The sequence below is a fragment of the Pseudomonas vranovensis genome, from assembly GCF_040438935.1.
Taxonomy (GTDB): Bacteria; Pseudomonadota; Gammaproteobacteria; order Pseudomonadales; family Pseudomonadaceae; genus Aquipseudomonas; species Aquipseudomonas vranovensis.
In genome coordinates this window covers 3,988,836-4,043,853 of record NZ_CP159259.1, presented here as the reverse complement: position 1 = coordinate 4,043,853, position 55,018 = coordinate 3,988,836, and the positions used below count along the sequence as shown (strand labels likewise).

Annotated in this window: 52 protein-coding genes and 1 riboswitch (2 of these 53 only partly in view); of the genes, 32 read left to right on the top strand and 20 right to left on the bottom strand. The window is 62.9% G+C overall.

The annotated features are described in order from the left end of the window. Positions 1-1,129, bottom strand: partial view of a tetratricopeptide repeat protein gene (locus tag ABVN19_RS18890; RefSeq protein WP_028944095.1) — the 5' portion only. Its footprint begins 593 nt before the window's first position; the window shows 1,129 of its 1,722 coding nt (coding positions 1-1,129); it begins with the start codon at positions 1,127-1,129; its stop codon lies off the left edge, out of view. A gap of 176 nt (positions 1,130-1,305) precedes the next feature. On the opposite strand from ABVN19_RS18890, the gene hemA reads away from it, so the two are divergent. From hemA to ABVN19_RS18860, 6 genes are all read left to right on the top strand, one after another. Continuing rightward, positions 1,306-2,583 (top strand): glutamyl-tRNA reductase, encoded by a 1,278-nt coding sequence (hemA, locus tag ABVN19_RS18885; RefSeq protein ID WP_028944096.1) that lies wholly within the window; start codon positions 1,306-1,308, stop codon positions 2,581-2,583. After that, positions 2,580-3,662, top strand: coding sequence for a peptide chain release factor 1 (gene prfA / locus ABVN19_RS18880; protein WP_028944097.1), 1,083 nt, complete (start codon positions 2,580-2,582; stop codon positions 3,660-3,662). The genes hemA and prfA overlap by 4 nt, the downstream gene beginning before the upstream one ends. Next, entirely contained in the window at positions 3,663-4,493 is an 831-nt protein-coding gene (gene prmC, locus ABVN19_RS18875) for a peptide chain release factor N(5)-glutamine methyltransferase (RefSeq protein WP_028944098.1), read from the top strand. Then, positions 4,487-5,242 (top strand): molybdopterin-synthase adenylyltransferase MoeB, encoded by a 756-nt coding sequence (locus ABVN19_RS18870; RefSeq protein WP_105641643.1) that lies wholly within the window; start codon positions 4,487-4,489, stop codon positions 5,240-5,242. Before prmC ends, ABVN19_RS18870 begins: the two co-directional genes overlap by 7 nt. Then, positions 5,235-6,035 (top strand): glutamate racemase, encoded by an 801-nt coding sequence (murI, locus tag ABVN19_RS18865; RefSeq protein WP_028944100.1) that lies wholly within the window; start codon positions 5,235-5,237, stop codon positions 6,033-6,035. Before ABVN19_RS18870 ends, murI begins: the two co-directional genes overlap by 8 nt. 115 nt (positions 6,036-6,150) lie before the next feature. Further along, the gene (locus ABVN19_RS18860; RefSeq protein ID WP_028944101.1) at positions 6,151-6,669 is read left to right on the top strand and encodes an acyloxyacyl hydrolase; all 519 of its coding nucleotides are present in this window, start codon (positions 6,151-6,153) and stop codon (positions 6,667-6,669) included. A 40-nt stretch (positions 6,670-6,709) separates the two neighbouring features. Here ABVN19_RS18860 and phrB read toward each other — a convergent pair whose 3' ends face one another. From phrB to ABVN19_RS18845, 3 genes are all read right to left on the bottom strand, one after another. Beyond that, a complete protein-coding gene (gene phrB, locus ABVN19_RS18855) occupies positions 6,710-8,152 on the bottom strand; it encodes a deoxyribodipyrimidine photo-lyase (protein ID WP_105641642.1) in 1,443 nt (480 codons plus the stop codon). A gap of 35 nt (positions 8,153-8,187) precedes the next feature. Further along, entirely contained in the window at positions 8,188-9,156 is a 969-nt protein-coding gene (locus ABVN19_RS18850) for a DUF523 and DUF1722 domain-containing protein (RefSeq protein WP_105641641.1), read from the bottom strand. 152 nt (positions 9,157-9,308) lie between these two features. Further along, complete coding sequence (locus tag ABVN19_RS18845) at positions 9,309-10,295, bottom strand: NAD(P)/FAD-dependent oxidoreductase (RefSeq protein ID WP_028944104.1); 987 nt, start codon at positions 10,293-10,295, stop codon at positions 9,309-9,311. Between the two features lie 183 nt (positions 10,296-10,478). Between ABVN19_RS18845 and ABVN19_RS18840 the strand changes: the two genes are divergently transcribed. Further along, positions 10,479-11,384, top strand: coding sequence for a TIGR01777 family oxidoreductase (locus tag ABVN19_RS18840; protein WP_028944105.1), 906 nt, complete (start codon positions 10,479-10,481; stop codon positions 11,382-11,384). Positions 11,385-11,397: 13 nt separating this feature from the next. Further along, complete coding sequence (gene hemH, locus ABVN19_RS18835) at positions 11,398-12,411, top strand: ferrochelatase (RefSeq protein WP_028944106.1); 1,014 nt, start codon at positions 11,398-11,400, stop codon at positions 12,409-12,411. 45 nt (positions 12,412-12,456) lie between these two features. On the opposite strand, the gene ABVN19_RS18830 is transcribed toward hemH, so the two are convergent. Next, the gene (locus ABVN19_RS18830) at positions 12,457-13,719 is read right to left on the bottom strand and encodes a uracil-xanthine permease family protein (RefSeq protein WP_028944107.1); all 1,263 of its coding nucleotides are present in this window, start codon (positions 13,717-13,719) and stop codon (positions 12,457-12,459) included. Positions 13,720-13,721: 2 nt separating this feature from the next. Next, the gene (upp, locus tag ABVN19_RS18825) at positions 13,722-14,360 is read right to left on the bottom strand and encodes a uracil phosphoribosyltransferase (RefSeq protein ID WP_028944108.1); all 639 of its coding nucleotides are present in this window, start codon (positions 14,358-14,360) and stop codon (positions 13,722-13,724) included. A 165-nt stretch (positions 14,361-14,525) separates the two neighbouring features. Between upp and ABVN19_RS18820 the strand changes: the two genes are divergently transcribed. The 4 genes from ABVN19_RS18820 to ABVN19_RS18805 all read left to right on the top strand — a co-directional run bounded on the left by ABVN19_RS18820 (position 14,526) and on the right by ABVN19_RS18805 (position 16,521). After that, positions 14,526-15,083, top strand: a complete 558-nt coding sequence (locus ABVN19_RS18820) for a hypoxanthine-guanine phosphoribosyltransferase (protein ID WP_028944109.1) — start codon at positions 14,526-14,528, stop codon at positions 15,081-15,083. A 3-nt stretch (positions 15,084-15,086) separates the two neighbouring features. Next, entirely contained in the window at positions 15,087-15,560 is a 474-nt protein-coding gene (locus ABVN19_RS18815; RefSeq protein ID WP_028944110.1) for a WbuC family cupin fold metalloprotein, read from the top strand. A gap of 129 nt (positions 15,561-15,689) precedes the next feature. Next, the gene (locus ABVN19_RS18810) at positions 15,690-16,157 is read left to right on the top strand and encodes a hypothetical protein (protein WP_028944111.1); all 468 of its coding nucleotides are present in this window, start codon (positions 15,690-15,692) and stop codon (positions 16,155-16,157) included. A gap of 70 nt (positions 16,158-16,227) precedes the next feature. After that, positions 16,228-16,521, top strand: a complete 294-nt coding sequence (locus tag ABVN19_RS18805) for a PA4642 family protein (protein ID WP_105641640.1) — start codon at positions 16,228-16,230, stop codon at positions 16,519-16,521. A 54-nt stretch (positions 16,522-16,575) separates the two neighbouring features. Here the strand turns inward: ABVN19_RS18805 and mqo are convergent, their stop codons facing one another. After that, on the bottom strand, positions 16,576-18,081 hold the full coding sequence (mqo, locus tag ABVN19_RS18800) for a malate dehydrogenase (quinone) (protein WP_028944113.1): 1,506 nt from the start codon (positions 18,079-18,081) through the stop codon (positions 16,576-16,578). Positions 18,082-18,687: 606 nt separating this feature from the next. Then, positions 18,688-18,921 (bottom strand): hypothetical protein, encoded by a 234-nt coding sequence (locus tag ABVN19_RS18795; RefSeq protein ID WP_028944114.1) that lies wholly within the window; start codon positions 18,919-18,921, stop codon positions 18,688-18,690. A 177-nt stretch (positions 18,922-19,098) separates the two neighbouring features. Here ABVN19_RS18795 and ABVN19_RS18790 point away from each other — a divergent pair, with 177 nt between their 5' ends. Then, complete coding sequence (locus tag ABVN19_RS18790) at positions 19,099-19,683, top strand: YajG family lipoprotein (RefSeq protein WP_028944115.1); 585 nt, start codon at positions 19,099-19,101, stop codon at positions 19,681-19,683. A 65-nt stretch (positions 19,684-19,748) separates the two neighbouring features. Here the strand turns inward: ABVN19_RS18790 and ABVN19_RS18785 are convergent, their stop codons facing one another. Continuing rightward, positions 19,749-19,955 (bottom strand): hypothetical protein, encoded by a 207-nt coding sequence (locus ABVN19_RS18785; RefSeq protein ID WP_028944116.1) that lies wholly within the window; start codon positions 19,953-19,955, stop codon positions 19,749-19,751. Positions 19,956-20,102: 147 nt separating this feature from the next. Between ABVN19_RS18785 and ABVN19_RS18780 the strand changes: the two genes are divergently transcribed. Continuing rightward, positions 20,103-20,363, top strand: coding sequence for a hypothetical protein (locus tag ABVN19_RS18780; protein WP_028944117.1), 261 nt, complete (start codon positions 20,103-20,105; stop codon positions 20,361-20,363). Between the two features lie 40 nt (positions 20,364-20,403). Here ABVN19_RS18780 and ABVN19_RS18775 read toward each other — a convergent pair whose 3' ends face one another. Beyond that, positions 20,404-21,570, bottom strand: coding sequence for a 1-acyl-sn-glycerol-3-phosphate acyltransferase (locus ABVN19_RS18775; RefSeq protein WP_167332118.1), 1,167 nt, complete (start codon positions 21,568-21,570; stop codon positions 20,404-20,406). Positions 21,571-21,691: 121 nt separating this feature from the next. Between ABVN19_RS18775 and ABVN19_RS18770 the strand changes: the two genes are divergently transcribed. Genes ABVN19_RS18770 through ABVN19_RS18760 form a run of 3 tightly spaced genes read left to right on the top strand, consistent with a single transcriptional unit; the run spans position 21,692 to position 22,768 of the window. After that, positions 21,692-21,874, top strand: coding sequence for a CPXCG motif-containing cysteine-rich protein (locus ABVN19_RS18770; protein WP_028944119.1), 183 nt, complete (start codon positions 21,692-21,694; stop codon positions 21,872-21,874). Beyond that, positions 21,874-22,134 (top strand): DUF2007 domain-containing protein, encoded by a 261-nt coding sequence (locus tag ABVN19_RS18765; RefSeq protein WP_028944120.1) that lies wholly within the window; start codon positions 21,874-21,876, stop codon positions 22,132-22,134. Before ABVN19_RS18770 ends, ABVN19_RS18765 begins: the two co-directional genes overlap by 1 nt. A gap of 13 nt (positions 22,135-22,147) precedes the next feature. Beyond that, positions 22,148-22,768, top strand: a complete 621-nt coding sequence (locus ABVN19_RS18760; RefSeq protein WP_028944121.1) for an SOS response-associated peptidase — start codon at positions 22,148-22,150, stop codon at positions 22,766-22,768. Between the two features lie 44 nt (positions 22,769-22,812). On the opposite strand, the gene ABVN19_RS18755 is transcribed toward ABVN19_RS18760, so the two are convergent. Continuing rightward, the gene (locus tag ABVN19_RS18755) at positions 22,813-24,954 is read right to left on the bottom strand and encodes a methyl-accepting chemotaxis protein (RefSeq protein WP_105641639.1); all 2,142 of its coding nucleotides are present in this window, start codon (positions 24,952-24,954) and stop codon (positions 22,813-22,815) included. 154 nt (positions 24,955-25,108) lie between these two features. Here ABVN19_RS18755 and ABVN19_RS18750 point away from each other — a divergent pair, with 154 nt between their 5' ends. After that, positions 25,109-25,924: a M48 family metallopeptidase gene (locus ABVN19_RS18750; protein WP_105641638.1), complete on the top strand. Its 816-nt coding sequence runs from the start codon at positions 25,109-25,111 to the stop codon at positions 25,922-25,924. Between the two features lie 65 nt (positions 25,925-25,989). Here ABVN19_RS18750 and ABVN19_RS18745 read toward each other — a convergent pair whose 3' ends face one another. The 3 genes from ABVN19_RS18745 to ABVN19_RS18735 all read right to left on the bottom strand — a co-directional run bounded on the left by ABVN19_RS18745 (position 25,990) and on the right by ABVN19_RS18735 (position 28,839). Continuing rightward, positions 25,990-26,577 carry a TMEM165/GDT1 family protein gene (locus ABVN19_RS18745; RefSeq protein WP_028944124.1) on the bottom strand — a complete coding sequence of 196 codons (588 nt, stop codon included), beginning with the start codon at positions 26,575-26,577 and terminating at the stop codon, positions 25,990-25,992. Between the two features lie 88 nt (positions 26,578-26,665). Beyond that, positions 26,666-26,785: riboswitch (yybP-ykoY riboswitch) on the bottom strand. A gap of 39 nt (positions 26,786-26,824) precedes the next feature. Continuing rightward, positions 26,825-27,823 (bottom strand): class I SAM-dependent methyltransferase, encoded by a 999-nt coding sequence (locus ABVN19_RS18740; RefSeq protein ID WP_028944125.1) that lies wholly within the window; start codon positions 27,821-27,823, stop codon positions 26,825-26,827. 50 nt (positions 27,824-27,873) lie between these two features. After that, positions 27,874-28,839, bottom strand: a complete 966-nt coding sequence (locus tag ABVN19_RS18735) for a 2-hydroxyacid dehydrogenase (RefSeq protein WP_028944126.1) — start codon at positions 28,837-28,839, stop codon at positions 27,874-27,876. Positions 28,840-29,370: 531 nt separating this feature from the next. Here ABVN19_RS18735 and ABVN19_RS18730 point away from each other — a divergent pair. The 6 genes from ABVN19_RS18730 to ABVN19_RS18705 all read left to right on the top strand — a co-directional run bounded on the left by ABVN19_RS18730 (position 29,371) and on the right by ABVN19_RS18705 (position 39,008). Next, a complete protein-coding gene (locus tag ABVN19_RS18730) occupies positions 29,371-30,000 on the top strand; it encodes a LysE family transporter (RefSeq protein ID WP_105641637.1) in 630 nt (209 codons plus the stop codon). 122 nt (positions 30,001-30,122) lie between these two features. Beyond that, a complete protein-coding gene (locus tag ABVN19_RS18725) occupies positions 30,123-31,805 on the top strand; it encodes a fatty acid--CoA ligase (protein ID WP_105641636.1) in 1,683 nt (560 codons plus the stop codon). Between the two features lie 334 nt (positions 31,806-32,139). After that, complete coding sequence (locus tag ABVN19_RS18720) at positions 32,140-34,026, top strand: DUF1302 domain-containing protein (protein ID WP_028944129.1); 1,887 nt, start codon at positions 32,140-32,142, stop codon at positions 34,024-34,026. Between the two features lie 27 nt (positions 34,027-34,053). Beyond that, entirely contained in the window at positions 34,054-35,418 is a 1,365-nt protein-coding gene (locus ABVN19_RS18715) for a DUF1329 domain-containing protein (RefSeq protein ID WP_028944130.1), read from the top strand. Positions 35,419-35,622: 204 nt separating this feature from the next. After that, positions 35,623-38,349 (top strand): LuxR C-terminal-related transcriptional regulator, encoded by a 2,727-nt coding sequence (locus ABVN19_RS18710; protein WP_105641635.1) that lies wholly within the window; start codon positions 35,623-35,625, stop codon positions 38,347-38,349. A 74-nt stretch (positions 38,350-38,423) separates the two neighbouring features. After that, complete coding sequence (locus ABVN19_RS18705) at positions 38,424-39,008, top strand: MliC family protein (RefSeq protein WP_105641634.1); 585 nt, start codon at positions 38,424-38,426, stop codon at positions 39,006-39,008. Positions 39,009-39,026: 18 nt separating this feature from the next. Here ABVN19_RS18705 and ABVN19_RS18700 read toward each other — a convergent pair whose 3' ends face one another. From ABVN19_RS18700 to ABVN19_RS18680, 5 genes are read right to left on the bottom strand one after another with little or no spacing between them, the layout of a single operon-like run. Then, positions 39,027-39,809, bottom strand: coding sequence for a transporter substrate-binding domain-containing protein (locus ABVN19_RS18700; protein ID WP_028944133.1), 783 nt, complete (start codon positions 39,807-39,809; stop codon positions 39,027-39,029). 34 nt (positions 39,810-39,843) lie between these two features. Continuing rightward, entirely contained in the window at positions 39,844-40,203 is a 360-nt protein-coding gene (locus ABVN19_RS18695) for a RidA family protein (protein ID WP_105641633.1), read from the bottom strand. Further along, positions 40,200-41,606 carry an NAD(P)/FAD-dependent oxidoreductase gene (locus ABVN19_RS18690; RefSeq protein ID WP_105641632.1) on the bottom strand — a complete coding sequence of 469 codons (1,407 nt, stop codon included), beginning with the start codon at positions 41,604-41,606 and terminating at the stop codon, positions 40,200-40,202. The genes ABVN19_RS18695 and ABVN19_RS18690 overlap by 4 nt, the downstream gene beginning before the upstream one ends. Beyond that, entirely contained in the window at positions 41,596-41,925 is a 330-nt protein-coding gene (locus tag ABVN19_RS18685) for a (2Fe-2S)-binding protein (RefSeq protein WP_028944136.1), read from the bottom strand. Before ABVN19_RS18685 ends, ABVN19_RS18690 begins: the two co-directional genes overlap by 11 nt. Continuing rightward, positions 41,915-43,039 carry an FAD-dependent oxidoreductase gene (locus ABVN19_RS18680; RefSeq protein WP_105641631.1) on the bottom strand — a complete coding sequence of 375 codons (1,125 nt, stop codon included), beginning with the start codon at positions 43,037-43,039 and terminating at the stop codon, positions 41,915-41,917. The genes ABVN19_RS18685 and ABVN19_RS18680 overlap by 11 nt, the downstream gene beginning before the upstream one ends. 154 nt (positions 43,040-43,193) lie before the next feature. Between ABVN19_RS18680 and ABVN19_RS18675 the strand changes: the two genes are divergently transcribed. From ABVN19_RS18675 to ABVN19_RS18655, 5 genes are all read left to right on the top strand, one after another. Further along, on the top strand, positions 43,194-44,099 hold the full coding sequence (locus ABVN19_RS18675) for a LysR substrate-binding domain-containing protein (protein WP_028944138.1): 906 nt from the start codon (positions 43,194-43,196) through the stop codon (positions 44,097-44,099). A gap of 130 nt (positions 44,100-44,229) precedes the next feature. Further along, a complete protein-coding gene (locus ABVN19_RS18670) occupies positions 44,230-46,137 on the top strand; it encodes a sigma-54-dependent Fis family transcriptional regulator (RefSeq protein ID WP_028944139.1) in 1,908 nt (635 codons plus the stop codon). Next, positions 46,137-47,858 (top strand): ABC transporter ATP-binding protein, encoded by a 1,722-nt coding sequence (locus ABVN19_RS18665; RefSeq protein WP_105641680.1) that lies wholly within the window; start codon positions 46,137-46,139, stop codon positions 47,856-47,858. Before ABVN19_RS18670 ends, ABVN19_RS18665 begins: the two co-directional genes overlap by 1 nt. Next, entirely contained in the window at positions 47,848-48,522 is a 675-nt protein-coding gene (locus ABVN19_RS18660; RefSeq protein ID WP_105641630.1) for a S8 family serine peptidase, read from the top strand. The genes ABVN19_RS18665 and ABVN19_RS18660 overlap by 11 nt, the downstream gene beginning before the upstream one ends. Then, complete coding sequence (locus tag ABVN19_RS18655; RefSeq protein WP_028944142.1) at positions 48,519-49,829, top strand: FAD-dependent monooxygenase; 1,311 nt, start codon at positions 48,519-48,521, stop codon at positions 49,827-49,829. The genes ABVN19_RS18660 and ABVN19_RS18655 overlap by 4 nt, the downstream gene beginning before the upstream one ends. A gap of 3 nt (positions 49,830-49,832) precedes the next feature. Here the strand turns inward: ABVN19_RS18655 and ABVN19_RS18650 are convergent, their stop codons facing one another. Continuing rightward, the gene (locus ABVN19_RS18650) at positions 49,833-51,326 is read right to left on the bottom strand and encodes an aldehyde dehydrogenase family protein (protein ID WP_028944143.1); all 1,494 of its coding nucleotides are present in this window, start codon (positions 51,324-51,326) and stop codon (positions 49,833-49,835) included. A 457-nt stretch (positions 51,327-51,783) separates the two neighbouring features. Here ABVN19_RS18650 and peaA point away from each other — a divergent pair, with 457 nt between their 5' ends. The 3 genes in view from peaA to qhpC are tightly spaced (at most 46 nt apart) and all read left to right on the top strand, a layout consistent with a single transcriptional unit that may run on beyond the window. Further along, on the top strand, positions 51,784-53,361 hold the full coding sequence (gene peaA / locus ABVN19_RS18645; protein ID WP_028944144.1) for a quinohemoprotein amine dehydrogenase subunit alpha: 1,578 nt from the start codon (positions 51,784-51,786) through the stop codon (positions 53,359-53,361). Between the two features lie 46 nt (positions 53,362-53,407). Next, a complete protein-coding gene (gene peaB / locus ABVN19_RS18640; RefSeq protein WP_028944145.1) occupies positions 53,408-54,838 on the top strand; it encodes a quinohemoprotein amine dehydrogenase maturation protein in 1,431 nt (476 codons plus the stop codon). 1 nt (position 54,839) lies between these two features. Then, positions 54,840-55,018, top strand: partial view of a quinohemoprotein amine dehydrogenase subunit gamma gene (gene qhpC, locus ABVN19_RS18635; RefSeq protein WP_028944146.1) — the 5' portion only. 145 nt of this gene lie beyond the right edge of the window; 179 of the gene's 324 nt are visible here — the first part of the coding sequence; it begins with the start codon at positions 54,840-54,842; its stop codon lies off the right edge, out of view.

The following is a 55,018-nucleotide window of genomic DNA, read 5'->3' as shown; positions in this document are numbered from 1 at the left end:
CCAGGCGACGCGAGGCTTCGGCACTGCGGCCGTTGGCCACGAGTATGTCGGCCTGGCGCAACTGCGCCGGCAGGTAGTCATTGCCCGGGCCTACCAGGCCGTACTCGTTCAGGGCTTCTTCGAGCTGGTTGCGCTCTTCATGAATGCGGCCCAGGTTCAGGTGCGCGGCATCCACATGGCTGTCGCGCTCGATCAACTCTTGCAGGTAGCCGGCGGCTTCGTCCCAGTTCTTGGTTTCCAGGCAAATGAGTGCCAGGGAATAGCGCAGCTCATCGTCGTCCGGGTATTGCTGGACCAGGCTCGAGAACTCGACCTTGGCGTCGTCCAGGCGATCCTGTTCGACCAGTGTGCGCGCGTAGGTCAGGCGCAGGCGCTTGTCGTCCGGGTATTGGCGGATGGTTTTTTGCAGCAGCGGCAGGGCCTCTTCGCCGCGACCCACGCTTTGCAGCAGGCGGGCGCGCAACAGCACCGGGGCAATTTCACCATCGTCGGCCGGGTGCTCTTCAAGCAGGTTCAGGGCGGCTTCGGCGTTGCCGTCCTGCTGAAGCAGCAGGGCCTTGCCGAATACCAGTTGGCCGTTGTCCGGGTATTTTTTCAGCAGGCGGTCAAAGCTGTTCTGCAGGCCGTCGCGGGTGTCCTGGTCGGTTTCAGCGGCCGACAGGGCAAGAAAATCGAAATGCGTGTCGCCCTGGCCTTGCAGCACCTTCTCCATGTAGACCATCGAGTCGTCATAGCGGCCACTGCGAGCCAGCTGGATGGCGGCGGCGCGTTGGGCATCGAGGCTGTCGGGGGCGTTCTTGGCCCAGATCAGGGCGGTGTCCAGGGCGGGCTGGTCGGCGCCCAGGTATTCGGCGATGCGATAGGCCCGCTCGGAAATCCCGGCGTCCTGGGTCTTGATGGCTTCGCTGACGTAGTTGTCGAGGGCGATGTCGAAACGGTTGCGCTGGCCGGCCAGCTCTGCGGCCAGCAGGTTGTAGACGGTGTCCTGGCTGAACGATCCATAGACCACGGGTTTGTCTGGCTGCTGTTGCACGGCATCGAGGGCAGGCGCCTGGGCATCGGTGGAGTCCAGGGTCTGACAGCCCTGGAGCAGGGCCAAGGCAAGGAGCAACGCGTAGGATCTATTCATAATGAGGATTTGGGCGGCTTACCAGCGGTCGGATCATCATGACACAAGCGCCGGGGCAAACCCATAAGCGAAGGTCTCGGTAGGGGTAGTCTATAGAGACAATAGCGAGCGGTGGTTGTTCTGAAACCTGCGAAGTAGGACAATTATCGGCTTCTCGTCATAATCAGCGACCTTGCATGGCCTTTCTTGCCCTCGGTATCAACCATAAGACTGCCTCGGTAGACGTACGCGAGCGCGTGGCGTTTACCCCTGAGCAGCTGGTGGACGCCTTGCAGCAGCTCTGCCGACTGACCGCCAGCCGCGAGGCTGCGATCCTTTCGACCTGTAACCGCAGTGAGCTCTATATAGAGCAGGACCACCTGGGCGCAGAAAGCGTTCTGCGCTGGCTGGCCGAATATCATCAGCTGAGTCTCGATGAATTGCGCGCGAGCGCTTATATCCACGAAGATCATGACGCCGTGCGGCATATGATGCGCGTGGCTTCCGGGCTTGACTCGCTGGTGCTTGGCGAGCCGCAGATCCTTGGGCAGATGAAGTCGGCCTATGCGGTTGCCCGCGAGGCCGGGACCATCGGTCCGCTGCTCGGTCGCTTGTTCCAGGCCACCTTCAGCGCTGCCAAGCAGGTGCGCACCGATACCGCCATCGGCGAAAACCCGGTGTCGGTGGCCTTTGCCGCTGTCAGCCTGGCCAAGCAGATCTTCAGCGACCTGGGGCGCAGCCAGGCACTTTTGATCGGCGCGGGTGAAACCATCACCCTGGTCGCCCGCCACCTGCACGAGCAGGGGGTGCGACGGATTGTGGTAGCCAACCGGACCCTGGAGCGGGCCAGTACCCTGGCTGAGCAGTTCGGTGCCCATGCGGTGCTGCTGGCCGATATTCCCCAGGAGCTGGTCAACAGCGACATTGTGATCAGTTCCACCGCCAGCCAACTGCCAATCCTGGGCAAGGGCGCGGTGGAAAGTGCCTTGAAGCAACGTCGGCACAAACCGATCTTCATGGTCGATATCGCCGTGCCGCGCGACATCGAGCCCGAGGTCGGCGAGCTCGACGACGTCTACCTCTACACGGTCGATGACCTGCACGATGTGGTCGCCGAGAACCTCAAGAGCCGGCAGGGTGCAGCCCAGGCCGCCGAAGAGCTGGTGACCGTCGGCGCCGAGGATTTCATGGTGCGCCTGCGCGAGCTGGCTGCGGTGGACGTGCTCAAGGCGTATCGTCAGCAGAGCGAACGCCTGCGCGACGAAGAACTGCAAAAGGCCCAGCGCTTGCTGGCCAACGGTGCCAGCGCCGATGAGGTGCTGGTGCAGCTGGCGCGCGGGCTGACCAACAAATTGCTGCATGCGCCCAGTGTGCAACTGAAAAAGCTCTCTGCCGAAGGCCGCCTCGATGCGTTGGCCATGGCTCAGGAACTCTTTGCCCTCAATGAGGGTTCGACGGATAAAACCCCGCAATGAAAGCGTCGCTGCTCAATAAGCTGGATACTCTCCAGGACCGTTTCGAGGAATTGACCGCCCTGCTGGGCGATGCCGAAGTCATCTCCGATCAGACGCGTTTTCGCGCCTATTCGCGTGAGTATGCCGAGGTCGAGCCGGTTGCGGCGACCTATGCCCAGTGGCGCAAGGTCCAGGATGATCTGGCCGGCGCCCAGGCGCTGCTCAAGGACAGCGATCCCGATCTTCGCGAAATGGCCGTCGAGGAAGTGCGCGAGGCCAAGGAGCAATTGGCCGCGCTGGAAGGCCAACTGCAGCGCATGCTGCTGCCCAAGGACCCTAACGACGGGCGCAACGTATTCCTGGAAATCCGCGCCGGTACCGGCGGTGACGAAGCGGCGATCTTCTCCGGCGACCTGTTCCGCATGTATTCGCGCTACGCCGAGCGCCGTGGCTGGCGCCTGGAGATTCTCTCGGAGAATGAAGGCGAGCATGGCGGTTACAAGGAGATCATTGCCCGGGTCGAGGGTGACAGCGTCTACGGCAAGCTGAAGTTCGAGTCTGGCGCCCACCGCGTGCAGCGAGTGCCGGAAACAGAATCCCAGGGCCGTATCCACACCTCGGCCTGCACCGTGGCGGTGCTGCCCGAGCCGGATGAGCAAGTGGCGATCGAGATCAACCCGGCCGACTTGCGCGTGGACACTTACCGTGCCTCGGGCGCGGGTGGCCAGCACGTCAACAAGACCGACTCGGCGATCCGCATCACCCACTTGCCGACCGGTATCGTCGTCGAGTGCCAGGAAGAGCGTTCCCAGCACAAGAACCGCGCTCGGGCGATGTCCTGGCTGTCGGCCAAGCTCAACGACATGCAGACCAGCGCGGCACAGAATGCCATCGCCAGCGAGCGCAAGCTGCTGGTGGGCTCGGGCGACCGCTCCGAACGAATTCGTACCTACAACTATCCACAGGGCCGGGTGACGGATCACCGTATCAACCTGACCCTGTATTCGCTGGATGAAGTGTTGGCCGGTGGGGTGGACGCGGTGATCGAACCGCTTCTGGCCGAGTATCAGGCTGACCAACTGGCTGCACTGGGTGAGTAAATGACGATTATCGCCAGCCTGCTTCGCGCTGCGGAGCTGCCGGATTCGCCAACGGCGCGTCTGGATGTGGAACTGCTGTTGGCCGCGGCCATCGGCAAGTCGCGAAGCTACCTGCATACCTGGCCCGAGCGGATTGTCAGCAGCGAAGCGGCGCTGACGTTCGCCCAGTACCTGCAGCGCCGCCGCAGCGGCGAGCCGGTGGCCTACATTCTGGGCCAGCAAGGGTTCTGGAACCTGGACCTTGAAGTGGCGCCGCATACCCTGATCCCACGTCCGGACACCGAGTTGCTGGTCGAGACTGCCCTTGAATTGCTGCCGCCCACGCCTGTGCGGGTGCTGGACCTGGGCACGGGCACTGGTGCCATCGCCCTGGCCCTGGCCAGCGAGCGGCCCCAGTGGCAGGTCACGGCCGTGGACCGCGTGCTTGAGGCCGTGGCCCTGGCCGAGCGCAATCGCCAGCGCTTGCAACTGAACAATGTCCAGGTGCGCAGCAGCCACTGGTTCGATGCCCTGCAAGGCGAGCGCTATGAGCTGATCATCAGCAACCCGCCCTACATTGCCAGCGAAGACCCGCACCTGGTTGCTGGCGATGTGCGTTTCGAGCCGAGCAGTGCCCTGGTGGCCGGTGTCGATGGCCTGGACGACCTGCGCACGATCATCAGCCAGGCCCCGGCGCACCTGCAGCCCGGCGGCTGGTTGTTGCTCGAACATGGTTACGATCAGGGCGCAGCGGTACGTGAACTGCTGGCGCGCCACGATTTTGAACAGATCGAAAGCCGCATCGACCTGGGCGGCAATGAACGTATCAGCCTGGGGCGACTGTCGTGCTAAGTGATCAGGAACTATTGCGCTATAGCCGGCAGATCCTCCTGGCTCAGGTCGATATCGACGGCCAGATGCGCCTGAAGAACAGCCGCGCACTGATTGTCGGGCTCGGCGGCCTGGGCTCGCCGGTGGCCTTGTACCTGGCAGCTGCCGGTGTCGGAGAGCTGCACCTGGCCGATTTCGACACGGTTGATGTAACCAACCTGCAACGTCAGGTGCTGCACGACTCCGCCTCGGTTGGCCTGAGCAAGGTCGATTCGGCGTTGGCCCGCTTGCAGGCGATCAACTCCGAGATTCGTCTGGTTGCTCACCGCAGTGCGCTGGATGAAGACTCCCTGGCCGCTGCGGTCCAGGCAGTGGACCTGGTGCTGGATTGTTCCGATAACTTCTCCACCCGCGAGGCGGTCAATGCTGCCTGCGTGGCCCAGGGCACACCCTTGGTCAGTGGTGCGGCAATCCGCCTGGAAGGGCAGCTGTCGGTGTTCGACCCACGCCGCCCCGAAAGCCCTTGCTACCACTGCCTTTATGGACATGGCAGCGAGGCCGAGCTGACCTGTAGCGAAGCCGGGGTGATCGGTCCATTGGTTGGCCTGGTGGGCAGCCTGCAGGCATTGGAAGCGCTCAAGCTGCTGGCCGGATTCGGCGAGCCGTTGGTAGGGCGCCTGTTGCTGATCGATGCCTTGGGCAGCCGCTTCCGGGAATTGCGGGTCAAGCGCGACCCCGGCTGCAGCGTCTGTGGCGCGGACCATGGCTGATCAGGCCTCGGCGCCCGTCGGCGTCTTTGACTCGGGCGTGGGTGGCCTGTCGGTGCTGGCAGAAATCCAGCGTCTGCTGCCCAACGAATCGCTGCTTTATGTGGCCGACTGCGGGCATATTCCCTACGGCGAAAAATCCCCTGAGTTCATTCGCGAGCGCTGCCGCCTGGTGGCCGAGTTCTTTCGCGAACGGGGCGCCAAGGCCATGGTGCTGGCCTGCAACACTGCCACCGTGGCAGCCGTGGCCGATCTGCGCGAGCAGTACCCGCACTGGCCGCTGGTGGGTATGGAGCCTGCGGTCAAGCCCGCTGCGGCAGCAACCCGCAGTGGCGTGGTCGGTGTGCTGGCTACGACTGGCACCCTGCAGAGCGCCAAGTTCGCCGCCTTGCTCGACCGCTTCGCCAGCGATGTGCGGGTTGTCACTCAGCCTTGCCCGGGCCTGGTCGAATGCATCGAGGCGGGTGACCTGAACAGCCCCGCACTGCGTAATCTGCTACAGGGCTACCTGCGTCCCTTGCTCGATGCCGGTTGCGACACCCTGATTCTGGGCTGCACCCATTACCCCTTCCTCAAGCCATTGCTGGCGCAAATGGTGCCGGCTTCCACCGCCATTATCGACACCGGCGCCGCGGTTGCCCGCCAATTGCAACGCCTGCTCGGTGAGCGTCACTTGTTGTCGACAGGGCCCGCCCGTGACGCGCAGTTCTGGACCAGCGCGAGTCCAGAACATTTGCGAAAGATCCTTCCAATGTTGTGGAATAAATCTGACAGTGTGCGAAGCTTCACAATGTAAAAAAAGTGTGAAAAGCACTGAACATTGGCTGAACTAACGCAACGCCGACGATTTCTAAAAATTTGTCCAGCGAGACAAAAGAACCAACTACAGCATTAGGAAAAGGACGTTTCTCATGAAGAAACTGCTTTGTTTGGCTGCTGTTGCAGCCGTTACCCTGGGGCAATCGTTAACCACGCAAGCAGCTGATATCTCGTTTGCAGTTGGGCAAACCGGCGAGTCGACCATGACCTACCGCCTGGGTCTGGAATCGAACTGGGATGCCAGTTGGTGGCAAACTAGCGTAGGTCGGCTTACTGGTTACTGGGATGGCGCCTACACCTATTGGGATGGTGATAAGACGGCAAGTAACCACAGTCTTTCCTTCTCGCCGGTGTTTGTTTACGAGTTCGCCGGTGAGTCGGTCAAACCTTACGTCGAGGTAGGTGTTGGCGTAGCGGCGTTCTCCAGTACCGAGATTGAAAACAACGAACTGGGCACCTCGTTCCAGTTTGAAGACCGTATCGGTTTTGGCCTGCGCTTTACCGGCGGACAGGAAGTCGGCGTGCGTGCCATCCACTATTCCAATGCCGGGATAAAAACGCCTAACGATGGCGTGGAAAGCTACGCCCTGCACTACCGTATGCCGCTGTAGTCCCGCGCTGGCCCTGCGTTGATCGCAGGGCCAGGCGTGTTCAAGGTTCGAAGCCTGGGTGCTGGCGTGCGGCGAGGCTCTTGAACGCCTCCAATGCACGTTGACGACTGCTGCCCAGATCCACGATAGGTGGCGGGTAGTCGTTGCTCGTAAACAGCCCGCCATCCGGTAGCGGGTTATGCACGTATTTCTCGTCGGCATTGGCCAGTTCAGGCAGCCACTGTTTGATAAAACTCCCCCGGCTGTCAAAGCGCCTGGACTGATTGATCGGGTTGAAGATACGAAAGTAAGGCGCAGCATCGGTGCCCGTCGATGCGCTCCACTGCCAGCCGCCGTTGTTGGCCGCGAGATCACCGTCGATCAGGTGACGCATGAAAAACCGCTCGCCTTCACGCCAGTCGATCAACAGGTTCTTGGTCAGGAACATCGCCACGATCATGCGCAGGCGGTTATGCATCCAGCCGGTCGCCAACAACTGGCGCATGGCCGCATCGATGATCGGGATGCCGGTACGGCCTTCTTGCCAAGCCTTCAATTCTTCAGGGGCATGGCGCCACGGCAGGGCTTCGGTGTCCTGGCGGAAGGCACGGTGGCGGGACACTCTGGGGTAGCCGACCAATATGTGCTTGTAGAACTCGCGCCACAGCAACTCGTTGAGCCAGGTTTGCACCCCGCGGTTGCCACTGTCGATCTCGCCCTGATTGTGCGCCAGTGCCTGGTGCAGGCACTGCCTGGGTGAGATCACCCCGGCTGCGAGGTAGGCTGACAGTTGACTGGTACCGGCAACGGCAGGAATGTCTCGCTGGACCTGATAGGCGTCGACAGCGTCCTCGACGAATCGTTGCAGGCGCCGATGGGCTTCTGGTTCGCCAGCAGGCCAGAGGTCACGAAGGCTGTCGGGGGGCGAGGGAAAGCCTGCAACGGCCTCGGGGACCGGATCACTGGCAACGGTCCCCAGGGCCTGGCGCTCTATGGTTCTCTGCAGCGCGGGCAGGCCCAGGTGCAGGCGCTCCAGGCAGACTTTGCGAAACTGGCTGAACACCTGGAAGTAACCGCCATTGCGGGTCAGGATGCTGCCAGGCTTGAACAGCAACTGGTCCAGGTACCGATGCAGCGCAATGCCGGCCTGCGCAAGTACTTGGCCGACAGCCTGGTCTCGGCGAGTTTCGTTGACGCCATACTCTTCGTTCAGGTGCAGTGCCTGTACCCCGTGCTCGCGACATACCTGCAGCAGCACCGCCGGCGCCTGCGCCCAGTGATCGGCCTTGCGGATCAGCAAGGGAATATTCAGTTCAGCCAGCCGCTCGCTCACTTCGTGCACATTGCGTAGCCAGAAGTCTACCTTGCAGGGCGCATCATCATGGGCGTGCCATTGTTGCGGGCTGTACAGCCAGATGGCCAGTGTCGGGCCATGCGCGCAGGCGCGGGCGAGGGCGGTGTTGTCATGTACGCGCAGGTCGCTGCGCAACCAGATCAATTGCATGGTGGTCCTTGGTCAACTGCCTTTGTCGCGGGGCATCAGATGCCGTTGTGCAAGCTCAGGTCCTGGGGGGGCGGTTGCAGGTAGACCTGCTGCAGCACATAGGGATCGGGGTGGCTGCGCAAATGGTGTTTGAGCAGGGTCAGAGGCACCACCAGGGGGATGATGCCGGCGTGGTACTGGTTGATCAGTTGGCGTATTTCCTGCCGATCATCCTGGCTGAGTGCATTGCGCAGGTAGCCACTCAGGTGCTGCAGCACATTGCTGTGGTTGCCGCGGCTGGCGCAGCGGCTCAATGCCTGCATCAGTTGGCTGAAGTAGCGGGGGCCGAGTACCTCGGGGTCGTCGTCGCGAGTCATGCTACCCAGCAGTTTGCCCAACACCTTGTATTGCTGTGGGTGGTTGGCCATCAGTTGGTATTTGTAGCGAGCATGGAAAGCGATCAGCACGCCGCGACTCAGGCCCTCGGCCCGCAACCGCTGCCAGTCGTCATAGGCGTAGACGCGGGTGATGAAGTTTTCGCGCAGTACCGGGTCGCACAAGCGGCCGTCTTCCTCCACCGGCAGATCGGGGCGCCGTGCACAAAAGGCAGCCGCGTACAGGCCGCGTGCCCCTTCGTGTGCCGGGTATCCGTTGGCCTGGTACACCTTGACCCGCTGAAGACCACAGGAAGGCGACTTGTGCATGAAGATATAGCCGCAGATGTCATCCAGTTCGTCGGCCATCTGTTCGCCGTAAGCCTTCAGCGGGCCGGACAGGTCCAGGGTGGGATCACGACGAGTGACAGCGTGCGGGTCATGCGGGTCGCCGACCAGACGAATGGGCTCGCGGGGTACACCCAGGCCAATGGCGACTTCAGGGCAGACTTGTACAAGTTCAAAATGTTCGGCCAGTGTTTCATTGCACAGGCGAGAGGCTTTGTGTCCACCGTTATAGCGCACTGAAGTGCCTGCCAGGCAGGCGCTGACTGCGATTCTGGGTTTGCTGGCAAACGGTGGCGCCTTCATGGCTACGTCCTGAGAAATTGTACAAATTTTATTATTTGTACAAATAACCCCATCATAGAGGCAGACGTGTGCAAGTCAATTGGCGTGCACGGCTTTCGTGCAGGGTGGCCGCAAGGCAGCGGGGCAGCGCAGGTGGCAGCCCCGTGAAGAGGTCATTCCATGTGTTCGAGTAGCCGTCGTGCCGCTTCCTGGCCACTGAGCCAGGCGCCTTCCACACGGCCAGACAAGCACCAGTCGCCGCAGGCATACAGGCCCAGGTCGGCATCGGCCAGGGCGCCCCACTCATGGTTGCCGGCCGGGCGGGCGTACAACCAGCGATGGGCGAGGGAAAAGCTGGGGGCCGGCACAACGCAGCCGACCAATTCGGCGAAATCCCCCCAGAGTTGTTCGATTACATCCTCCTTGCTCAGGTCGATGTGCTGCTTGCTCCAGCTGGAGGTGGCGTGCAGGACCCAGGTGTCCATGTGGGTGTCACGCCCGGGCTTGCTGCGGTTGCAGGCCAGCCAGTCAAGGGAGCTGTCCTGCACGAAGCAACCCTGCATTGGTGTATCGAGCGGGGTATCGAAGCCCATGGCAATGGCCCAGGTCGGGTCCATCTGCACGCCGGCTGCAGTGGCGGCGAGCTTTGGCGTGGCCGCCAGCAGTTGGGTGGCCTGGGGAGCGGGGACCGCAACGATCACCCGGCTGAACGGGCCGTGGCTGCAGCCTTCGGTGTCTTGCAGGTGCCAGTAGTGCTTGCCGCGGAACACTTCGGCGATACGGCAGGTAAAGTTGACGGTCAGGTCCTTGAGCAAGCCGCGGGTAATGGCGCTCATGCGGGGTACGCCGACCCAGCGGGTCTGTTCGTCCGGTGAGGGGCTCAGCACGCCATTGTGGTAGTTGTAGAGCTGGGGCTTCCACTCTGCCACCCAGCCAGCGGCAACCCATTGCTGGACCTGGTCGACGAAGCGTCGATCGCGAGCTGTGAAGTACTGGGCGCCCAGGTCAAGGGCACCGGCATCGCTGCGCTTGCTGGCCATGCGACCACCACTGCCGTGCCCCTTGTCGAACAAGTGGACGGTCTGTCCTGCTTTTTGAAGAGCCTGGGCCGCTGACAGTCCGGCGATACCGGCACCGATAATGGCAATAGGTACACTCATAATGGCCTCTCGAACCTGATGGTTGGACTACGCTGCCGGACAAACCTGTACCGCTCAAGAACCCTGCGCGAGGTGGTTCCGCTCGTTGCGACAGGTTGTCCTATGTTTATCCGAGAGCGATCGGTCAAAAAAGTGCCTTGTTCTTAAAAATAGACCACTGGCGCGCCAAGTGAGGACACAGCCATGCATATATTGCTGACCGGCGGTACGGGGTTGATAGGCCAACAGCTTTGTCAGCACTGGTTGGCCCAAGGGCATCAGCTGACGGTGTGGAGTCGACGCCCCGAACAGGTGGGTAGATTGTGCGGTACCGGTGTGCGCGGCATCGCCCGACTGGATGAATTGGGCGAGGATGAATCGCTGGATGCGGTGATCAATCTGGCTGGTGCGCCCATTGCCGACCGGCCCTGGACGGCACGGCGGCGGGGGCTATTGTGGGGAAGTCGGATCACCCTCACCGAACAGTTGCTGGCCTGGCTTGCGCAGCGACAGCAGCGCCCCGAGGTGCTGATATCGGGCTCTGCGGTGGGCTGGTACGGCGACGCTGGCGAACGTGAGCTGACCGAGGCCTCGCAGCCGGTCAAGGAAGATTTCGCCAGCCAGCTGTGCATTGCCTGGGAAGAAACCGCGCAACGCGCCCAGGCCCTGGGCATACGTGTGGTGCTGGTGCGCACCGGGCTGGTGCTGTCGAGCGAAGGCGGCTTTTTGTCGCGCCTGCGCACACCGTTCAAACTGGGGCTGGGCGGGCCGATCGGGGATGGTCGCCAATGGATGCCGTGGGTCCATATACACGACCAGATCGCCCTGATTGATTTTCTCTTGCAGCAAAAGGACGCCAGCGGTCCTTATAATGCGTGCGCCCCGGAGCCGGTGCGCAACCGTGAGTTCGCCAAGCGTTTGGGGCGAACACTGCATCGGCCGGCAATCCTGCCGCTGCCGGCGCTGGTGCTCAAGGCCGGGTTGGGTGAGTTGTCGACCCTGCTGCTGGGCGGACAGCGGGCGCGACCGGTGCGTTTGCTCGCAGCCGGCTTCACCTTCCGCTTCAATGATTTGCAATCGGCCCTGGATGAGTTGTCCAGTCGCCTCTGAAATAGGACGTTGCATGACGGATCACGCTCTGCTGCTGGTCAACCTGGGGTCGCCGGCCTCCACCTCGGTGGCCGATGTGCGCCGCTACCTCAATCAGTTCCTGATGGATCCCTACGTCATCGACCTGCCGTGGCCCGTGCGGCGCCTGCTGGTGTCGCTGATCCTGATCAAGCGCCCTGAGCAATCGGCCCATGCCTATGCCTCGATCTGGTGGGATGAAGGTTCACCGTTGGTGGTACTGACCCGCCGCCTGCAGGAGGCCATGCGCGAGCAGTGGAACCATGGCCCGGTGGAAATGGCCATGCGTTACGGCGAGCCTTCGTTGCCGACCGTCCTGGCGCGCCTGGCTGCACAGGGCGTGAAGCAGGTCACCCTGGCACCGCTCTACCCACAATTTGCCGACAGCACCGTGACCACGGTGGTCGAGCAGGCGCGCCAGGTGATCGCAGAACAGAAACTGCCGCTGCAAATGCGTGTGCTGCAGCCGTTCTACGACCGCCCGGCGTACATCGATGCGTTGGTGGCCAGTGCCAAACCTTACCTTGAGCAGGACTACGACCATCTGCTGCTGAGCTTCCACGGCCTGCCCGAGCGGCACCTGAAGAAACTCGACCCTACCGGCAGCCACCGCTTCCAGGACCCGGACTGCTGTCGCGATTCCTCGCCTGAGATGCTCGCGGTGTGCTATCGCGGCCAGTGCATCCGTACTGCCCAGGCATTCGCCCGGCAGATGGGGATCCCGGATGGCAAGTGGTCGGTGTCGTTCCAGTCGCGCCTGGGGCGGGCCAAGTGGATCGAACCCTACACCGAGACCCGCCTGGACGAACTGGGCAAGGCGGGCGTGAAGAAGCTCCTGGTGATGTGCCCGGCCTTTGTCGCCGACTGTATCGAGACGCTGGAGGAGATTGGCGATCGCGGTCGCGAGCAGTTTATCGAGGCGGGCGGGGAGGAGTTGGTGCTTGTGCCGTGCCTGAATGATCACCCGCAATGGGTACAGGCGTTGAAGGGGATGTGCGAGCAGGCTTGATGAAATGATCGCGGGGCAAGTCGAGACGTTGCCCCGCGATGCTGTTCAGTCCTGAACCTTGTTCTTCCAGCCGTCATTCCCCGGCAGCAGCAGGTTCAGCGCAATGGCGACCACCGCACACAGGGCAATACCCTTGAGGCCCCAATCATCAGGGCCGGTGCCGGTACCCACCAGCACGCCACCAATACCAAACACCAGCGTTACCGAGACGATCACCAGGTTGCGAGCTTCGCCCAGGTCGATCTTGTGGCGGATCATGGTGTTCATGCCTACCGCCGCGATCGAGCCGAACAGCAGGCACAGGATGCCGCCCATCACCGGCACCGGAATGCTTTGCAGCAGCGCGCCGAACTTGCCGATGAAGGCCAGGGTGATGGCGAAAATCGCCGCCCAGGTCATGATCTTCGGGTTGTAGTTCTTGGTCAGCATCACCGCGCCCGTGACTTCGGCGTAGGTGGTGTTGGGCGGACCGCCGAACAGGCCGGCAGTGGTGGTGGCGATACCGTCGCCAAGCAGGGTGCGATGCAGGCCGGGCTTCTTCAGGTAGTCGCGACCGGTCACGCTACCCACGGCAATGACGCCGCCGATATGCTCGATGGCGGGCGCCAGGGCAACCGGCACGATGAACAGGATTGCCTGCCAGTTGAACGCCGGCGCCGTGAAGTTCGGCAGCGCCAGCCAAGGCGCAGCGGCGATCTTGGCGGTGTCGACGACGCCAAAGTAGAACGACAGACCAAAGCCTACCAGGACACCAGCGATGATCGGCACCAGGCGGAAGATGCCCTTGCCGAACACGGCGACGATCAACGTGGTCAGCAGGGCTGGCATGGAGATCATCATGGCCGTGCTGTAAGGCAGCAGCTCGGTGCCGTCTCCGGCCTTGCCCATGGCCATGTTGGCGGCGATCGGCGCCATGGCCAGGCCAATGGAAATGATCACCGGGCCAATCACCACGGGCGGCAGCAGGCGATCAATAAAGCCTGTGCCCTTGATCTTCACCGCCAGGCCCAAAAAGGTATAGACGAAACCTGCGGCCATGATCCCGCCCATGGTCTCGGCCAGGCCGAACTGGCCTTTGGCGAGAATGATCGGGGTGATGAAGGCAAAGCTTGAAGCCAGGAAGACCGGAACCTGACGGCCGGTCACCACCTGAAACAGCAGAGTTCCCAGGCCCGCAGTGAACAGCGCGACGTTAGGGTCGAGGCCGGTGATCAGCGGCATCAGCACCAAGGCACCAAAGGCGACGAACAGCATCTGCGCGCCAGAGAGGACCTGGCGCCAAAGCGGGTCGTTGAACTCCTGCTGCATGTTCAGGCGTCCTTCTGCTTAGTGCCGAAGATCTTGTCACCGGCATCGCCCAGGCCCGGGATGATGTAGCCGTGTTCATTCAGGCACTCGTCGATCGAGGCGGTGTAGATCTGCACGTCCGGGTGGGCGTTCTCGACCACGGCAATGCCTTCGGGGGCGGCAACCAGCACCATCGCGCGGATGTCCTTGCAGCCGGCTTTCTTCAGCAGGTCGATGGTGGCAACCATCGAGGCGCCGGTGGCCAGCATCGGGTCGATGATCAGGGCCAGGCGCTCGTCGATTTCCGGGGCGAGCTTTTCCAGGTAGGTGTGTGCTTCCAGGGTTTCCTCGTTGCGGGCAACGCCCACGGCGCTGACCTTGGCACCCGGGATCAGGCTGAGCACGCCGTCGAGCATGCCGATGCCGGCACGCAGGATCGGTACTACAGTAATCTTCTTGCCGGCGATTTTCTCGACCTGGACCTTGCCGCACCAACCGTCGATTTCGTAGGTTTCCAGTGGCAGGTCTTTGGTCGCTTCGTAGGTCAGGAGCGTGCCGACTTCCTGGGCGAGTTCGCGAAAGTTCTTGGTGCTGATATCGGCACGGCGCATCAGGCCGAGCTTGTGACGGATCAGCGGGTGGCGGATCTCACGGGTAGGCATAGGGAAAGGCTCCGGGGGGCGGGCAAAAAAACGGCGGTAGATTAATCTATTCAGCCACCTGTGTCCTATAGGCATTCTGGACGTTAGTCCATAAATGCTTGATCTGACGCCCCTGGATGCGTACCTTTGCCCGCTTTTCTCAATTGCTGCCCCTTGGAGAGCGCCATGTCCGCTGATCTCGAGCATATCCGTCAAGTCATGCGAGAGGCTGACTGCCTTTACACCGAAGCCGAAGTCGAGGCCGCCATTGCCCGCGTTGGCGCGCAGATCAGCGACGTGCTCGCCGAGCGCAACCCGGTGGTGTTCTGTGTGATGAACGGTGGCCTGATCTTCGCCGGCAAACTGCTCACTCATTTGCAGTTCCCGCTCGAGTCCTCCTACCTGCACGCCACCCGCTACCGCAATCAGACCAGCGGTGGTGATCTGTTCTGGAAAGCCAAGCCGGAAGTTTCGTTCATCGACCGCGACGTACTGATCATCGATGACATTCTTGACGAGGGTCATACCCTCAGTGCCATTATCGACTTCTGCAAGCATGCTGGTGCCCGCGCCGTGCATACCGCCGTACTGATCGACAAGGACCACGACCGCAAGGCCAGCGCCCAACTCAAGGCCGACTTCTGCGGCCTGAGCTGCGTCGACCGCTATGTGTTCGGCTATGGCATGGACTACAAGGGTTACTGGCGCAACGCCAACGGTATCTTTGCCGTAAAAGGACTCTGACTCATGCGCCAGCCCGGTTTTCTCGATCAATCGTTGTTTTCCGAGCTGGCAGCCGATTCGGCGGCCAACCCCCGTGGTCGCCAGCATCACAACTTCCACGAGATGGAAGAGCCTTGCCACCGCATGGCGGTGGGGCTGCAGCCTTCCACCTACATCCCGCCGCATCGGCACCTGTCGGCCGACAAGGCCGAGTGCCTGATCGTGCTGCGCGGCAAGCTGGGCCTGTTGATCTTCGATGAGCAGGGTGCGGTGCTCGACAAGCGGGTGCTCGAGGCCGGTGGCGATTGCCTGGGTGTCGACTTGGCGCCGGGTACCTTTCATGGCCTGGTGGTGCTGGAAGCGGACAGCGTGATGTTCGAGTGCAAGTCCGGCCCTTATCGCCCCGTCGGCGACGGTGAACTGGCCGGTTGGGCGCCTCGTGAAGGTGAACCGGGCGTGGCCGAGTACCAGGCCTGGATGCGCGCGCAGTTCGCCTGAGATCACTGCAGGAGCGGCGGTGCGACGGCTCGACATGCTCGCGACTGTGGTCTATCAGCCACATCGCATCGCGGGGCAAGCCCGCTCCCACAATCTGCTAAAGTGCCAGGCCGCCCCAAGGAGCCTGCCATGCGTGCGATTGCCCCTCTTCTTCTGCTGTTGAGCATGCCTCTGGCTGCTGCCCCCCTGCACAATCAGTTCCTGCCGCCGGATGACTTGTCCCTGCGCCAGGAAGCCGCCGAGACCCAGCAACTGCTGCAAGTCACCAGTTACTCGGTAGTGGTCGGCAACCAGCGCCAGTCCAACCAGCAACCCATTCCGGTGACAGCGCCGTTGACGCTGCGCCTCAAGGGCAAGCCGTTGAGCAAGGGGGCCACCCTGAGCCAGGTGTTGATCAGCTTCGACGGCGAAAGCAAAAGCCTGAAAAAGCCGGTGTTCGACGAAAAGAGCAAAGTCCTGAACCTGAACTACCCACTCAGCCAGTACCAGGTGATCCTCGACTTGCTGCGCAACGACACCGTCTATGTACAGTTCCTCAGCTATTCCAATGGCCATGTCTGGGCCGATCTGCACACCGGGGCCGTACGTGCGCGTTGAGCGCCGGGGCTAGGCAGGGGTAAACTGCCGGCCCGTGAAAATGTCCGTGATGGTTCAGTTGGAGTCGGTAATGCGTAAAGACAAAAAGCAAGTGATTGGGGATGAGATCAGCGACGAGTACGTCAAATCCTTCCTGCAGTACGAGCCGGCTGATGCGACTTCGCCTTCGCTGCACAAGCTGGTCAAGGCCTATCGTGGTCTGCGCATCGATGACTTCGAGCGCTTTGTCGGCTTCTTCGTCGAGGCCGGGCTGGACCTGGACCTGGACGGCAAGGACGAGCACGGCCAGACCTTCGTCGATCAGATCCGCGACCAGCGCAATGGCGCCGAGTACATCGAGATCATCGGCAAAGCCCGTGGTTGATTGAACCGCGCCCATAAAAAAACGCCCCGAAGGGCGTTTTTTTATGCCGGTGCGTTACGCGTAGTTTTGCGCAGGGCTGTTTTCGACCAGGCCCAGGACCTCGTCGTTGTGCGCGCTGATCTTGTGGTACAGCGCAGCATCGGCGGCCAGGACCTTTTCCCGGGCCGGGAAAATTTCCTTGAGCTTGGCAGCCCAGGCACCCTTGGTTTGCTCAGGGAAGCAGCGCTCGATCAGGTCCAGCATGATCGACACCGTTACCGAGGCGCCCGGGGAGGCACCGAGCAGGGCGGCGAGGGTACCGTCCTTGGCGGCCACCAGTTCGGTACCGAACTGCAGGATGCCACCTTTCTTCGGGTCTTTCTTGATGATCTGCACACGCTGACCGGCCACTTCCAGGCGCCAGTCCTCGGCTTTGGCCTCGGGGTAGAAGCGACGCAGCGAATCAAGACGCTGTTCCATCGACTGCATCACTTCGCTCACCAGGTATTTGGTCAGGTCCATGTTGTCGCGGGCCACAGCCAGCATCGGGCCGATGTTGCCCATGCGTACCGACAGCGGCAGGTCGAGGAACGAGCCGTGCTTGAGGAACTTGGTGGTGAAGCCTGCGTAAGGACCGAACAGCAGGGAGGTCTTGCCGTCGACGACGCGGGTGTCCAGGTGTGGCACCGACATCGGCGGCGAGCCGACGGCTGCCTGACTGTAGACCTTGGCCTGGTGCTTCTTGACCACTTCCGGGTTGTCGCAACGCAGCCACTGGCCGCTGACCGGGAAGCCGCCGAAGCCTTTGCTTTCTTCGATACCCGAGGCTTGCAGCAGCGGCAGTGCCGCGCCACCGGCGCCGAGGAACACGAAGCGGGCGTCGACTTCACGGCTGCTGCCGCTGTTGACGTCCTTGATGCTGACAGTCCAGCCGCTGCCGTTTCGGCGCAGGCCGGTAACACGCTTGCAGTACTTGACCTGGGCATCCGGCGCGTTGGCCAGGTGCTTGAGCAGCTTGTTGGTCAAGGCGCCGAAGTTGACGTCGGTGCCTTTCATGACGCGGGTGGCGGCGATTTTCTGGTCGGCAGGGCGACCCGGCATCATCAGCGGCATCCACTCGCTCATCAGCGCTTTGTCTTCGGTGTACTCCATCTCGGAGAAGGCATGGTGCTGTTTGAGCAGCTCGAAGCGCTTCTTCAGGAAGCTCACGCCTTTGTCACCTTCGACGTAGCTCAGGTGCGGCACAGGGTTGATGAACGCCCGTGGCGAGCTGAATGCGCCTTTCTTGCTCAGGTAGGCCCAGAACTGCCGGGAAACCTCGAACTGGGTGTTGATGTGCACCGCTTTCTTGATGTCGATGCTGCCGTCGGCGGCCTGCGGCGTGTAGTTCAGTTCACACAGCCCGGCATGGCCGGTCCCGGCGTTGTTCCACGGGTTGGAACTTTCCGCGGCACCCGAATCCATCAACTCGACGACTTCCAGCTTGATTGCCGGGTCGAGTTCCTTGAGCAGTACGGCCAGGGTGGCACTCATGATGCCTGCCCCTACCAGTACTACATCGACTGCTTCGTTCTGCGCCATTAACGCGTCTCCAAAATCTACAGCACCAAATTGACAGCATAGGATCCTTGGCTTTGCCAGGATCGCCATGTCCGATTCTTCGCAGTTTTTGCAACTTCAGCGGACACCGCCAACCGGGCTTTGCGTTGCCTATGAACGCATTTTAAGGCCGGTGCGGCAATTCGACTTATGGTCAAGGTGTCCGTCGTGCGTTATGGACCGGCCTCAGGCACTCATCCTGGATGAGCACGTTTGCCAGCTGTTCAGGGCTGTTCGGGACACTTTAGGTGCTTTTGCACATGCCAGACTGTTCATTGCTCGCCACACTCTCGTGAAGTTGTGAAAACCCGTTTTTTCACGCTCTTTTGGAGTCGTGAACCTCAAAAGGGACTGCGCGATGGCAGGCCCGGCAGGTTCAGGCAGAGCAGAGGGCCAAATGACGCAGGCACACTGGCTGGTGCAAGACCTGTGTGGAAGGCTCTCTGTGGGCGGTGCGGAGGATGCGCAATGATGAACATTGGCGGTGCTGCGAGGCCCGATCAGGAGACGTCCTTATAATCGGGGGGAGATTATAACGATGTCGCGGGCAGAAATGATCTTTATTAGCGACTTTTATTGAAGCAACCGTCAGGCGGCCAGGCTGCGTTGCACCCAGTTGCCGCGCGCAGGCGTGCAAACCCGTGCGCTGGCGGGCAGGGGGCGGTTGAGCCAGGCCAGGCGAATTTCGTCGATTTCCACCCATTCGGCGCCACCAGGTGGCACCGCGCACTGCTTGAACGCCAGGCAACGGCCCTGATTATCGAGACGGGCGAAGCTGCGCATATGTGGGCGGCCAAACAGGGAAGTCCAGAACCGGGACATGGCGTAATTCCTCGTTGAGTGTTCTGGGCGCCAGCATAGCCGCGGGGTGATGAAGCGATTGTGACAGCGAACCGCTGGCTTGAATGGCGGTCCTAATCGCCAGTGGCACGCTGATAGCTGGGCTGCGCCGTGCTGGTTATACTGGCGGCCTTTGCTGCCTATCCTGGAGAAATGAGCATGTTGCAACGTTTGTTGTTCGGTTTGATCGCGGTGACCAGTCTGACCCTGGTCGGTTGTGCCCACAGCCCGCAACAGCTCAGTCCGCAACCTAAGCTGACCGCCCAGCTCGCCCCGGTCGGCCACGGCCAGCCGGTAGTGGTCAAGGTTGTTGATGGCCGTGGTACCCAAACCCTGGGCACCCGCGGTGGCCTGTACCCTGAAACCAGCGCCATCACCGTGACCGGCAATGACATCCTGCCCAAGCTGCAGGCCCAGGCCGAAGCCGCTGTACGCCTGCTCGGCTTCACCCCGACGCCCAATGCCTACAACGCACCGCAGTTGACCGTGACCCTGGCCGAGCTCAAGTACCAGTCGCCCAAGGAGGGCATGTACGTGACCGAAGCCACCATTGGCGCCACTTTCAAGGCTGACGTCTCCAATGCCAACCGTCGCTACAGCGGCCGCTACGGCGCCTCCCTGGACCAGCGCTTCGGCATGGCGCCGAACCAGGAAACCAATACCAAGCTGGTCAGCGACGTACTCAGCGACGCCCTGACTCGCCTGTTCAAGGACCAGGCCATCGGCCAGATCCTGGGCGAGTAAACCCGACGCATAAAAAAGCCCGATGGCTGCACCGCAGGCATCGGGCTTTTTTTGTGCGCGCAGGTTCAGGCCGCCTCGACGTAGAAGTCCAGCACACTGATGCCAGTCTGGCCGTCGACCTCGGGCAGGTCGTCGTGGGCGTGGCCACCCAAGGCGCAATACACCAACCATTGGCGGTCCTGGACGTTGAAGGCCAAACCGTCGATCAACGCTTGCTGTTCTTCACTTGGGGCGATCAGGTAGAGGCGGTCCTGGTTTTCGGCGTGCAACATCACAAGCTCCATTTGGTCACGAGGGTCGGTATGTTCGCGCGTGTGGATGACGATCGTATGACGCAGCTTGTCGTTGGTCGAAAAGCACAGGACTTGTACGCAGGCTTGGTTAGAATGCCCGCCGACGTATGACTTCGAGGTTGTGTAATGTCGTTGCAAATGCTCTGGGCGCTGATTGCCGCCCATCCGGCCAAGCTGATCAACGTGCTGGCGCTGCTGATTACCTGCCCTGGCGGCCTGCTGCTGCACAGTGCCCGGCGTCGCGAGGCCCAGGCCCTTGCGGGCGCTGTGAGCGATGAGGCGGTGGTCGATGGCATGACCCTGCGTATCAACCGCTTCTACTACATTCTGGGCTTTGCCTTCCTGGCGCTGGCCCTGCTGCTGTCCTGGTTCAGTACCTGGGTATGAAACTTCGCGGGGCAAGTCGAGACCTCGCCCCGCGATCGCGCTACAGCCCCAAGCCCGCCTTGACCCGATACTGATTGCGCACCGGCATCGCATACTGCAACACCAGGTACGGCCGGTGCTCGGCCGGGCAGGCGTCCAGGCGGCGCTGCCATTCGGCCTGGGCACGGGCCAGTTCATCGGCCGGGAACAGCTTGTCGGCCTTGGGCACCTCCAGTGCCGGATCGGCATCGGCCCACTGTGCATACGCCAGGTAGTGCACCGGGAACAGCCGGTAGCCACCCAGGATCTGCCGATCGATCTCTACCGCCAATTGCTTGGTGTCCTCGAAGAACGCGGTCACTGGCGGGGCGAAGTTGATGTGTACCCGGCCTTTGTAGCCGGTAATGCCCTGGGCAATGCTCAGGTCATCCTCACCCGGTGCCTTGCTGTAGGTGCCGGTGGTGGCGCGAATGAACAGCTCCCGGGCCTTGGCCTGGTCACACGGGTCGTATTCGTAGCTGATCGACACCGGGCTCAGGTTCAGTGACTGGATCACTGTGCCGAACGGCTCGTCCTTGCGGCTCATGTGGAACATTTTGAGGATCGCCGAATCAGTGCGATCGTCGCCGTCCTTGGCCCGCCCTTCAGCCTGGGCGATCCAGATCGATTGGCCGTCGTTGCGGATCGAATGATTGATATACGCCGACAACAGCTGGTAGGCAGCGAGCTTTTCCCGGCGGCCGGTAATGGAGCGGTGAACGATAAAGCTCTTGTTCAGACGCATCATGTCGCTGACGAACGGCTTCTGCAGCAGGTTGTCGCCGATGGCGATCCGTGGCGTGGGCAGGCCGGCGTGATATACCGCATAGTTGACGAACGCCGGGTCCATGACGATGTCGCGATGGTTGGCCAGGAACAGGTAAGCGGTGCCGGACTTGAGCAGTTCGACGCCGGTGTAGGTCACCCCGTCGGTGGCGCGCTCAATGGTGTGGTCGACGTAGTACTCAACCTTGTCCTGCAGGGTCGAGACGCAGCTGACCCCGGCGAACTCTTTGCGCAGGCGCCGGGCGATCAGCGGCTTGAGCAGCCAACCGAAGGCACCGGCCATGCGCGGGAAGCGGAAGTGGGTGAGGATATCGAGAAATGCCGGGTCGCTGAGCAGGCGTGCCAGAACGGCAGGGACCTCAGCGTCGTCGTACGGTCGGATGGCATCGAATTCGCCCATCATGCTCTCTTGTTGGAAACGGCTAGGGTAATAGGTAGGGCCGGGGCTCGAAAAACGGTTCGAGCACGCGCAGGTCCTGTAAATAGACCGGCAATTATACGCACAAGTCACTGTGGAGGCCGCGATGCTCGAAGCTGCGTTCTACGATTGTCCTTATTGCGGTGAAGAAGTCGAGACGACAGTGGACCTGTCCGGTGGTGACCAGGAGTACATCGAGGACTGCCAGGTGTGCTGCAAGCCCATCCGCTTTGTATTACAAGTGCATGGTGACGAATGGATGCTTGATGTCTACGGTGAGAATGACTGATGCAACGAATCTATGAGCCGGAAAGCCTGCTGGAAGCGCAAATGCTGATGGGGATGCTAGACAGTGAGGGGGTCACGGTTCACCTGGTGGGGCGCGACCTGATCGGCGCCATGGGGGACCTGCCGATGCAGGGGTTGTTGGGGCTGGCAGTGGCGGATGACCAGGCCGATTACGCACGCCAGTTGATCGCCGCGTACAATGCTGCCCAGCCACTGGTTGGCGACGAGCCGGAGAGTGTTCCCGGAACCCTGATTTGCTAGGTCTCTATCCCTCATGTGTGGACGTTATGCGCTGTTTCGCTGGTCTCCTGCCTTTGCTGCATTGCCGGGGTTCCCGACCGACCAGCAGGCGCAATGGAACATTTCCCCGGGTAACTCGGTACTGATCCAGCGCCAGCTCGACGGCCAGCCGGCGCTTGCACGAGCGCGCTGGGGATTGACCCCGGCCTGGCTCACTGACCTTTCGCGCACGCCCGCCCATGCCCGGGCCGAGACCCTGGCCGAGCAGCCGATGTTTCGCGAGGCTTTTCGGGTGCGCCGTTGCCTGATGCCGGCCAATGGTTTCTACGAGTGGCGCGGTACCCAGCGCAAGCGACCGTACTGGTTGACACCGGGAGAGGGCTCTTCGCTGTTCTTTGCGGCGATCTGGGAGGCGTACCCGGTGCAGGACCAGGTCTGGTTGAGCACGGCGGTGGTGACCCAGGCTGCAGTGAATCAGCGTCGCCCGCTGATCCTCGATGCTGCAGGGCAAGCGATGTGGCTGGATCCCGAGACACCCTCGGCGCGGCTGTTTGAATTGCTGGCCAGCACCCAGGCACCCTTGCGTGAGCGGGTGCTGGCCAATTTTGTGAATGATCCGAAGCTCAATGGGCCGGAGTGTTTGACTCCGGCTTGACGGCGCTTTCGCGGGGCAAGCCCGCTCCCGCGGCGGCGATGAATTCAAACCCTGAACTGATTGATCAAGCGTCGCTGTTGCTCGGCCAGCTTGGTCAATTCGGCACTGGCGGTACTCGACTCATCCGCGCCACCGGCCACTTCATTGGCCACCTGTCCGATATTGATCACATTGCGGTTGATGTCCTCGGCCACCGCGCTCTGCTCTTCTGCCGCACTGGCGATCTGGGTGTTCATGTCGTTGATCACCGACACCGCCTGGGTGATGCTTTCCAGCGCCTGGGCAGCGCGTGCGGCCTGTTGCACGCTGTCGTCGGTCTTGCCCTGGCTGTCTTCCATCACCCGTACCACATCGCGAGTGCCTTGCTGCAGTTGCTGGATCATCTGCTGGATTTCTTCGGTGGCCTGCTGGGTTTTCTGCGCCAGGTTGCGCACCTCGTCGGCCACCACCGCAAAGCCACGGCCTTGTTCACCGGCACGCGCTGCCTCGATGGCCGCGTTCAGGGCCAGCAGGTTGGTCTGCTCGGCAATGGCGCGGATGGCGGTGAGGATGGCGTTGATGTTCTCGCTGTCGCGGGCCAGGGTCTGCACCACGCTTACCGCCCGGCCAATCTCGTCGGCCAGGGCGCTGATCGAGTGGGAGGTATCACGCACAATCTGCAGGCCCTGGTGGGCGGCCTGGTCGGCGTTGCTGGCGGCCTGGGCGGCATGAGTGGCGTTACGTGCCACATCCTGGGCGGTGGCGGTCATTTCGTGTACGGCGGTGGCCACCAGGTCGATCTCGGCCATTTGCTTGTGTACGCCCTGGTTGGTGCGGATGGCGATGTCGGCGGTGTGCTCCGAGGAGTCGCTGACCTTCTGCACCGAGGCCACCACCTGGCTGATCATCGCCTGCAGCTTGCTCAGGAAGGTATTGAAACCTTTGGCGATCGAGCCCAGTTCATCGGCGCGGTCGCTGCTCAGGCGCCGGGTCAGGTCGCCTTCGCCCTGGGCGATGTCATCGAGCATGGCGACCATCTGGCGCAGTGGGCGGGCGATGCCGTGGGCCAGCAGCCAGATCACCAGCAGGCCCAGGGCCGCAATACCCAGGCCCACCACGGTCATGCCGGTGAGGTCGGTGCGGCGTTGGGCGCTGAGTTCATCCTGCAGTTTATTGATGTCGGCCATTACCGCACTCAGCGGCAACTCCAGCAGCAGAGTCCAGCGAGCGTCGGTGTTGCCGATCTTGAAGGGCAGGTACAGCTCGATGCGATTGGCGCCCTGATTGACCTGGTAGCGCAGGGTTTCACCGCTGAGCTGGCTCAGTGTGGCAGCGGCGCCCGCGTCGAGGGCCTCGCTGGCTTTTGCACCGAACTTGCCCGGGTCTTTGGTGAACGCCACCAGGCGGCCGTTGCCAGACACCAGTGCCAGCTCGCCGGCACCGTCATACAGTTGCTGATCCGCCGTATTGAGCAGTTCCTGGATGAAGTTCACCGACAGGTCGGCACCGGCGATGCCCTGGAACTTGCCATCGATCATGATGGGCTCGACGAATGACGCGAGCATCACCACCTTGTTGCCGACCTCGTAAGGCGCCGGGTCGATCACGCAGGCCTTCTTCGACTCCCGCGGGCACAGGTAGTACTCACTGGCGCGCACACCCGTGGCCAGGATGGTCTGGTCGTTGACGTCGGCCAGCTTGTCCAGGCCCAGGCTGCCGTCATCATTGCGGAACCACCAGGGCAGGAAGCGGCCGGTGACGCTGTCGATGCCGGTGATGGAGGTGCCGACGAAACGGTTGTCGTCGTTGTCCAGGGCGCCGGCTTCCCAGCCAAGATAGGTGCCCAGGATCAGCGGATTGGTCACGGCGGTCTGCTTGAGCAGCGCGATCAGTTGCGGGCGTTCGATGACCAGTTGGGGATTGCCGCTGGCATCCTTCATGCCCAGCATGGCGTTAGTGGTGGCCAGGCCGCGAGCGATCAGCAGGGGCGCTTCCAGGCCGCGCTGGATTTCACTCACCTGGGTGCGGGCCAGGGCGGTCAGGCGCTGCTCGATCACCGCCTCGAACTGCTGCTGGGTGCGGGTTTGCACCAGCTCTTGGGTACGCTGGCCGGAATACACGGCGTAGAGCACCAGGGCGGCGACAATGCTCAAGACAATGGCACCGGCGAGGGCGGCGACGGAAAACTGGATCGACCTGAACTTCATGAAAGGCTCCACGCGCAAGAAAATTCGTCTGCCTTGCGTTATCGGCCCGTGCAGGTCAAAGCATGAGTGCCGTCTGGAGAATTCTTCGTCGGGGGTGTAGCGGGCTCAATCGAGTCGGCCTAGGATACGCGGCATGTTCGAATGGAGTGTTTTCATGCGTAAGTCTTTTGTCATTGGCGCCCTGAGTGCCAGCGTACTGCTTGCTGGATGCCAGGCAGTGAACACCACCAGCGGCGGCGCCGTGGGTGTCGAGCGTAAGCAATACATGTTCAGCATGCTGTCGACCGACGAGGTCAATCAGATGTATGCACAGTCTTACCAGCAGACCTTGAGCGAGGCCTCCAACCAGGGCGCCGTCGACAAGACCAGCGCCACGGCCAAGCGTGTGCAGGTGATCGCCGACCGCCTGATTGCCCAGGCGCCCAAGTTCCGCCCGGATGCGGCGCAATGGAGCTGGGAGGTCAATCTGATCAAGAGCGACGAGCTCAACGCCAACTGCGGGCCGGGCGGCAAGATCTTTTTCTACACCGGCCTGATCGACAAGCTCAAGCTGACCGATGACGAGATCGCCGCGGTCATGGGCCATGAAATCGCCCACGCCTTGCGTGAACATGGCCGTGAAGCCATGTCCAAGGCCTACGGCATCCAGATGGCGCGCTCCGGCGCCGGGGCCTTGCTGGGCCTGGGCCAGGACAGCCTGGCGCTTGCCGACACCGTGGTGCAGTACAGCATGACCCTGCCCAACAGTCGCGCCAACGAGAACGAAGCCGACCTGATCGGCCTGGAACTGGCGGCCCGTGCTGGCTACAACCCGAATGCTGCCATCACCCTGTGGGACAAGATGGCCGCCGCTTCCGGTGGCTCGCAGCCTGAGTTCATGAGCACTCACCCGGCCTCTGACAGCCGCCAGACTTCGCTGCGGGCGGCGATTCCTAAAGTGATGCCGTTGTATGAGCAGGCAAAGAAGTAACTGAAAGCATGGCGGGGCAACCCCGCTCCCAAAAAACAGTGGGAGCGGGGTTGTCCCGCGATCAATTACCCAAACCAGCCACTGACCTGCATCGCCGAATACACCGCCACGCCCGCCAGTACGAAGAAGGCGGCCGACGCCAGGCGACGGATCAGGGTCAGCGGCAGTTTCTCGGCGGCGAAGTTGCCCGCCAATACCACCGGTACGTTGGCAATCAGCATGCCCAGGGTGGTTCCGATAATGACCATGATCAGGTGCGGATACTGGGCTGCCAGCATGACCGTGGCTACCTGGGTCTTGTCACCGATTTCAGCGATGAAGAACGCAATCAGGGTTGTCAGGAACGGACCGAAGCGACGGGCCGTGCTGGCTTCGTCATCGTCCATTTTGTCGGGAATCAATGTCCACAGCGCAGTGGCAGCAAAGCTGGCAGCAAGGATCCAGTGCAGGGTGGCGGCGGAGAAGAAGGTGCTGACCCAGGCGCCAACGGCACCCGCTGCGGCATGGTTGGCCAGGGTGGCGGCGATGATACCGGCGATGATCGGCCAGGGCTTGCGAAAGCGGGCGGCGAGGATGAGCGCGAGCAGTTGGGTCTTGTCGCCAATTTCGGCGAGGGCCACGATCGCGGTCGGTACGAGCAATGATTCCAGCATCAGGATTCCTACGGGGGCGGGTCGACACGGCTATGACACGTACAGCCTTCCCGCCCCGGGTAAGGTGTGCGTGTCATAGGTCTTGTCAAACCCTGGGTCCGTCTGTGCGGACCGTGGGTCGTACGCGCCATGGTCTGTGGACCAAGTATGTTGACGCGTACCGGGCGAGCAGGGCGCTCGCGGGAGACTACTCCCCTAGGACGGAGCGGATTCTGCCTAGGCAAATCCGTTTCGGCAAGCGCTGTTTTTATCCCCGTGTTGCCTGGTAGATCTTGAAGCCTTGCCCTTCGGCACGTACCTGGCAGTTGCCAAGCGCGCCTTCGATCAGCGGCTGGTAGCGCAGGAAGCTATTGGCAACAAGGCGAAGTTCGCCACCTTTTTGCAGATGATCGGCTGATTTTTTCAGCAGGGTTTCCGATGCCTGGTAATTGGTATGAACACCGGTATGGAACGGTGGATTGCTCAGGATCACATCCAGGCCACGGGGGGCGGCGTCGATGCCATCACCGCAGATCACCTCGGCGTCCAGGCCATTGGCCGCCAGGGTCAGGCGACTGCTGGCCACGGCAAAGGCGTCGACATCCAGCATCGTCACCTGGCTTTGCGGGTAGCGGCGCTTGAGGGTAGCGCCGAGCACACCTGCGCCACAGCCGAAATCGAGCACCTTGCCGACCGGCAGGTGGTCCAGGTGCTCCAGCAGCAGCGCGGTGCCCCGGTCCAGGCGGCCGTGGCTGAACACACCCGGCAGGGTGACGATCTGCAATGCACCATCGACCAGCGGCAACTGGAAGTACTCAGCCAGGCTTTCCAGTGGCCTGGCCTCAGGGGCGTGTTCGACCGTGACCTGCCACAGTTGGCAATGACGGGCGCTGTCGAGCTTGCGCGGCTTGCCGAAGGCGTGCAGTTGCTTGGCTGCGCCTTCGATCCCCCCGCGTTTTTCGCCGACCAGGTACAGTTCGCGCCCGGCCAGGCGCGAGGCGAGGGCATTGAGCAGGTAGTTGGCCAGGTCGCGGGACTTGGGCAGAAACAGCACGGCGGCGTCGAAGCCATGGGCCGGTGCTTCTACGCCAAAGTGGCTACGACCGCCGAAGCGGGCATCGAGCGCAGCCTGATCCCCGGCATGCCAGCACCAGCCACCGGCGGCCGGCAGCTTGCCGAGCAGATCGTCGGCGGGCAGGCCAGCCAGCAGCAGCGAGCCCTGGAAAAGTTCGGCCTGACGAAGCAACACTTCACTGCGCGGGTCCATGGACGGCGGCTCCTGAAAAAGTGGCGCAGTTTACCAGAGCTGGCGCTGGCTTAGCCGACCTGTCGGCGCGGGTTGCCGGCAAAAAAGGCCTCGGCGTTCTCGCTCAGTTGCTCGACGATGCGCTGGCGCGACTCCACCGCGCCCCAGGCGCTGTGCGGCGTGACGATCAGGCGGGGGATGTCATGCGCTAACAGCGGGTTGCCATCGACCGGTGGCTCGACCGTCAGCACATCGGTGGCCGCGCCGCCGAGGTGCCCGGCGCGCAACGTGTCGGCCAGTGCCTGTTCGTCGATCAGGCCGCCGCGCGCCGTGTTGATGACAAAGGCGCCCGGCTTGAGCAACGCCAGTTCGCGGGCGCCGATGAGGTTGCGGGTGTGTTCATTGAGAGGGCAGTGCAGGGTCAGGGCATCGATTTGTGGCAGCAGCTCATCCAGCGCCAGGCGGTCTTCCCGTGGCGGGCGCCCTGGCAGTTGGCCGAGCAGCACACGCATGCCGAAGGCCTCGGCCAGGCGCGCTACTGCGCCACCCAGTTCGCCATGACCGAGCAGGCCGAGGGTCTTGCCTTCCAGTTCGACGATAGGGAAGTCCAGCAGGCAGAACTGCTTGGCCTGGCCCCATTGACCTGCCGCCACGGCTTTTTGATAGTCCGGCAGGCGCGTGGCCAGGGCCAGCAGCAGGGCCAGGGTGTGCTGGGCGACCGACGGGGTGCCATAGCCCTGACAATTGCTGACCATGACGCCCTGGGCGCGGGCGGCCTGCAGGTCGACATTGTTGGTACCGGTGGCGGCTACCAGAATCAGCTTGAGATCAGGGCAGGCGGCCAGGGTGGCGGCATTGATCATCACCTTGTTGCTGATGGCCACGGTTGCACCTTGCAAGCGCTCGGCAACGTGATCGGGCGGGGTGGCCGGGAACAGCTGCAGCTCGTCGAAGCAACTGCGTAGGCGCGCCAGGCTCAGGTCGCCAAGGTCCAGGGAAAGGTGGTCGAGGAATACGGCGCGGCGAGGGGCGGACATGGGCGGCTCCAATGATTGACGAGGGGCTCAGGTGGGATAGGTGATGCAGTCGTAGCGGGTCTGTTCGAGGCGGATGATCGGGCCGAACGTTAACGTCTTTTGCGGCCTGATTCCACAGAAGCCCAGGGCGGTACGGCGCATTTGTTGCAGCCCCGGCATCCGGTGCGGGCATTGGTGGCATAGGCAGTGCTCAAGGCGGCGCAAAAGCTTTGGCGTGAAGGATGGCCGAGAATGACCCGTACACGTTTGCTCATCGAAGGTGGGAGCATCCTGAAAAGCGATGAGGCCAGGGGTTGCCCCCGAGGGGAGAGTCAAGCGACCTGAGTGGCGAGCGCTGCGCCGTCGATCGCAGCCTCGTTCCTCGGCAGCGGCTACAGGTGGCAAGGCAAACCGGGGTAGCCGCTGGCGACAGCCTTCGATCGACCGCGTAGCGGTCGTGGTTCAAGACCGTTGCTCCTGCAAAGGTTGTTACTTTGTGTGTCCAAGGCGTAATGTACTTTTCTTTTTCATCCCTCAGCGCAAGGAGCCCCCATGTATTGGGCTGAATTTCTCACTGTTGCCTTGATTCACCTGCTGGCCGTGGCCAGCCCCGGTCCCGATTTTGCCGTGGTGGTACGCGAGAGCGTGACCCACGGCCGTCGCGCCGGCACCTGGACGGCCTTTGGCGTGGGCATGGCGATTTTCCTGCATGTGGGTTACTCGCTGCTGGGTATCGGCCTGATCGTGTCGCAGTCGATCGTGCTGTTCAACGCACTCAAGTGGCTGGCTGCCGCCTACCTGCTGTACATCGGCTTCAAGGCGCTGCGTGCGGGCTCAGCCGCACCGGGCAGCGAGGCGATCCAGGCCTCGACCGTCGAACGCACACCGCGCGCCGCCTTTGTCGCCGGCTTCATGACCAACGGCCTGAACCCCAAGGCCACGCTGTTCTTCCTGTCGCTGTTCACCGTGGTGATCAATCCGCACACCCCGCTGGCCATTCAGGCCGGTTACGGCGTGTACCTGGCTGCAGCCACCGGCCTGTGGTTCTGCCTGGTGGCCATGCTGTTCAGCCAGCAGCGCGTGCGTGCCAGCTTTGCCCGCATGGGGCACTGGTTCGACCGCACCATGGGCGCGGTGCTGATTGCCCTGGGTGTGAAAATCGCCTTGACCGAGATGCACTGATGGCGATTTGCCGCTAACCCTTTGCCGGTCAAATCATACCTTTGGCTGATTTGGCCGGCGTTGCGGCGTTCTAGAGTGGGTTATGTCTTGCCCCGCTTGTGCACTCTAGAAAAGGGACTCTTATGTTGCAGACTCGTGTCATTCCTCCCGCCGAGGGCGCCTATCAGTATCCGCTGCTGATCAAGCGTTTGTTGCTGTCCGGCAGCCGCTACGAGAAAACCCGCGAAATCGTCTACCGCGACCGGTTGCGCTACAACTACCTGACCCTCAACGAGCGCATCGCCCGTCTGGCCAACGTACTCACCGAGGCCGGGGTCAAGGCCGGTGACACCGTGGCGGTGATGGACTGGGACAGCCATCGTTACCTGGAGTGCATGTTTGCCATCCCGATGATTGGCGCGGTGGTTCACACCATCAACGTGCGCCTGTCACCCGAGCAGATCCTCTACACCATGAATCACGCCGACGACCGCTTCGTGCTGGTCAACAGCGACTTCGTCGGCCTCTACCAGGCGATTGCCGGGCAGCTGACCACGGTGGAGAAAACCCTTCTGCTGACCGATGGCGATGCCAAGACTGCCGACCTGCCGAACCTGGTGGGGGAGTACGAGCAGTTGCTGGCAGCGGCTAGCCCGGTCTACGACTTCCCGGATTTCGACGAGAACTCGGTGGCCACCACCTTCTACACCACCGGCACCACCGGTAACCCCAAGGGGGTGTACTTCACTCACCGCCAACTGGTGCTGCACACCCTGGCCGCCGCCGCTGTCACCGGCAGTATCGACAGCGTGCGCCTGCTGGGCAGCGATGATGTGTACATGCCCATCACCCCGATGTTCCATGTTCACGCCTGGGGCATTCCCTATGTGGCGACCATGCTCGGGATCAAGCAGGTGTATCCGGGGCGCTACGAGCCGGAAATGATGTGCGAGCTGTGGCGCAACGAGAAGGTCACCTTTTCCCACTGCGTGCCGACCATCCTGCAGATGCTGCTCAATGCCAAGGGTGCGCAGGGCCAGGATTTCGGCGGCTGGAAGATCATCATTGGCGGCAGTTCGCTCAACCGCGCCCTGTATGAGGCCGCCAAGGCCCGAGGCATCCAGCTGACCGCGGCCTACGGCATGTCGGAGACGTGCCCCTTGGTGTCTGCCGCCCACCTCAACGACGAACTGTTGGCGGGCAGCGAAGACGAATGCATTACCTACCGGATCAAGGCCGGGGTACCGGTACCGATGGTGGAGGCGGCGATTGTCGATGGCGAAGGCAACTTCCTCCCGGCCGATGGTGAAACCCAGGGCGAGCTGGTGTTGCGTGCGCCCTGGCTGACCATGGGCTACTTCCGCGAAGCGGAAAAAGGTCGCGAACTGTGGGAAGGCGGCTGGTTGCACACAGGCGATGTGGCCACCCTCGACAGCATGGGTGTGATCGATATCCGCGACCGCATCAAGGATGTGATCAAGACCGGTGGCGAGTGGATCTCGTCCCTTGAGCTTGAAGACCTGATCAGCCGACACCCCGCCATTCGCGAAGTGGCCGTGGTCGGCGTGGCCGATCCGCAGTGGGGCGAACGCCCGTTTGCCCTGTTGGTGGTACACGAAGGCCAGAGCGTCGACGCCAAGCTGCTCAAGGAACACCTCAAGCCGTTCGTGGAGCTGGGACATATCAACAAGTGGGCGATTCCCAGCCAGATTGCCCTTGTTACCGAAATTCCCAAGACCAGTGTCGGCAAGCTCGACAAGAAGCGTATCCGCCTGGACATCACCCAGTGGCAGGCAAGTAACAGTACATTTCTGTCCACCCTCTGAATGCAAGCGGGTCACGCCCGATAGGGCGTGACCCGCAGGCTAGACACATGACGGCCTTGTCAAACGAGATTTTTCAGCCATCCTTCCCGAGGTTGTGCCGCGGTGGGGCATAGCGACCGCATCGAAGGGGCAAGCATGCAAATCACACTTTAGAGGGATCAAGCGCCAGTACCTGCTGGCTATAGTCGGGTCAGGGGATTTTCAGGAACGGGGGGTGCACATGCATGTGCCAAAGCCACTCGCGCGGCCATTCGGTGAGCTCACACCAGGTCGAACGGGTCGTTTCTGCAAAGGACTCACTGCCATAAAAATAAAAGTACATGGAGTAGCGTCGATGACATCAGTAAATCTGTTCTGGCGCCGGGCAAAACTGCCACTGGCCGTCAGCCTCGCTTCTACGCTCGCCGGTCCTGCATTCGGCGTCAGCTTCAACATCGGTGAAATCGAAGGTCAATTCGACTCGTCGCTATCCGTGGGCGCCAGCTGGTCGACCGCCAAGCCGAACGAGAACCTGATCGGCGTCAACAACGGCGGCAAGGGCCTGTCCCAGACCTCCGACGATGGCCACCTGAACTTCAAGCGCGGTGAAACCTTCTCGAAGATCTTCAAGGGCATCCACGACCTGGAGCTCAAGTACGGTGATACCGGTGTGTTTGTCCGGGGCAAGTACTGGTACGACTTCGAGCTCAAGGATGAACACCGCGAGTTCAAGGACATCAGCGACGACAACCGCAAAGAGGGCGCCCAGTCCTCCGGCGGCCAGATCCTCGACGCCTTCGTCTACCACAACTACTCGATCGCCGATCAGCCAGGCTCGGTGCGCCTGGGCAAGCAGGTGGTCAGCTGGGGTGAAAGTACCTTTATCCAGAACGGTATCAACTCGATCAACCCGGTCGACGTGGCCGCCTTTCGACGTCCCGGCGCCGAGGTCAAGGAAGGCCTGATCCCGGTCAACATGTTCTATGTTTCCCAGAGCCTGACCGACACGCTCTCGGCCGAAGCCTTCTACCAGATCGAATGGGACCAGACGGTCGTCGACAACTGCGGCACCTTCTTCTCCCAGCCGGACATCATCGCCGACGGCTGTACCGACAACCTGCGCGTGCTCAACAGCAGCCGCACCGTGCCGGCAGCGGCCCAGCAGTTCCTCGCCAGCCGTGGCGTGAACATCAACGAAGAAGGCGTGATGGTGCGCCGCGGCGCTGACCGTGATGCCCGTGACAGCGGCCAGTTCGGCGTGGCCCTGCGCTATATGTTCGAACCGCTGGATACCGAGTTCGGCGCCTACTTCATGAACTATCACAGCCGCGCGCCGATCTTCAGTGCCCACGGCGCCGACCCGTCGGTGTACGCAAGCCTCGCCAGCCTGCCTGCGCAGTTGCGCCCACTGGCTCCGTTGATCGTGGCAGGCAACTCCGAGTACTTCGTCGAATACCCTGAAGACATTCGCCTGTACGGCCTGAGTTTCTCCACCACCTTACCTACCGGCACGGCGTGGAGCGGTGAAATCAGCTATCGTCCGAACGCGCCGGTACAGCTCAACACCACCGACATCCTGTTCGCCGGTGTGCGTCCGATTGGCGGTGCGGTGGCCAACGCCTCCCTGCTCAACGGTGTACCGGGCCAGGACCTGAACGGCTACCGCCGCAAGGAAGTGACCCAGTTCCAGACCACCCTGACGCACTTCTTCGACCAGGTCATGGGCGCCAGCCGTCTGACCCTGGTAGGTGAAGTGGGCGTGACCCATGTCGGCGGCCTGGAGAACGCCCATGAAGTCCGTTATGGCCGTGACCCGGTCTACGGTCCAGGTCCGTTGCCGGCCACTGGAGGCCAGGACACCTGCGTTGCGCTCAACACCAGCACCATCGCCGGTGCCGGCCCAGGCGCCTCGACCGCCAACCTCAGCCGCAAGTGCGAGAACGACGGCTACACCACCAGCACTTCCTGGGGCTACCGTGCCCGGGCGATCTGGGACTACCCGGACGTCTTCGCCGGGGTCAACCTCAAGCCCAACGTGGCCTGGTCCCACGACGTTTCCGGCTACTCCCCGGGCCCTGGCGGCAACTTCGAGGAAGGGCGCAAGGCAATCAGCCTGGGCCTGGACGCCGAGTACCAGAACACCTACACCACCAGCCTGTCGTACACCAACTTCTTCGACGGTAAGTACACCACTGTGGATGATCGCGATTTCATCGCCCTCAGCTTCGGCGTGAACTTCTAAGAACACGGATTCAGGACGAGCATGAATATGAAAATGACCAAGAATCTGCTGCAAGCCGGTGTATTGGGTTTGTCGCTGCTGGCCACCAGCGTCATGGCGGCGGTGTCCGCCGACGAGGCGGCCAAGCTGGGTAGCACGCTGACCCCGATGGGTGCTGAAAAGGCCGGTAACGCCGATGGTTCGATCAGCGCCTGGAAACCGCTGGGCAAGACGGCGGGCGCGGTCGATGCCAAGGGCTTCCTGGCTGACCCCTATGCCAACGAGAAGCCGCTGTACACCATCACGGCGCAGAACGTCGACCAGTACAAGGACAAACTGTCCCCTGGCCAGGTCGCGATGTTCAAGCGCTACCCGGACACCTACAAGATCCCGGTGTACCCGACCCATCGTGGCTCCACAGTGCCGGATGAAGTGTTCGCCGCGATCAAGAAGAACGCCACCACCACCAAGCTGGTAGCCGGTGGCAACGGCCTGGAGAACTTCGACACTGCCGTGCCGTTCCCGATTCCCAAGGACGGTGTCGAGGTGATCTGGAACCACATCACCCGTTACCGCGGCGGCAGCGTGACCCGCCTGGTGACCCAGGCCACGCCACAGCAGAACGGCTCGTTCAGCCTGGTGTACTTCCAGGACCAGTTCGTCTTCCGTGACCGCATCAAGGGCTACGACCCGGCCAACCCTGGCAACGTGCTGTTCTACTTCAAGCAGAAGGTGACGGCGCCAGCGCGCCTGGCCGGTACCGTACTGCTGGTCCACGAGACCCTCGACCAGGTCAAGGAACCGCGCAAGGCGTGGGTCTACAACGCCGGCCAGCGTCGTGTACGCCAGGCCCCGCAAGTGTCCTACGATGGTCCGGGTACCGCGGCCGACGGCCTGCGTACCTCCGACAACCTGGACATGTTCAACGGCGCGCCAGACCGTTACGACTGGAAACTGGAAGGCAAGAAGGAGATGTACATCGCCTCCAACAGCTACAAGCTCGACGATCCAAAGCTCAAGTATGCGGACATCATCAAGCCCGGTCACATCAACCAGGACCTGAGCCGCTACGAGCTGCGCCGTGTCTGGCACGTGGTAGCAACCCTCAAGCCAGGCCAGCGTCATATCTACGCCAAGCGTGACTTCTACATCGACGAAGACACCTGGCAGGCTGCAGTGATCGACCAGTATGACGGTCGCAACCAACTGTGGCGCGTTTCCGAGGCCCACTCCCAGGACTATTACAACGTCCAGGTGCCGTGGTACACCCTGGAAGCCATCTACGACCTGCAGTCGGGTCGCTACTTGGCACTGGGCATGAAGAACGAGGAAAAACGGGCGTATGACTTCGGTTTCACGGCCACCCTCAGTGACTTCCAGCCCGCAGCGCTTCGCCAGGAAGGTGTGCGCTAAGCTTCAAACCTCCGTGTGATCTCCCAGAACGCCCCGGCTTGCCGGGGCGTTTCTGTTTGTGTCACATGCTGAAATAAACAATGTCGTTCGTTGATGTAGTCTTTTTTCTGCAATGAGGGGCAATCATCTTCAAATGCGTCGTTATAACCGCTAGTCTGCCCTGACCCGTACTGCCGAAGATTCCCTAACTAAAACGAGCCGGCGATGACTGATCTGTCCCGTACGCAAGGGTTCTCCAGCCAGGCCATGAGTGCCCTGGAAGGGCGTTTCTATCGCCCGCCACTGCCTGACGGGCATGTGCCGCGGGCGCGATTGTGCCAGCGTCTGCAGTCCGGGCTGGGCGGGCGGCTGTTGCTGGTCAATGCGCCGGCCGGTTTCGGCAAGAGCTCGCTGGCGGTGGAGTTCTGCCAGGGCCTGCCCAACCACTGGAGCAGCCTGTGGCTGGGCCTGAGCCGGCGGGACAGCGATCCGGGGCGTTTCCTCGAACGGTTGCTCGAAGGCCTTCAGCAGTATTGCCCGGCGGTGGGCAATCAGGCCCTGGGCCTGCTCAAGATGCGCCAGCGCCACCAACCCTTCGCCTTCGAGGAGTGGCTCGACGGCCTGCTCGACGAACTGGCCCGCCACCTGCAACCGCACAATCCCTTGCTGTTGGTACTGGACGACTATCACCTGGCCCAGGGCCCGGTGCTTGATCGCTGCCTGCAGTTTTTTCTCAATCACCTGCCGCCGGGCCTGGTGTTGCTGGTCACCAGCCGCCAGCGCCCGGACTGGCACCTGGCCCGCTTGCGCCTGTCGCGCCAACTGCTGGAGCTCAACGAACAAGACCTGCGCCTGACCCCGGACGAGTCGTTGGCGGTGCTCGGTCAACAACCCACGGCCCTGCGCGGCCAGGCGCTGGACAACCTGATCCAGCGCAGCGATGGCTGGGTGGCCGGCTTGCGCTTCTGGCAACTGGCGACCAGCGAATCGGGGGCCGACAGCGCATTGCCCCAGGCACTGCATGGCGGTGAAGGACTGATTCGCGACTACCTGCTCGAAGAGGTGATCGACATCCTGCCACCCGAAGTCCAGGGCTTCCTGAACGACACCGCCTGCCAGGAGCGCTTCTGCAGCGAGCTGTGTGATGCCCTGCGCGAAAGCCATGACAGCGCCGAGATCATTCGTTACCTGCAAGCGCACCAAGTGTTCCTGGTGCCGCTGGACGAGCATGGGCGCTGGTTCCGCTATCACCACCTGTTTTCCGATCTGCTGCGCAGTCGCCAGACCAGCCTGCCGTTGTCGAGCCTGCACCTGCGCGCCTGCCGCTGGTTCCATGGCCAGGGTTTGCTCGATGAAGCAGTAGAGCAGGCCCTGCGGGCGGGGCACTTGGATGTTGCCGCCAACCTGGTGCAGAACCTGTCCGAGGAGCAACTGCTGGCCGAGCAGAACGTGGGCATGCTGCTGCGCTGGAAGATGGACCTGCCCGACAGCCTGCTGATCAGCACACCGCGCCTGATCGTCCTGTACAGCTGGGCCCTGGGCCTGGCCGGGCAACTGGATGCTGCCGAAGAGCTGGCCAGCCATCTGAGCCGGTTCCTGCCGGCGCCGTCGGCGACGGCACAAAAATCCATGCTGGCGCAGTGGCTGGCGCTCAGTGGCGTGATTGCCCGTGGGCGCGGCGATCGCGAGGCCACCCTGGCCTATTGCAGCGAAGCGCTGCACAGCCTGCCGCATAAGCGTTATGGCCAGCGACTGGTGTGCCTGTCGACGCTGTCCAACCTGGCCATTGCCGATGGTGATTTCTGGCGTGCCAGGGGCTGGAACCGCGAGGCCCTGGAGCTGGCACAGCGCGTTGGCAACCCGCTGTTCGAGGCCCTGGCCCATTACGACCGGGCGCGGGTGCTGCACGCCCGTGGCGAGGTAGTGCGCGCCCAGGATGAAGTGCGCCAGGGCCTGCAGCGCTTGCAGGGGCTGTCGGCGCAACGCCTGTATGCGGTGCGGGCGCGACTGACCTTGTACGAGGGCTACCTGCTGGCCGCCCGCCTGCAACCGGAGGCCGGGCGCAACCGCCTGCGCGCCGGCCTGGTCGAGGCGCGGGCCTGCCGCGACATCAGTGTGCTGATCGGCCACTGCGTGATCGCCTCGCTGGACGGGCGTGAAGGGCGCTTTGCCGAAGCGTTCGCCGAACTGGCCGAGGCCGAGCGGCTGATGCACATCTGGGATGTGCCGCCAGTGTTCTATCTGGCGATGATTACCCTGGTCAAATGTGAGCTCTGGCTGGCCCAGGGCCGTACCGACCTCGCCGAGTCCTGGCTGCTGCGCCTGGGCCAGACCTACGGCGGCCAGCAAGCGGCTTCGGCGCCGGAGTTCCATCCGTTGCTGCCCTTGCACATCGAACTGCAGCAAGCCCTGCTTGAGCGCACTCAGGGGCGTCTGGAGCCATCCGGGCGACGTTTGCAGGCGCTGGTGGAACGCGGTCAGGCCAGTGGCGGACAGTTGCTGTGCGTCACCGCCTTGTGCCAGTGGATCGGGCTGCTGCTGGCAAACAACAGCGAAGACCAGGCCCGCGACCTGCTGGTATTGAGCCTCGACGCGGCACGTGGCGGCGTCCTGCAACCCTTCCAGCGCTTGCTGCACGAACACCCGCTGTGGCTGCGCGAGCAACTGTTGGCGCAACCTGCCAGTGCGGCGCAGGCCGGCTTGCTCGCCTTGCTGCCGGCCCTGCAGGCCGCGGAAACCGCCACGACTGCCACCTGCGAGGCCTTGAGCGCCCGGGAAACGGCGGTGCTGGAACTTATCGCCCAGGGTTGCTCGAACCAGGAAATCAGCGAGCGCCTGTTCATCTCGCTGCACACCGTCAAAACCCACGCCAGCCATATCAACAGCAAGCTGGGGGTCGAACGGCGCACCCAGGCCGTGGCCCGTGCCAAGGCCTTGGGCCTGTTGAGCTGACGGCTAACCGGCACCTGCCCTGTGGATATCTGCTGTACTCTCTGGCAGATATTTCCCTGATGGAGGCTTTGCCCATGTTGGCCACACGCACCTCGGTGCTGTTGATCGGTTTGTTGTCGGCCGCGGCGGCCTTGGCGGCGGACGGACCTTCGTTCTCCTGCGACAAGGCCCAGGGCATGGAACTGAAGGTGTGCCAGAGCCCGGAACTGAGCAAGCTGGACCGCGACCTGGCAGTCGTCTTCAAAAAAGCCCTGGGTCAGGCCGACAGTGATTCGCAAAAGCTGCTCAAGGCCACCCAGCGCGGCTGGATCAAGGGCCGTGACGAATGCTGGAAAGCCACCAATGCCGAAGCCTGTGTGCGCGAGGAGTACCAGACGCGGCTGGTCGAGTTGCAGATCAAGTCCGGATCGGTGCAGGTACCGGCGGCGGTCGAGTTCGAGTGCGATGACAACGACAAGCCCTTTACCGCCGTGTTCTACAACCAGCTCGATCCGCAGGCCGCCGTACTGACCTACGGCGACGACCAGACCATCGCCATTGCCCAGCGCGCGGCCAGCGGCAGCAAGTATGCCCGTGAAGGCGTCGAGTTCTGGGAGCACCAGGGCGAAGCCAAGGTGAAGTGGTATGGCCAGGAGCTGACCTGCCGGGCTGCGCAGTGAATGCGCAGCCTGCGAGGCTCAATTGCCTGAAATATCGATACTGAAGTACTTCTTGCGGATGCTGTCATACGTGCCATTGGCCTTGATCGCCGCCAGGGCATCGTTCAGGCGTTGCCCCAAGGGGTCGTTCTTGCGCACGGCCATGCCGGCACCGTAGCCGAAGTAACGCTCTTCGCTGTAGTCGGGGCCGACAAAATGGAACGCCGCGCCCTCGGCCTGTTTGAACAGCCCTTCTTCAATGGCCACCATGCCTGCAAGCGAGGCATCCAGTCGCCCGGCCAGCAAGTCGAGGAATACTTCGTTCTGGGTGCCATAGCGCACGATTTCGGCACCCAACGGGGCAAATTGCTCAGTGGCATAACGATCGAAGTTGGTCCCGCGTTGTACGCCTACCCGTTTGCCGTTCAGTTGTTGCGGGATTTGCTCGATACCGTTGCCCTGACGCGTTACCAGTTTGGCCGGGATGCGGTAATAGCTGTGGGTGAAGTCCACCGAGCGCTTGCGCTCATCGGTGATCGAGACCGAGGAGATCGCCGCATCGATCTTGCGTACTTTGAGCGACGGGATCAGGCCGTCGAATTCGATTTCCTTCCACTGGCAACTGACCTTCATTTGCGCACACAGCGCCTCGCCGATGTCGTAGTCAAAACCTTGTAGTTCATTGTTCTGAGACTTGTAGGCAAACGGCGGATAAGACGCCTCGATACCCAGGCGCAGGCTTTCTTGCTCGGCATGGGCTGCGAGCGATAGCCCCAGCAGGGTGGAGAGGGCCAGACGGGTGAGCAGTGTTGTTGTTTTCATGATCAGCTCCAGCATCAGGTAAAGGAGTAGCCGTTCAGGCCTGGCATGCGGCGGTGGCGATCAGTTCCAGACGAATGGCGGGGTCGTCGAACACCACCTGGCCCGTGGCGCGGGCGGGGGCCGCAGCACCGTTCAGCCAGTCGGTCCATACCGTATTCATCGTGGCGAAGTCGGCTTTCATGTCGCTCATCCACAGTTGCACGCTGAGCAGGCGCTCACGGCTGCTGCCGACATCGGCGAGCAACTGATCGAGGCGTTGCAGGATCTGGCGGGTCTGGCCTTCGATGCACTGGCTGCAATCGGCCGCGACGATGCCACTGAGCCAGGCCAGGTCGTTGTGCACCACCACTCGGCTCAGGCGTGGGTTGCTGTCGAAATGTTCAAGGGTACTCATGGTGCCTCCAGGCGATGGGTATGTGGTGTTTCACTGGCCAATTGCGCCAGCGTGATGGGCTTGAGCGGCGGGCGGATACGGTAGTAACCCACGTGTTCCGGCGTTACCCGGCGTTCGCTGGCGATCAGTTCGGTGACGCTCAAACCGCACATCCGGCCTTGGCAAGGGCCCATGCCGCAGCGGCTGAACGCCTTGGTCTGGTTGGGCCCAAGACAGCCCAGGGCGACCATGGCGCGGATGTCTTTGGCGCGTACCTCTTCGCAGCGGCAGATGATCACGTCGTCGTTGGGCGCCCGGCATTGCGGGCTTGGTGGGTACAGGCTGTCGAGCAGCGGACGAAGGGCCAGATGCCGGGCCAGACGCTTGCGGCAATCGCGTTCACGTTCTGTCCACTGCTGGGGTTCGATCGAGTCTGTCTGGCGGGCGATGGCCAGGGCGGCCAGACGACCTTGTTGCTGGGCCGCCAACGCACCGCCGATGCGGCTCCCGTCGCCGGCGATGAACACACCTGCCAGGCTGGTTTCGCCCCAGCGGTTACGCCGGGCTGTCCAGCAGTGCTGGGCTTTGTCCCAGTCGTGGTCCAGTCTCAGGGCGCTACTGATCTGGGTGTTGGGTACTACGCCCTGGTGCAGCAATATCAGTGTGGCGGGTACGCGGTGCAGGTGGCCGTTACGGGTAAAGCACAAGGCCCGGGCCTGGGATTCACCTTCGATGTACAGGTCGCGGGCAGCGCGATAGTGCGGAATCTGCAGGCGCCGTAACGTGCCAAGCAAGTCCAGGCCTTTGCCCAGGTCCCGCCATCCCCGCAGGATCCCTGGCAGATGAGCCGCGCCACGCAGCAGGTCGCTGTAGCCGCTGGTATCGACCACGGCCGCTGGACGGATGCCGGCTTGCAGGTACTGGACCGCCAGCAGGTACAGCAGCGGGCCGCAGCCGGCCAGCACCACGGGGCCATTGGGCAGGAGTGCAGCGCTTTTGAGCAAGATCTGCCCGGCACCTGCGGTCATCACGCCGGGTAGCGTCCAGCCCGGGATGGGCGTGGGGCGCTCATAGGCGCCGGTGGCCAACAGCAGGGCGCGGCCCTGTATCACCTTGGCCTCGCCTTTGTTGAGAAAGTGCACGGCTTTTTCGGCGCTCACCTGCCACACGGCTGCTTCGGCAATGTAGTGGGCGGGGCTGGCCAGAAAGGCGTCAACCAATGCCTGCCCGGCCATGTAGTCCGGACCGAGAATGGCGGCACGCTGTGCATCGGTGTGCAGAACGTTGCGATAGATCTGTCCACCGGGGCTGGCCTGCTCGTCCAGCACGGCCACGCGCAAGCCATGGCTGCAGGCTTCGATGGCAGCAGCCATGCCGGCGGGGCCTGCGCCGATGATCACCAGGTCGTAGCACTCAGCGTCCATGCTCGTCTCCCTGTGGGTCGGCACGACGCGCACCCCGTTGGCTATACACCTGCATACCGGGGCGTACCGGCGTCAGGCAGGCTTGGCAGTTGGGAGCGCCATCGATCTGGACCAGGCATTCAAAGCACACCCCCATCATGCAGAACGGCGCTCGCGCACTGCCGCTGATCGGTGTGCTGCGGCTTTGGCGTACCCCGCTGGCGAGCAGCGCAGCAGCCAGCGATACCCCGGCCGGTACCTGCAGCGGTTGGTCATCGAAGCAGATTTGTACGGTGGCTATGTCCACAGACAAAGGCCGGAACAACGGTTCAGTGGGCATAGTTGAATTCGCTTTGCTGATCGAAGCGCTGCAAGGAGAACGGTGCCAGTTCGGCAGTGGGTGACTGCTCCGCTATATGGCGTGCCAGGCTCAAGGCGTGGGCGGCGGCCAGGGTCACCCCGCTGTGGCAGGACACCACCCAGGCGCCAGGTGCGCAGCCCAAGGCTTCATAAATGGGCGCGCCATCTGGCGTCAGTACCCGCAGGGCGCCCCATGCGCGCACCAGGCGCACATTGGCCAGGCATGGAAACGACTGCACGGCGCGCCGGGCGATGTCGGCCATTACCGGCACGCTGGTGCTGTCGTTCAGCCCCACGGACTCGGCGGAGTCGCCCAATTGCACGGTACCTTCGTCGGTCTGGCGCACGGTGCTGGTGGGAAAATGCAGAAACGGCTGCAACCGTTCGCTAACGAGTATCTGGCCGCGTGTTGTACCCAGGGGAACCTCATGACCCAGTTGCGCCCCCAGTGTTCGATTGCCCAGGCCTGCCGCCAGCACCAACTGCTTGCAGCGCCAGCGCTGGCCGCCGGCGGCCAACTCGAAACCGCCGCTGTGCTGGCCGATGGCATCGATCCGGCAACCATTGCTCACTTTCACGCCCCGTTGCTGGCAGGCCACATGCAAGGCATGCAGTAGCTTGAGCGGATTGACGTGGCCATCCAATGGCGAGTAGCAGGCGCCTACCACCGCATCGCCAACGCCAGGCAAGCGCTGACGCAACTGTGCCCCTTCCAGGCATTCAAAGGGGTAGTCACCCTGTTGGGCATCACGCAGCCATTCCAGTCGTGCCAGCTCCTGTTTGAGCTCGTCAGTGGAAAGGCACAACTGAAAACCACCAGGCTGGCGAAGTTGCACGTCGATGCCGCTATCGACCGCCAGCATCCGCGCAAACTCGGGCCATAACGCTGCTGAACGACGGGTCCATCGGGCATAGGGAAGCATGCGAAAACCTTTGCTTTGTACCCACAACAGGCCGAAGTTGCCACGCGAGGCACGAAAGGCCTGGTCGCCTTCATCCAGGACGGTCACCGCATGCCCTTGCCGTGCGAGGCCATAGGCCACGGCCATGCCTACGAGGCCGGCGCCAAGAACGATGGTTTGTGAGCTTTGCATAGTGTGATGCCCTGCCCAGATCCGCTGCGTGGTGGTCTGAATCACCAATGAAAATGGGCTTATGATTGATATGGAGCCGATGCTAGGCTGGTGGCTCAGGCTTTAAAAATGCTTTGTTTTCTGTCATCCATGTTTTTTGGTTATGGTTTTTTCCATGAATCTTCGCCACCTCGAAGCCTTCCGCGCCGTGATGCTTGGCCAGACCGTTACCCGCGCCGCCGAGATGCTGCACATCTCCCAACCGGCAGCCACACGTTTGATTGCAGCGCTGGAGGAGGACATCGGGCTGACCTTGTTCGATCGGGTCAAGGGACGCTTGCACCCGACTGCCGAGGCGCATGTGTTGTTCGAGGAAGTGCAGCGCTCGTTGCTGGGCGTGGAGCGTATCGCCCGCACTGCAAAGGAGATCGTGGGCCTCAAGCGCGGCTCGCTGCATATCGCCTGTGCGCCAGCCCTGGGTCTTTCCTTTCTGCCACGGGCCATCTGTGCATTTCTGGCCGAGCACGAACAGGTGCAGATCACGCTTGAAGTGCTGGCCTCCCGGGAGGTGGTCGACCGCTTGATGGGGCAGCGCTGCGACCTGGGCATGATCGCCGAACCCGATAGTTACCTGGGGCCCCGGGGAGAGCGTTTGTTCCGCTCGCCGCTGTTGTGTGCGCTGCCGGCGGGGCACCGATTGCAGGAACAATCGAAGGTGGTTCCCGAAGACCTGGAAGGCGAGGCGTTTGTGTCGTATCCGAGCAATATCGCCTCGCGCCAATACATCGATGCCATTTTCGCCGCCCATGGCGTGACCCGTGACTTGCGCGTGGAAACCCAACTCTCGCTGCCGATGTGCAACTTTGTCGCCAATGGGCAAGGCGTGGCCCTGATCGATGCCATCAGTGCATTGGAGTTCGCCGGGGCCGGTGTAGTGTTCCTGCCGTTTGAGCCCACAGTAGAAATGGATTTCACGTTACTGCTGCCTGCGCAGGTTCCTTCGTCGCGGTTGCTTGCACGTTTCATTGAGCACTTGCACGACTTTGTCGAGCAGCAGGTGCCAGCGGCCTATCGGTTGTAGGCACACAGCCGCGATACGCGGTGATTGCAGCTTTCCCACCCTTGACGTAAAAGGAAAGGCAACCGCTAGCCCACCGACGCATTGTTGGTGTGGTACTTGCTTATATCGGGACACCGAGCGGGAGCCGCCGATGAGCACACTAAAAACAACAACAAATGCATTGCCGCCCAGCACGCGCCTGGCCCGGGAAATGCTCTCGGTAGACGGACAGGTACCCGAAGGGGTGCTGCGGGCCGAAATCGATGCGTCGTGGCGACGCAGCCTCGACCATGGAGTGGGCGTGCACAGCCGCAACGAGGTCAGCCTCGCTTCTGCGGCCAGCCTCGACCTGCTGCTGGCCCGCAACCGGCTGCTGCTCGATGCCGCCACTGCCGAGCTCGACTACCTGCGCGGCCGCCAGGGCGACGATGGCCTGATCATCCTGGCCAACGCCGACGCCACCATTCTCGCCGTCGAAGGCACGGCAGACACCCTGCGCACCAGCAGCCAGGCGGGCATTGCCCCCGGCACCTGCTGGAGCGAAGCCGAGCGCGGTACCAATGCGCTGGGCACCGCGCTGGTGGAAGCGCGCACGGTGCAGATCGATTGCGGTGAACACTTCCTCGAACGCCTCGCGGACTACTCTTGCACCTCAGTACCGATCCACTGCCCGCAGGGTGAGCTGTTCGGTGTGCTCGACCTTACCCGCGAGGGACCGCTTGGCCGCCTGCACGACCGTACTGCGCTGCTGGCCCTGGCGGTGAGCCAGATCGAAGGCAAGCTGTTCAACAACAGCTACCCCGAACAGATCGTGCTGGCCTTCCACAGCCGCCGGCACTACCTCGATTCACCGTGGCAGGGCCTGCTGGCGCTGGGCATGGACGGGCGCATCGTGGCGGCCAGCAACCAGGCCTGCCAGTTGCTGGCAAGCCCTCGCGACAACCTCATCGGCCAACGTTGCGACGGCCTGCTCGGCATGCGCCTGGAGCAATGGCTGGCGCGCCTGCAGCAGGGCAAGGTCGAGCATGTCGAGACCGCCAAAGGTGGCTTTTTCTACAAAACCCTGCAGGTGCCGCAGCGGCCCCTGAGCGTCAGTGTTCCTGCGCTACAGTCCTCGCGGGCGCTCACTCAGCATCCGGACCTTGAGCGCCTCGGTGCCGGCAACAGCCGCCATGCGCGCGCCCTGCGCATGGCCCGCCAGGGCTTGGCCAACGGCCTGCCGGTGGTGTTGCTGGGTGAGACCGGCAGCGGCAAGGAAGTCGTCGCCCGTGCCCTGCATCAAGACAGCGCCCGTGCCAGCAAACCCTTCGTCGCAGTGAACTGTGCGGCGATTCCCGAAGGCCTGATCGAGTCCGAGCTGTTCGGCTACCGCGAAGGCGCCTTCACCGGCTCGCGCCGCGGCGGCATGGTCGGACGCCTGCAGCAGGCCCACGGCGGCACGCTGTTTCTCGACGAAGTCGGCGATATGCCGCTGGCGCTGCAAGCCCGTCTGTTGCGGGTGCTGCAGGAGCGCAAAGTAGCGCCGCTGGGCGCCGGCCAGGAGCAGGATCTGGACATCGCCTTGATCTGTGCCACTCACCGTGACCTCAAGGCCCAGGTCCAGTCCCAGCAGTTTCGCGAGGACCTTTACTACCGCATCCACGGCATCAGCGTGCAATTGCCAGCCCTGCGCGAGCGCGAAGATCTGCCGGCCTTGATCCGCAGCCTGCTGGACCGCCTGGGCGGTGAGGGCGTGCAGGTATCAAGCGAGCTGAGCAGCGTGTTTGCCGCCTATCACTGGCCGGGCAACATCCGCCAACTGGAGATGACCTTGCGCCTGCTGCTGGCCATGCGTGAACCCGGCGAGCAGGAGCTGGACCTGATGCATTTGCCCGATAACCTGCTTGACGAGCTGCGCGGCAGCATGCCGCCCAGTGGCGGAGGACGCATGCGTGATTCGCAGTTGGCGCTGATCCGCCAGGCCATGGAGCGCCATGGCGGCAATGTCAGCGCGGCGGCCCAGGCGCTGGGTGTCAGCCGCGCAACCCTGTACCGCAAACTCAAGCAGGTGCAGCCTTGATCCAGCGCCTGCTTGCCCGGCTGATCGATCACCCGGACCCACCAGCGCTGGATGCAGCGCTGCGCTGGTTGTACGGTTTCATCCGCCCGCAGCGCCTGGCCATCGCCGGGCTGCTGGGGTTGTCACTGTGCGCGACCTTGCTGGTGCTGGTGCAGCCCTGGTTGACCAAGCTGCTGATCGATGACGGCCTGCTGGCGCGCAACTTTCCGACCCTGGCGCTGATCGCCGGGCTGATGGTGCTGGCCGGTATTCTCGGCACGCTGCTGTCGGGCCTGAACCGCTACCTGCATACGCGCCTGTCCGGGCGTATCCTGTTTGCCCTGCGCGACGAGATCTACCGTCACCTGCAGGGCCTGTCTCCGACCTTCTATGGCAAGCGCCGCATCGGTGACCTGATGTCGCGGCTCGATGGCGATGTCGCCGAGATCCAGCGCTTTGCCGTCGACTCGCTGTTCTCCGCCGTTTCCAGTGTGATCGGCCTGGTGTGCGCCCTGGCGATGCTCCTGGCGTTGTCGTGGAAGCTGTCGCTACTGGCGCTGGTGCTGATTCCGCTGGATGTGCTGTGGCTGCGCTGGATGCGCCGCAAGGTCGAGCGCGAAGTGCGGCAACTGCGCGAGAAGTCGGCGGATGTGTCGTCGTTCCTGGTCGAGACGCTGCCGGCGATGAAGTTCATCCAGTCCGCCGGCCAGCAGCAGCGTGAGGCACGGCGCCTGGACGGCCTGGGCCAGGGCTACATGAACCAGTTGCTACGGGTGCAGGTCACCGAGTTTTTCACCCAGGCGGTGCCTGGCACCCTGACCTCGCTGTCACGCGCCTGTGCCTTTCTGGTCGGCGGCTATTGGGTGGTGCAGGGCACCTGGCAACTGGGCGCCCTGATCGCGTTCTCGACCTACCTGGGCATGGCCGTGGGGCCAGTGCAGAGCCTGCTGGGCCTGTATGTGGCGATGCAACGCATGAGTGTCAGCCTGGGGCGGGTCATGGAGCTGCGTGGTGAGTTGCCGGAGGTGACCAGCCCTGTGCAGTCGCAGCCGATGCCTTCCATGGGGGACTTGCAGTTGCAGGGCGTGAGCTTTGCGCATCCGGGGCGCCCGGCGCTGTTGTGCGAGGTACAGGCGAGCATTCCCCACGGTTGCAAGGTGGCCTTGAGTGGCGCCTCGGGGGTGGGCAAGTCGACCCTGATCGACTTGCTGCAACGTTTCTACGACCCCCAGGCCGGGCGCATCCTGCTCGGTGGCGTCGACCTGCGCGAACTGGATCTGTTTGAACTGCGCCGGCGTGTGGCGGTGGTCAGCCAGGATATCGTGCTGTTTCGCGGCAGCCTGGCCGACAACCTGGCCTACAGCGCGCCCGACGCCACGCGCGAAGCGATAACCGCAGTGGCCCGCCTGGCACAGCTGGACAGCCTGATCGCATCGTTGCCCGAAGGCCTGGACAGTCCGCTGGGCGAGCGGGGCCAGCAGTTGTCGGGCGGGCAGAAGCAACGCATTGCCATTGCCCGGGCGCTGCTCCAGGACCCGCTCATTCTGGTGCTCGATGAAGCCACCTCGGCGGTGGACGAACGCACCGAACGGGAAGTCATCGCCGCCATCGACGTGCTGTTCAGCACCCGCACCCGCATCTTGATCAGTCATCGGCCCTCGACTCTGGCCGATGCCGACCTGCGCCTGGCGTTGCACGACGGGAAGTTGCGCGAGCGATGGGAGCAGCCCCATGAAGCCTGAGCTGCGCATTGGTATGGTCGACAGCGGCCATGGCCTGGCGCCTGGGCAGGTTGCATCAGCGTGCAGGTTTGAGCTGGCAGGCCTTGGCGTACAACAAGGTGAGTTGCTCGAGGATGCCCTGGGGCATGGCTCGGCGGTGGCCGAGGCGATCACCTCGCGGGCGGGTGAAGCGCGCTTGTGTGTTGCCCAGGTATTCGACCAGCGCGGGGTCACCACTGCCTTGCAGGTGGCGGCGGCGATTGATTGGCTGCTCGGCTGCGAGGTGCGCGTGATCAATCTCAGCCTGGGGCTGCGCGAAGACCGCCCGGCACTGAGCCAGGCGTGTCAGGCGGCGGTCGAGGCCGGGGTGCTGGTCTGTGCCTCAAGCCCGGCCCAGGGGGCGCCGGTGTATCCGGCCGCCTATCCTGGCGTGCTGGCAGTGACCGGTGATGCCCGCTGCGACGCCGGGCAGTGGACATGGCTGGACTCGCCCCAGGCGTGTTTTGCTGCCTGTGTGCGCAGCGCCGATGCGCGACTTTCCGGTGCCAGCCTTGGTTGCGCGGCACTCAGCGGGCATCTCGCGGCGTACCTGCAGCAGCAGCCGACGGCAAGCAATGCCGAGGTGCTCGTTTGGCTTCAGGAAAACGCCCATTACCGGGGTGTCGAACGCAGGCGCGGGCCATGAGCCAGGTCGTGATTCTGGGCGCGGGTCCAGCGGGGGCGGCGGTGGCGCTGGGTTTGCGCAAGCTGGGCCATGACGTGTGCATCGTCAGTGAGTGGCGGCGCTTCGCGGCCTTGGAAGGGGTGTCGCAGCGGGTGCTTGAAGGCTTGCGCGCTGCTGGCCTGGAAAAGGCGTTGCGATGCGCCAGCGAACCTTCATTGCGGCAGGTGAACTGGAACGGCGACAGTGCTGCGCGCAATCATGAGTTTTTGCTCGACCGACCCACCTTCGATCAAGGGCTGCGCGATGACCTGCACACCGCAGGCGTCGCCCTGATCGAGGCGCGGGTGCTGGCGGTCCAGCGCGACGCCCAGCGCTCCTTCGTGGCGCTGGAAGGGGCTCCTGACCTGGTCGCGGACTTTATCATCGAGGCTCGTGGCCGGCAGGCGCCCCTACGTGATGGTGCGTTGCCCGGCAAGGCCTGGCGCGGCCCGGAAACCCTCAGTTTGCTCAATCGTTGGCAAGGCCAACCCGGGCCTGCCGCCAGCGCGGTCGAAAGCCTTGCCGATGGCTGGGTATGGATGGCTCGCCAGGCCGATGGCCGCTGCTACTGGCAGATGACCCTGGACGTGGCCAGCACCCTGTTGCCCGATAAAGCCGGTTTGATCGACTACTGCCGGGGGCGACGCCAGGCGTCTGAGATGGCGCAGCGCTTTTTTGCCAGTGACCAGGAGCACGACCTGCAACTGCACGCGCGCAGCAGCACGGCGATCCTGTCGCGGCACAGCTGTGGCGATGGCTGGATCAGGGTGGGGGATGCGGCGATGGCGGTCGATCCGCTGTCGGGCAATGGGATTTTCCAATCGCTGTCGTCTGCTCTGCAGGCGCCGGCCGTGATCAATACCGTGCTCAACCTGCCCGAGCGTACGGCGCTGGCCCAACAGTTTCATCAGCAGCGCGTCGAGCAACTGTTCTGGCGCTTTGCGCGTATCGGCCGGGACTTCTACGCACAGGAACAGCGCTGGACCGAGCAGCCGTTCTGGCAGGCACGGAGCACCTGGCCCGATGCCCGGCCCCTGCACCCCGCCCCGGACTTCGGCGCCCTTCAGGTGCAGTGGGCTCCGGTGTTGCGCGACGGCCTGGTAGACCGCGCGCAGGTGGTCACCAGCCCCGACCAGCCCCTGGGTATCTGGCACGTGCAGGGCATCGAGCTGGCGCCGTTGGTGAGCCGGCTGCGCCATGAGCCGGCGCAGCAGGTGCTGGCAGACCTGGCGCCCGAGCAAGCGCTGCAGGTGCGGCGCTGGCTGCTCAGTCAGGGCTACCGGCCTTGACCTTCAGAGCTTGATCAATACCGACTTGAGCTCGGTGTAGTGCTCGATGGCCGCTGCGCCCATCTCGCGTCCGACCCCCGACATCTTGTAGCCGCCAAAGGGCAGCGCCGGGTCCAGGGCACTGTGGCAGTTGACCCACACCGAGCCTGAGCGGATGCGCGGAATCATGCGGTGAACCGCTGCCAGGTTGTTCGACCAGATGCTCGCCCCCAGCCCGTAGGGGCTGTCGTTGGCCATGCGCAGCGCATCGGCTTCGTCGTCGAAGGGAATGGCCACCAACACCGGGCCGAAGATCTCTTCCTGCACCAGTGGATGGCGTTGGTCGACATCGACAATCACCGTCGGCTTGACGAAGTAGCCGGGGCCGAACTGCTCGCCACCACAGGCAATGGTCGCGCCGCTGTTGCGGCCTTGCTCGATGTAGTCGTACACGCGCTTTTGCTGGCGTGCGGAAATCAGCGGGCCCATCTCGACGCTGGGGTCCAGGCCGTTGCCCAGTTTCATGGCATTGGCGATGCCGGCGATATCGGCGACCACATTGTCGAAGTGCTTGCGCTGAACATACAGCCGCGAGCCTGCACAGCACACTTGGCCCTGATTGAAGAAGATCGCGCTGGCGGCCCCTGCAGCAGCGGTGGCGAGGTCGGCGTCGGCCATGACGATGGTCGGCGATTTGCCACCCAGTTCAAGGGTGACCCGGGTCATGGAGTCCATGGCGATCTTGCCAATGGTCTGGCCCACGGCGGTGGAACCGGTGAAGGTCAGTTTGTCGACCTGGGGGTTGCGGGTCAGCGCATCGCCGGCGACCAGGCCGGTGCCGGTTACCACGTTGAACACCCCTGTGGGGTAGCCCGCTTCGAGTACCAGCTCGGCAAGTTTCAGGGCGCTGAGCGGGGTTTCGTCGGCAGGCTTGAGGACCACGGTGCAGCCGGTGGCCAGGGCCGGGCCAAGTTTCCAGCAGGCCAGCAACAAGGGGAAGTTCCAGGCGACGATGGCGCCGACCACGCCAACGGCTTCGCGACGTACAAAACCGTGGAACTGGTCATGGGGCATCAGCGGCATGGACACCTCGACGGTGCTGCCTTCGACCTTGGTGGCCCAGCCGGCCATGTAGCGCAAAAAGTCTATGGCCAGTTGCACGTCCATGGCGCGGGCGACTGCGGCGCTCTTGCCGTTGTTCAGGCATTCGAGCTGGGCGAGGATTTCGCCATCGCGTTCGAGCAGATCGGCCAGGCGCCACAGCAGGTTCTGGCGCTCGCGGGGGCGGGTGCGGCTCCAGGCAGAGTCGTCGAAGGCCTGGCGTGCGGCCTGGACGGCGCGGTCGACATCGGTCGGGGTCGCAGCCGGGACCTGGCAGAGGGTTTCGCCGTTGGCCGGGTTGCGCAGGGTTAGGGTCGCGCCATCGCTGGCGGCAACCCAGTCGGCGCCGACGAGCATGCTGGGGCTGCGTTGGATGAAGGCTTCGACGGCTGGGTGCAGGGGGGCAGGGGCGGACATGGCGAACCTCGTTGTTGTTGAGTGATGCGGGGTGTTCGCAACGCTTGTGCCAATGTCTTGGGAGCCCGGTTTTGCGAGGCTGGCCGGGAATTACCGGGGTGAGGGGTGTCTCAGTCTGAGACAGGGGTGAGACGGCCATTTCGCGGGGCAAGTCGAGACGTCGCACCGCCGCTCCTACAGGGTGAGAGCGGGCTTGCCCCGCGATACACCCAATGCCATGCATTTCAGTCTCAGGGTGTTACAGCTGTCGCGAAATTGAACGCTTCGGGCTGGCAAGCACGGCGCCAAACCCCATGGAATCGCGTGTTCCAGTGGTTGGCACACATTATGTATTGATCTGCCTAGCTGCTTTCGGCGCCCGTGCATTGCCTGATCTTTCCCGGCCGGCGCCAAAGACCAATAAGAACAGCGACACCAATAACGATAAGAACAATGTCCCGTGGGAGGTCAGTGATTGATGAACAAAAGACTCAGGTTCGCCAGTGCCGGTGGCCTGCTGGCCCTGGTTGCAGGTCTGGCCTTGCAGCCACAGGTAGGCCAGGCGCGTGAAGCCCAGGCGATTCTCAAGGAAACCTGCCAGGGCTGCCATTTGCCCGAAGGTGACAATGCATTGAGCCGTATCAGCCATCAGCGCAAGACGCCCGAAGGCTGGTTGATGAGTATTGCGCGGATGCAGACGATGCATCAGTTGCAGATCAGCGATGAAGACCGCCGCACGCTGGTCAAGTACCTGGCCGATACCCAGGGCCTGGCCCCGAGCGAAACCGAGGGAGTGCGCTATGCCCTGGAGCGAAGGCTGAACACGGTCGAGCAGTTCGACGATCAGACCCAGCAGATGTGCGGCCGCTGTCACTCCGGCGCGCGGGTTGCCCTGCAGCGCCGTCCGGCCCAAGAGTGGGAGCGCTTGGTGAACTTCCACCTGGGCCAATGGCCGTCGCTGGAATACCAGGCCCTGTCGCGCGACCGCGACTGGTTTGACCTGGCCCGCAAGGAGATGGTGCCGCTGCTCGCTTCGCGCTATCCGCTGGACAATCCGGCTTGGCGCGAGTGGCAAAAAACCATGCCCAAGGCCCAGGCCCTGGCCGGTGACTGGAGCTTCAGCGGCCACTTGCCAGGCAAGGGCGAGCTGGCTGGGGTGATGAGCGTAAAAGCTCAGCCCAATGATCAGTTCGCCGTCTCCATCGACGGCCATTACGCCGACGGCTCACCGTTCAAGGGACAGGGCAGTGCGGTGCTCTACAGCGGCTATGAATGGCGCGCCAGCGTGACCGTGGACGGTGTCGCGATGCGTCAGGTGTTTGCCGTCAAGAAGGGTGAAATGAAAGGCCGGATGTTCGACAAGGTCCATGACGAACGCGGCCTGGATTTTGTCGCCGCTCGGCAAGATCAGCCACGCCTGCTGGCAGTACAGCCAGGCTACCTCAAGGCGGGCAGCGAAGCGCAGATCAGCTTGATCGGCAGCGGCCTGTCCGGTAAGCCGGACTTCGGGCCGGGTGTCGAGGTGCTGCAGGTGCTGGAGCAGACGCCACAACGCATCAAGGTCCGGGTGAAGGTCGCAGGCAACGCCACTTTGGGAGTGCAGCCGGTGAGCGTCGGCAAGCTCAATGGCGGTGAGCTGGCAGTCTATCGGGACATCGCCGAGGTCAAGGTGGTGCCGGCATTCTCGGTGGCGCGCATCGGTGATGGCGGCGGCTCCACACCCAAGGTCCAGGGGCGTTTCGATGCCGAAGCCTGGGGCAAAAGCGCCGACGGCAAGCCTTATCGCATCGGCCTGTTCCCGGCCACCTGGAGTGTCGCACCGTTCGATGAGCAGGCCCGCGAGGACGAAGACGTCAAGTTCGCCGGCACCATGCAGGCCGACAGCGGCGTGTTCACCCCGGGTGATGCCGGGCCGAACCCGGCGCGCAAGATGTCGACCAATAACGCCGGCAACCTCAAGGTCATTGCGGCCGTGAACGATGGCGGCAAGGCCCACACCGGTGAAGGCCAGATGATCGTGACCGTGCAGCGCTGGAACAACCCGCCCATCCCGTAAGGGGGTGGTTTGACCAGGCCATGAGCGAGAATTCGAGGAGGTTGCGATGGGCGTTATTCTGAATCTGGTTGAGCGAAACCTGCATGAAGTGCAGGTCGATGCAGCCCGTATGTTGTTCCACATTCCCAGCAGCTCGCTGTTCGCCAGCGATGCCCTGACCGGGGAGATCATCGATGCCTTGCGCCGCGAGGGCTGTTCCAGTGAAGACTTGGTGCAGCGCCTGGGCGCGCGCTTCGATGGCACGCAAGTCAATGAAACCCTGCGTGAGCTGATCGCTTTGGAGCTGGTCAGCGACGGCTCGCCCCTGAGCCCCGAGGTGGCGCTCAAGCGGGTCGAGCGGACCGCGCTCAATACCGTGGTGCTCAACGTCAACACCGGCTGCAACCTCAGTTGCACCTACTGCTACAAGGAAGACCTGGACAAGCCTTCTGCCGGCAAGCGCATGGAGGTCGAGACTGCCGTGGCGTCGGTGGAGATGCTGCTCAAGGAGTCGCCGGACGAGTCGGTCTACACCGTGGTGTTCTTCGGTGGCGAGCCGCTGAGCAACCGCAAGCTGATCGAGTACATGGTCGATTACTGCGAGCAGCGCTTCGGTGAGCTTGGCAAGCGGGTGGAGTTCGTCATGACCACCAACGCCACCCTGCTTACCGAAGAGATCGTCGACTACCTCAATGCCCACCGCTTCGGCTTGTCGGTGAGCATCGACGGGCCCAAGACCGTACACGACCGCAACCGCATTACCGTTGGCGGGCAGGGCACCTATGACGTGGTGCGGCGCAAGGCCGACATGCTGCTGTCACGCTACGACAGCCGTCCGGTAGGGGCGCGGGTGACCCTGACCCGTGGGGTGACCGACGTCGAGACCATCTGGGACCATCTGTTCAATGAAATGGGTTTTGCCGAGGTCGGTTTTGCCCCGGTCACCAGCGGCGATATCAGCACCTACAACCTCAGCGCCGAGGAGCTGATCGAGGTCTTCGCCAACATGAAAGCGCTCGGCCGGCGCTACCTGGAAGCAGCGCTGGAGCATCGCAACATCGGCTTTTCCAACCTGCACCAGCTGATCACCGACATTCACGAAGGCCACAAGAAAGCCCTGCCGTGTGGTGCCGGGCTGAAGATGCTGGCGGTCGACCACAAGGGTGAGTTGAACCTTTGCCATCGCTTTACCGGCTCGCAGTTGCCGACATTCGGCAACGTCCACAGTGGCGTCAAGCAGGTGGAGCTCAACGACTTTCTGTCCCAGCGCCTGGACCGTACCAACACCGGCTGCGACAGCTGCCGTATCCGCAACCTGTGTTCCGGCGGCTGCTACCACGAGAGTTATGCCCGCTATGGCGACCCGGCCCACCCGACCTACCACTATTGCGAACTGATGCGTGACTGGGTGGACTTCGGTATCGAGGTCTACAGCCGGATCATGGCCGTCAACCCGGCGTTCATCAGCCGCTACATCACACCGCGCAAGGTTCACTGACATGAAGCATCTCAAGCCGATCAACAATAAAGCACTCAAGCTCGAACAGGCTGCCGACGAGAACCGCATCGAAGAAGTGTTGGCGATGAACTCGGTGGCGGGTTGCGCCTCGACCACCGACCCGGGCTGGGAAATCGACGCCTTTGGTGGCGTCTCGTCGTTGTGCCAGCCGATGGAGGC

What these genes read in the sequence shown, in the direction of transcription:
- hemA (WP_028944096.1), top strand. Translation starts at nt 1,306, where the DNA reads ATGGCCTTTCTTGCCCTCGGTATCAACCATAAGACTGCCTCGGTAGAC.
- prfA (WP_028944097.1), top strand. Translation starts at nt 2,580, where the DNA reads ATGAAAGCGTCGCTGCTCAATAAGCTGGATACTCTCCAGGACCGTTTC.
- prmC (WP_028944098.1), top strand. Translation starts at nt 3,663, where the DNA reads ATGACGATTATCGCCAGCCTGCTTCGCGCTGCGGAGCTGCCGGATTCG.
- murI (WP_028944100.1), top strand. Translation starts at nt 5,235, where the DNA reads ATGGCTGATCAGGCCTCGGCGCCCGTCGGCGTCTTTGACTCGGGCGTG.
- ABVN19_RS18860 (WP_028944101.1), top strand. Translation starts at nt 6,151, where the DNA reads ATGAAGAAACTGCTTTGTTTGGCTGCTGTTGCAGCCGTTACCCTGGGG.
- phrB (WP_105641642.1), bottom strand. Translation starts at nt 8,152, where the DNA reads ATGCAATTGATCTGGTTGCGCAGCGACCTGCGCGTACATGACAACACC.
- ABVN19_RS18850 (WP_105641641.1), bottom strand. Translation starts at nt 9,156, where the DNA reads ATGAAGGCGCCACCGTTTGCCAGCAAACCCAGAATCGCAGTCAGCGCC.
- ABVN19_RS18845 (WP_028944104.1), bottom strand. Translation starts at nt 10,295, where the DNA reads ATGAGTGTACCTATTGCCATTATCGGTGCCGGTATCGCCGGACTGTCA.
- ABVN19_RS18840 (WP_028944105.1), top strand. Translation starts at nt 10,479, where the DNA reads ATGCATATATTGCTGACCGGCGGTACGGGGTTGATAGGCCAACAGCTT.
- hemH (WP_028944106.1), top strand. Translation starts at nt 11,398, where the DNA reads ATGACGGATCACGCTCTGCTGCTGGTCAACCTGGGGTCGCCGGCCTCC.
- ABVN19_RS18830 (WP_028944107.1), bottom strand. Translation starts at nt 13,719, where the DNA reads ATGCAGCAGGAGTTCAACGACCCGCTTTGGCGCCAGGTCCTCTCTGGC.
- upp (WP_028944108.1), bottom strand. Translation starts at nt 14,360, where the DNA reads ATGCCTACCCGTGAGATCCGCCACCCGCTGATCCGTCACAAGCTCGGC.
- ABVN19_RS18820 (WP_028944109.1), top strand. Translation starts at nt 14,526, where the DNA reads ATGTCCGCTGATCTCGAGCATATCCGTCAAGTCATGCGAGAGGCTGAC.
- ABVN19_RS18815 (WP_028944110.1), top strand. Translation starts at nt 15,087, where the DNA reads ATGCGCCAGCCCGGTTTTCTCGATCAATCGTTGTTTTCCGAGCTGGCA.
- ABVN19_RS18810 (WP_028944111.1), top strand. Translation starts at nt 15,690, where the DNA reads ATGCGTGCGATTGCCCCTCTTCTTCTGCTGTTGAGCATGCCTCTGGCT.
- ABVN19_RS18805 (WP_105641640.1), top strand. Translation starts at nt 16,228, where the DNA reads ATGCGTAAAGACAAAAAGCAAGTGATTGGGGATGAGATCAGCGACGAG.
- mqo (WP_028944113.1), bottom strand. Translation starts at nt 18,081, where the DNA reads ATGGCGCAGAACGAAGCAGTCGATGTAGTACTGGTAGGGGCAGGCATC.
- ABVN19_RS18795 (WP_028944114.1), bottom strand. Translation starts at nt 18,921, where the DNA reads ATGTCCCGGTTCTGGACTTCCCTGTTTGGCCGCCCACATATGCGCAGC.
- ABVN19_RS18790 (WP_028944115.1), top strand. Translation starts at nt 19,099, where the DNA reads ATGTTGCAACGTTTGTTGTTCGGTTTGATCGCGGTGACCAGTCTGACC.
- ABVN19_RS18785 (WP_028944116.1), bottom strand. Translation starts at nt 19,955, where the DNA reads ATGTTGCACGCCGAAAACCAGGACCGCCTCTACCTGATCGCCCCAAGT.
- ABVN19_RS18780 (WP_028944117.1), top strand. Translation starts at nt 20,103, where the DNA reads ATGTCGTTGCAAATGCTCTGGGCGCTGATTGCCGCCCATCCGGCCAAG.
- ABVN19_RS18775 (WP_167332118.1), bottom strand. Translation starts at nt 21,570, where the DNA reads ATGATGGGCGAATTCGATGCCATCCGACCGTACGACGACGCTGAGGTC.
- ABVN19_RS18770 (WP_028944119.1), top strand. Translation starts at nt 21,692, where the DNA reads ATGCTCGAAGCTGCGTTCTACGATTGTCCTTATTGCGGTGAAGAAGTC.
- ABVN19_RS18765 (WP_028944120.1), top strand. Translation starts at nt 21,874, where the DNA reads ATGCAACGAATCTATGAGCCGGAAAGCCTGCTGGAAGCGCAAATGCTG.
- ABVN19_RS18760 (WP_028944121.1), top strand. Translation starts at nt 22,148, where the DNA reads ATGTGTGGACGTTATGCGCTGTTTCGCTGGTCTCCTGCCTTTGCTGCA.
- ABVN19_RS18755 (WP_105641639.1), bottom strand. Translation starts at nt 24,954, where the DNA reads ATGAAGTTCAGGTCGATCCAGTTTTCCGTCGCCGCCCTCGCCGGTGCC.
- ABVN19_RS18750 (WP_105641638.1), top strand. Translation starts at nt 25,109, where the DNA reads ATGCGTAAGTCTTTTGTCATTGGCGCCCTGAGTGCCAGCGTACTGCTT.
- ABVN19_RS18745 (WP_028944124.1), bottom strand. Translation starts at nt 26,577, where the DNA reads ATGCTGGAATCATTGCTCGTACCGACCGCGATCGTGGCCCTCGCCGAA.
- ABVN19_RS18740 (WP_028944125.1), bottom strand. Translation starts at nt 27,823, where the DNA reads ATGGACCCGCGCAGTGAAGTGTTGCTTCGTCAGGCCGAACTTTTCCAG.
- ABVN19_RS18735 (WP_028944126.1), bottom strand. Translation starts at nt 28,839, where the DNA reads ATGTCCGCCCCTCGCCGCGCCGTATTCCTCGACCACCTTTCCCTGGAC.
- ABVN19_RS18730 (WP_105641637.1), top strand. Translation starts at nt 29,371, where the DNA reads ATGTATTGGGCTGAATTTCTCACTGTTGCCTTGATTCACCTGCTGGCC.
- ABVN19_RS18725 (WP_105641636.1), top strand. Translation starts at nt 30,123, where the DNA reads ATGTTGCAGACTCGTGTCATTCCTCCCGCCGAGGGCGCCTATCAGTAT.
- ABVN19_RS18720 (WP_028944129.1), top strand. Translation starts at nt 32,140, where the DNA reads ATGACATCAGTAAATCTGTTCTGGCGCCGGGCAAAACTGCCACTGGCC.
- ABVN19_RS18715 (WP_028944130.1), top strand. Translation starts at nt 34,054, where the DNA reads ATGAAAATGACCAAGAATCTGCTGCAAGCCGGTGTATTGGGTTTGTCG.
- ABVN19_RS18710 (WP_105641635.1), top strand. Translation starts at nt 35,623, where the DNA reads ATGACTGATCTGTCCCGTACGCAAGGGTTCTCCAGCCAGGCCATGAGT.
- ABVN19_RS18705 (WP_105641634.1), top strand. Translation starts at nt 38,424, where the DNA reads ATGTTGGCCACACGCACCTCGGTGCTGTTGATCGGTTTGTTGTCGGCC.
- ABVN19_RS18700 (WP_028944133.1), bottom strand. Translation starts at nt 39,809, where the DNA reads ATGAAAACAACAACACTGCTCACCCGTCTGGCCCTCTCCACCCTGCTG.
- ABVN19_RS18695 (WP_105641633.1), bottom strand. Translation starts at nt 40,203, where the DNA reads ATGAGTACCCTTGAACATTTCGACAGCAACCCACGCCTGAGCCGAGTG.
- ABVN19_RS18690 (WP_105641632.1), bottom strand. Translation starts at nt 41,606, where the DNA reads ATGGACGCTGAGTGCTACGACCTGGTGATCATCGGCGCAGGCCCCGCC.
- ABVN19_RS18685 (WP_028944136.1), bottom strand. Translation starts at nt 41,925, where the DNA reads ATGCCCACTGAACCGTTGTTCCGGCCTTTGTCTGTGGACATAGCCACC.
- ABVN19_RS18680 (WP_105641631.1), bottom strand. Translation starts at nt 43,039, where the DNA reads ATGCAAAGCTCACAAACCATCGTTCTTGGCGCCGGCCTCGTAGGCATG.
- ABVN19_RS18675 (WP_028944138.1), top strand. Translation starts at nt 43,194, where the DNA reads ATGAATCTTCGCCACCTCGAAGCCTTCCGCGCCGTGATGCTTGGCCAG.
- ABVN19_RS18670 (WP_028944139.1), top strand. Translation starts at nt 44,230, where the DNA reads ATGAGCACACTAAAAACAACAACAAATGCATTGCCGCCCAGCACGCGC.
- ABVN19_RS18660 (WP_105641630.1), top strand. Translation starts at nt 47,848, where the DNA reads ATGAAGCCTGAGCTGCGCATTGGTATGGTCGACAGCGGCCATGGCCTG.
- ABVN19_RS18655 (WP_028944142.1), top strand. Translation starts at nt 48,519, where the DNA reads ATGAGCCAGGTCGTGATTCTGGGCGCGGGTCCAGCGGGGGCGGCGGTG.
- ABVN19_RS18650 (WP_028944143.1), bottom strand. Translation starts at nt 51,326, where the DNA reads ATGTCCGCCCCTGCCCCCCTGCACCCAGCCGTCGAAGCCTTCATCCAA.
- peaA (WP_028944144.1), top strand. Translation starts at nt 51,784, where the DNA reads ATGAACAAAAGACTCAGGTTCGCCAGTGCCGGTGGCCTGCTGGCCCTG.
- peaB (WP_028944145.1), top strand. Translation starts at nt 53,408, where the DNA reads ATGGGCGTTATTCTGAATCTGGTTGAGCGAAACCTGCATGAAGTGCAG.